This is a genomic window from Maledivibacter halophilus (assembly GCF_900167445.1).
Taxonomy (GTDB): Bacteria; Bacillota; Clostridia; order Peptostreptococcales; family Caminicellaceae; genus Maledivibacter; species Maledivibacter halophilus.
Window position 1 is genome coordinate 288,357 of record NZ_FUZT01000002.1, and the last position, 57,671, is coordinate 346,027.

The following is a 57,671-nucleotide window of genomic DNA, read 5'->3' on the forward strand; positions in this document are numbered from 1 at the left end:
GGAATACCAATGATGGGGCTAAGGATAAAAATTTATTTGGTCCAACCAACGAAACCTTTAAAAAAATTAGAGAAATAGCATATAGACATAATATTAAGGAAACCCAAACGGTTTTAGAGATAGAGCAAAATAAACCTTCAGAGCTTAAACACCTGGAAAAGCAAATTTATGCATTTCCCTATAATAAATACGGCAAAGCTGTAGAGAATATTGAAATGTTTTCCGGCACAAATCAGTATACAGAGATTGAAAATGTTGCATGCAAAATTGTTTCATTAGTAAGGGATAACAAATACAGATGGAAGGATATTGCACTGGTAAATGGAGACATGGAGACCTATGGACTTACTATAAAGAGGGTTTTTAGTGAATATGAGATTCCCTTTTTTATAGATGAAAAAAGAAGCATAATGAATAATCCAATAATAAAGTTAATATTATCATCCTTGGACATATTGAGTAGAAATTATAAATATGATGATGTTTTTAGATTCATAAAAACGGGATTTTGTGCTTTAAATAAGAATGAAGGAGAAAGATTAGAAAACTTTGTTTTAAAAGCTGGTATTGAAGGAAGTAAATGGTTGAATGATTTTCAGTACCAGGGAGAAGAGCCTGAAGAACTTTCTCAGATAAATGAAATTCGAAAGAAATTTATAACTCCATTTATAGATATAAAGGAGAAGCTAAAGGGCAGAAAAACAATTTCTGAGTTCAGTAATTATTTATTTGAGTTTTTGTCTATTTTAGAGGTTGAAGAAAAACTTGATATATGGATAGAAGTTTTAAAGGAAAAGGGAAAACTTGAATATGTAAATGAATATACACAAATATGGAATACTGTTATGGAAGTTTTAAATCAACTAGTTGAAATACTAGGGGATACAAAGGTGAATGTAGGAGAGTATAAAAGAATTCTTGAAGCTGGTTTTTCCCAATATAAAGTAGGTATTATACCTCCAACAATTGATCAGGTATTGGTTGGAAACCTTGATAGATCAAGAAGCCATAATATAAAAGCACTTTTCCTTGTGGGAGTAAACGATGGAATTCTACCTTCTGGTCAAAATGATGATGGACTTTTGCTGGATGAAGAAAAAATATTGGTTAAAGAAAAAGGGATACCATTATTATCTGATAATGAAACAAAACTAAAGGAAGAGGAGTTTTCGATCTATACTAGTTTGTCAAAGCCGTCGGAATATCTTTGGATAAGCTATGCACTATCGGACCCAGAGGGAAAGGCCTTAAGACCTTCTATATTAATTGAAAAAATAAGAAAAATTTACCCAAGATTGCAAACAGAAAGTGATATAGTTAAGGGAAGTATTGAATTAGATAAAAAAAGGCAACTAAATTTAGTTTCTATGCCGGGGCCTACATTTAAATATTTAATAGAAAATTTAAGGCTTAAAATAGACGATAATCCTACTTTGGAGCTTTGGGATGAAGTTTATTATTGGTATTATAACAATAGAAAGTGGGATGATAGACGGAATATGATGATAGAAGGGCTTTTCCATAATAATCAGGAGGATTACATAGGTGAAGAAAAGGCGAAAAGTTTGTACAGTATTCCACTAAAATCAAGTATATCAAGACTTGAAAAATTTGTTAACTGTCCCTTTGCCCATTTTATAGGCTATGGACTAAATCCAAAGGAGAGAAAAGAATATAAAATCAGTAATCCCGATATAGGAAGGCTATTCCATGATTCTATGGAGAATTTTGCAAAAAAGCTATCCATGGAAAATTTAAAATGGAAGGATATAGATAAAGAGAAATGCGAAGAAATTGTTGAAAAAATTGTAGAAGAACTGGCTCCAAATTTTGGATATAATATATTGGAGAGCAGCTATAGATATAGATATCTTGTTAATAAATTGAAAAGAGTTAGTAAGAGAGCTGCCTGGACTTTAACTGAACATATAAAAAGGGGAGAATTTACTCCAGCCTTGTATGAGGTTGAATTTGGTGAAGGGGATTTCAGTATGATTCCTCCAATTATAATTGAGCTTCCAGATGGGAACCAAATTAAACTTGAGGGAAGAATAGACAGAGTGGATATGTTGAAAAATGAAGATGGCAGCTATGTAAAAATAATTGACTACAAATCCGGAAATAAAAAATTTAGCTTATCCGATGTATATTATGGACTTCAAATACAGCTTATCGTTTATCTTGATGCTGTACTTAAAAGTAAGGATAAGCTGAGGTTTGATGAGGCCCATCCTGGGGGAGTCTTTTATTTTAAGCTGGATGATCCCATAATAGAGTCCGATGACGATGATACAGAAGCCATAGAAAGGGAAATAATGAAAAAGCTCAAAATGGATGGTATTGTCACAAAGGATATAAGAGTGGCAAAGGCTATGGATAGAGATATAGAGGCAGAAAAAAGTTCATTGATTATTCCAGCTAATTTAAAGAAGGATGGAAGCTTCAGTAAAAATTCATCTGTTATAGAAGAAGCAGATATTTACCATCTTATAAAACATGTTAGAAATCTTGTAATTGAAATAGCAGGTGAAATATTGAAGGGGAATATAAAAATACAGCCATGTAAAATCGATAATAATATTTCCTGCAGCTATTGTCAGTATAATTCAATTTGTCAGTTTGATAGAAATTTTGAAAATAACGAATTCAGAAACATAAAAAAATTAAAGGATGAAGAGGTTTTAAGAAAAATAAAAGCTGAGGATAAGGGGGATGAAAATGCCTAAATGGACTAAGGAACAGGAAAAAGCCATAAATATAAGGGGCAAAAACCTTTTAGTATCAGCTGCTGCGGGCTCTGGTAAAACAGCAGTTTTAGTAGAAAGAATAATAAAGCTCATTACTGAAGATATGATAGATATAAATAAACTCTTAATAGTAACCTTTACCAATGCTGCTGCAGGAGAAATGAGGGAAAGAATACTAGATGCAATAATAAAAGAAATAGAAAATGGCTCAAAGTATGAAGAGCATTTGAGAAGGCAAATTACTTTGCTCGGTAGATCATATATAACTACTTTACACTCCTTTTGTATAGATATTGCAAGAAGAAATTTTCATTTAGTGGATATAGACCCATCCTTTAGAATAGGAGATATGACTGAAACTAGCATATTGATCGAAGAAACTTTAGAAGAACTTTTAGAAGATGAATACAAAGAAGCAAATGAGTATTTTATTGAGCTGGTTGAAGGCTTTGGAGGAAACAGAGAAGATGTGAAGTTTAGAGAACTGATCCTTAAAATCTATGGATTTATTCAAAGTAAACCCTATCCTGAAAAATGGCTTAAGGAAAGTATAGAACAATTTAATATGACAAAGGAAGAATTTGAAAAAAGCCTATGGATAGAAACTATAAAGGGAAGCATAGAGATTGAACTAAAGGGGTCAAAGGATCTCATAGAAGGTGCTATAGAGCTTTGTAATAAAATAAATGGACCTAAGGAATATGAAGAAGCTTTAATACAAGATAAAAATATTTTAGAAAATCTTATCAGCGGTCTTAACACAAGTCTTGAAAAATTTTATGAAAATGCCAATAACGTAGTTTATCCAAAGCTTAAGACGATTCGTGGAAATAGAAAAATGGAGATAGATGAGAACTTGCAAAATGAAGTAAAGGAACTTAGGAATAAATATAAGGATAATATTAAATCTATAAAAGAAAAGATTTTAGTTAAAAGCTTTGATGAGTATTTAAATCAAATTAATGCAATGTATCCTACAATGAAATATCTTAGTGAGTTGATAATACAATTTGGTAATAGATATAGTGAAAAAAAACTCGATAAAGGAATATTGGATTTTAATGATTTAGAGCACTATGCTTTAAAAATATTAGAAAATCAGGAGGTCCAAAGGGAATATAAAAAGAAATTCCAGCATATTTTTGTGGATGAATATCAGGATAGCAATATTGTACAGGAAACAATTCTAAACCGTATAAAAAGGGAAAATAATTTGTTTATGGTAGGGGATGTAAAGCAGAGTATATATAGATTTAGACTGGCGGACCCTTCACTTTTTATTGAAAAGTATACAGGTTATCAAAGAGAAGATGGAGATTTAAATCAAAGAATAGACTTATCTCAAAACTTCAGAACCAGGGTAGAGATTTTAGAAGGAATTAATTATCTATTTAAAAACATCATGTCAAAAAATTTGGGAGAGATAGATTATACAGAAAATGCCTATTTATATAAGGGCTTGGACTTTGAAGATATTCCAAATCCCAATATAGAATTAAATATAATAGAAGATATGGTGGATTCTTCAGAGGAAACTTTGGAAGAATTAGAGGAAATGTCTAAAGTTGAGACAGAAGCAAGATTTGTTGTAAATAAAATAAAAGCATTGATTCGACAAAAGACCTATAATCCTAAGATAAAGGAATATAGAAATATTGAATACAAGGACATAGTCATTCTCCTTAGATCACCTAAAGTATGGGCTCCGATATTTTTAGAAGTTTTTATTAAAGAAGGGATACCGGTATATGCCGATGACAACTCTGGGTATTTTGATACCATTGAGATAAATATGTTTCTGGATATTCTTAAACTAATAGACAATAAAAGACAGGATATTCCACTGCTTGGTGTTATGAGATCTCTAATAGGCGGTTTTACTATCGAAGAATTAATAAAGATAAGGCTAGGGAACATGGAAGGAAGCTATTATGAAGCTATAGAGGATTATATTTTAAACAATGATGATATGCTTAAATTAAAGCTTAAAGAATTTTTAGATAAATTAGAAGGATGGTCGGTTGAGGCAAGGTATCTAAAGCTGGATGAATTCATATGGAAGCTCCTTATGGAAACAGGATATTATCACTATGTTGGAGCGATGCCAGGAGGAATACAAAGACAAGCAAACCTAAGGATATTAGTGGATAGAGCAAGTCAATTTGAAAAAAGTGCAATAAACGGTTTATTTCTCTTTTTAAGGTTTATAGATAGACTTACTAAGAGTAAAGGCGATATGGGCAGCGCAAAAACCTTGGGAGAAAACGAAAATGTAGTTAGAATTATGAGTATCCATAAAAGCAAGGGTTTGGAGTTTCCCGTTGTTATATGCAGTGGAATGGGAAAAAACTTCAATCTTAAGGATATACAGCAGGATATATTACTTCATAAGGATCTGGGCCTGGGACCTAAATTTGTGGACATAGAAAAGAGAATATATAATCAAACACTTCCCCAATTGGCCATAAGAAGAAAGATGAAGATTGAAAATCTATCGGAGGAAATGAGGATTCTTTATGTTGCACTAACCAGGGCTATAGATAAATTAATACTTGTTGGTTCAGTAAAGGAATTGGAAAGGGAATCAAAGAAATGGCTTAGGGGTACAGCCCTTCACAATCTGGTTAAGGGGCGTTCATATCTTGATTGGATATGCTCATCTCTGGCAAAGCATAAGGATGGTGAAGCTATAAGGCAGCTTGGAAAGGCTTTGTTTGATGAGGATTCAATTGAAAGTAACGAAAAATCAAGATGGACAATTAATCTTATAAATAAAAAAGAAATATTCTTTGAAGAAGCTGAAAAAATTCAAAGCAGTAAAGAATATAGAAGAAAGCTTGAGGAATTTCAGCTTGAAATAGAGCCAAAATATAAAGATATTATTGAAGAGCGTTTTAGATGGGAATATCCAAACAAATGTGATATAGGTATACCGTCGAAGCTTGCTGTAAGCGATATAAAGAAGGCTTCGGTAAGGAATATGAATGACATAGTGTATAAAATACCTTCTTTAGTAAAAAAACCAAAATTCATAGAAGGTAAAAGGAAATTTACAAAGGCTGAGACGGGTACTATTATACACTTTGTAATGCAGCATGTGGACTTGAAAAAAGTAAATAGTATAAATGAAATAAAGGAAGAAATAGACATTATGGTTACAAAGGAGCTTTTGACATATGAAGAAGCCGAGATAGTTAATCCGGAAAAGATACTAAGATTTTTTGAAAGCTCTATAGGAAAAAGAATATTAAAATCCCATAGAATATACAGGGAAGCTCCCTTTATTTTAAAAAAGAAGGCTGCTGATGTAATAGAAGATCTGGAGGATTGCACAGAAGAGCTGCTCATACAGGGGATTGTTGACTGCTATTTTGAAGAAGATGACGATCTTGTGTTAATAGATTACAAGACGGGAAGTGTTTTTGATGGAAATATTGAAAGATTATTAAGAAGATATAAAGTCCAGATGGAATTATACAGGGAAGCCCTCCAGGTGATTACCAGAAAAAGGGTAAAGGAAAGCTATATTTATTTGTTCGATATAGATAAAGAGGTGAAGATAAATTGAAGATTTTACACACTTCTGACTGGCATTTAGGAAAATATTTGGAAAATCAAAGCAGATTAGATGAACAGAAAGAGATTATGGAGGATATAATTCAAATAGCCGATGAAAATCAGGTTGAACTTGTTATAGTGGCGGGAGATGTATACGATAATAGTAATCCTCCTGCTATGGCTGAAAGGCTTTTATATAGAACCTTAAAGGCTTTGGGTAAAAACGGCGAAAGACCGGTAGTTGTTATAGCTGGAAACCATGATAATCCTGAAAGACTTACGGCTTCAACTCCCCTTGCCTATGAGCATGGAGTAATACTTCTTGGTAATCCTGACAGTAAGGCACAAAAAGGAAGAATAGGAAGGCATGAGATTGTAGAAGCTGAAAAAGGCCATATTGAATTAAAGATTAACGATGAAAATGTAATAATTTCAACCCTTCCATATCCTAGTGAGCAAAGGCTGAATGAAGCCCTAGGAGATTTATCCGATGATAAAGAACTTCAAAAAAATTATTCTGATAGGGTTGGAGACATTTTTGATAGACTTTCCAGTAAATATAGGGAAGATACCATTAATATTTGTGCAAGCCATATATTTGTTCTAGGGGGAGAAACATCGGATTCAGAAAGGGTACTCAAGGTTGGGGGAGGACTAACAGTAGATGGAAATAAGCTGCCTGCTAGGGCCCATTATGTGGCCCTTGGACATTTACATAAACCTCAGAGAGTAAAAAATAGTAATATAAAGGCTTATTATTCAGGCTCCCCTCTGCAATATAGCAGGAGTGAAATAGGATACAGTAAATGTGTTTATATAGTACAGGTCAATAGAAATAAGGAAACCAAAGTAGAAGAAGTTCTACTAAAGAATAGAAAGCCCATAGAAGTATGGAAATGTAAGGGAGTAGAAGAAGCAGTAGAGATATGTGAAAAAAATAAGGAAAGATCTGTTTGGGCGTATCTGGAAATAGAAACCGATAAGGTTTTAGGTCAATCGGAAATAAAAACAATTAAGAAATTAAAACCCGATATATTATCTATAGTTCCAATAATAAAAGAAATAGAAAATGAAGATGATCCCGAAGACTTTAAAGAAAAAAGTATGATGGAACTTTTTAGAGAATTTTATATTAACAAAACTAAAATTGAGCCTACTGACGAGTTCATGGAACTTTTTGCTGAGATAGCTGGAGAAGAAGGTGAAGACGATGAAACCAAAAACACTTAAGATATCTGGACTTAACAGCTTTATTGAAGAACAGACAATAGATTTTTCAACACTTATTGAAAGTGGATTATTTGGCATTTTTGGACCAACAGGCAGTGGAAAATCCACTGTATTAGATGCAATAACCATTGCTTTGTATGGGTATAATGCAGTGGCTAGGGGAACAAAGGAATTTATAAATACCGACATGGATAAGGTATATATTGGATATGAATTTGATTCCATGGGTAATAAAGGTAGAAATACATACAAGGTCGAAAGAAGCATAAAAAAAAATAAAAGTGGCGGTATTAATACGGATTTTGCAAGACTAGCCCTATTAGATGAAGAAGGTAATCCAGTAAAAATAATAGATAAAGTGTCGGAAATAGATGACAGAATAAAGGAAATTATAGGTTTAAATCATCAGGACTTTACAAGATCTGTGGTTTTGCCCCAGGGAAAATTCAGTGAGTTCTTAAAATTATCGGGGAAAGACAGAAGAAATATGCTGGAAAGAATTTTAGGATTAGAAAAATACGGTGGAAATCTTGTTGATAAAATAAGAAGATTTAAAAGAAAAAAAGAAGAAGAGCTTCAGCTCTTAACAGGAGAATTAAGTAGATATGAAGGAGTAACAGATGAAAACATCCAGCAGCTTAAAACACAGCTTCTGGATATTGAAAAAAAAGAAAGTCAAATAAAAAATCAGCTGAATTTCTATGAAAAAAGATATGGTGAACTTAATAAAATATGGGGATTGCAAAGTGAACTAAATTCCTATTTAAAAATAAAAAAGGACTTAGATTCAAGGTCTATTGAAATTGAAAAAATGAGAAACAGATATGAAAAAGGAAAAAGTGCTAAGAATGTAAAGCCTTATTTAGATAGGTATAATGATACAGTAGAGGATATAAATAAAAATAAATCTATACTAAAGGAACTGCTTTCAAAGCTGGATAGTATTAATAAAAAATTGGAATTGACTGAAATAAAATATAAGGAAATATATAAGAAAAAGAATGATGAGTTGCCTTTACTTATAGAAAGGGAAAGTAACGCAAAATATGCAATGGAATTAAATGATGCAGTACAAAAGCTTATAAAGGAAAGACAGGAGCTTGCAGACATATTTACAAAATACAGTAAAAGAATATCAGAATTAGAGAATAAGCTTAAGAAATTAAAGGAAATTATAGCAAAAAACAATAATAATATTGAAGGATTAGAAAATAAGTCTAAGACACTTAAAATATCCTCGGAATATAGAGAAATCCTCACCAAAGGCTGGAACTTAAATATTAGATTGAAGGAATTGAAAAAGGATCAAAATCACACTCTAAAGTATATTGAAAATTTAAATAGGAAGATTATGTTAAGCAGTAAAGAGCTTAATAAAATAGAAAGTCAAATGTCAATAAAGGAAGAAGGATGTAATCAGATAAAAAATCAGCTTAATAAATTAGAATCAAACCCTCCAAAAGACAATGATTATATACTAAATAGAGAAATAGAACTCCATAGATTAAGGGCACTGCTGGAGGAGACTAATAAAAATGAAAATAAGAAAGAGCTTTTGGAAAAAGAGCTAAAACTTATCTATAAGAATAAGAATGAAACTCAAATTAAAATTGACTATCTAAAGGAGAGATTAAGCCTAAATACAGAAAAGCTTGAAAATGCAAAACAAGAACTTAAAGAGTTGGAAAAAGCCCATAGAGCAGGAATTTTAAGCTTACACTTAAATGATGGTAGCCCTTGTCCTGTTTGTGGCTCTACCAGCCATCCAAAAAAAGCAGAATTCATAGAGGGAAAAAATATAGAAGAGATTTTAAAAATTAAGGATGGTTTTGAGGAGAGTAAAAAAGAGATTGAGAAGGCCATGTATGAATTAGGGCTAGAAATAAAAAATTATACTAGGGAAGAGGATAAATTAAAAGAAGAGCTTAATTCATGTATAGAAAAGCTTAAAGATAATTACTCATCTAAACTAAAAGAAGAGATTAAAGATATTATGGATGCAATAGATAATTTAAAGAAAATACTTAAGGCCTGGGAAAGAAGTAAAAATCACTTGAAAAATCTTTTGGAAATTAAGGAAAAGGAAAAAATAAGTTTGGAAAAACAAAGTATTAGAATTATAGAAGGAATAAATAAGGATAAAAACAGACTTGATGAGGAAAATAAAAGAAAGGATGAAATATTAGAAAAACTAAATAAAATTAGTGGATCTTACATAGCGATTAAGGAAAAACTTAAGATTGAAAATATAGATAAGGCAATGGAGGAAGTGAGAAAAAAAGAGGAAGAACTTGAAAAGCTTGAAGAAGGATTAAAGGAATTGAGAAATAATATTAAAAAATTTGATGTTCAAAAAGAGAATATCGAAAAAGAGCTAAATGAAGTAAAACTTAATAGAAGTAAGGTGGAAGAAGCTGGTAAGGAGAAACGTGGAGTTATAGATGAATACAATTTAAAGATAAAAAAAATGATTGGTGATAGAAAGCCTGATATCTTTTTAAAGGAGATAAATGAGAAAAAAACTAATATAATTGAAGAGGAAGAAAAGCTTAGAAAGATATTGGAATATGAAAAAAAACATTTAAATGAATTACGTGAAAAAAGAGTAGGTATTGAAGATACTAATAAGTCATTGGAAGCTTCCATGATAAATATTGAAAAAGAATTAAAAGAAGCATTAAAGGAAAACAAGCTTGAAAGCATCAAGGAAGTAAATGGTTTTTTAGTATCCAGTGAAGAAATTGAGTCTATGGAAAAAGAAATAAATAAATTTGATGATGAGATTGGTAAGGTGAAATATAATATTGACAGAATTAATAAAGAGCTTGATGGGGCTGAAATTAAAGAAGAGGATTTTTTAAAATTTAAAGAAGATATGAATAGTAAAAGGGAAAACCATAGATTTTTACTTGAGGAAATCGGTAAGAAAAAAGAGAAAATTGACGAGATGGAAAAGAACTTTAAAAGGGTTAGCGAAATAAACAAAATTATGAAAAAATTACAGCATATAAATGATATGCTTAGTGAAATGTTTAAGCTTGTATCAGGTAATAAATTTGTTGAATATGTGGCAACAAATCATTTGAGATATATTGCAAAGGAAGCCTCAAAGAGACTGATGGATATAACTAATAAGCGTTACAGTCTTGAGCTTGACAGTAATGGCAATTTTGTTATATGTGACAATTTTAATGGAGGAGTAAGGAGAGACTGCAACACTTTATCCGGTGGCGAAACATTTCTTACATCCCTTGCATTGGCTCTTTCACTTTCAAGTCAAATACAACTTAAAGGAAATTCTTCAATAGAATTTTTTTTCCTCGACGAAGGCTTTGGAACCCTTGACAGTCATCTTTTAGATACAGTGATGACTTCTTTGGAAAGACTCCATAAAGAAAATCTATCTGTTGGTATTATAAGCCACGTTGAGGAATTGAAAAACCGAGTGCCTATAAAATTAATAGTAACTCCATCAGAATCAGGGTTACATGGAACTAAGGTGGCTGTAGAAAGAAATTAATATTCTAAGCTCAACAATACCACAAAGAATGACCTTAAATCTTAGAACTTTGAACTTACAACTCCAAATGTATCAAAGATACATTTGAAATCACTTAGTATATCTATCAGCATAGGAAGAAGCGGCATATGAATCAGGCTTGATTTTTGCTTCTATGCCCATACCTGTAAATCTACCCATCATTTCACTGATGAATTCCCTTGTGGCTCCTTTTGCACCGATGTCAAGATGGGCCTCAAGGGTAAAATCTGCTCCTTTTTCTGCATAGGGTATTAATATATCCAGTATTTGGGATATATATTTATAATCAAATAAGAAAAGAAGTTCTTGGGTTAAGGATGTTTCTATGGAAATTTTTTCTCTAAGGCTGTTTATTCTTCTAGGAACTGTGTATTCTTTTATGCACCCCCATGCTCCCTTACCTATGCCATCTAAACCGATACGATGAACATGAATTGCAGATATGAAGCGGGTGAAGGATTTCACATGGGAATCTGTACCAATAGCCAACTTATAAAATGCTGTAGGCTCTTTGCCGATGAAATTCAAAATATTATTAAAAACTTCGTCAAATGTCATATTATGCTTTGTGGAATTTGAAAAAAGCATTTTGTTTAAATAATGGACTTCTTTATTATTCATATTTAGGACCTCCATAACGTTAAGTTTAAGTTGATACAAAGCTTTAAGAAACAGTATACCAGTTGAAAAATCTATGCTTGAGAGTTAAAGTTAATGTTTAACTAGAATAACAATAACATAACAGATTAATGTATATTTGATATATATTTTAACCAAAAGCTATCAGCAAAACTCCAAGTTTTAAACAAAATTTGAAAGGATGTTTTTATGAAGTTAATTAAAGAATTAAATACCTCAAAGGATTTAGCAATTAAAGCTGGAGAAGCCATAATGAAAATTTATAATAGTTCCTTCGATGTAGATTATAAAAAAGACCAATCTCCAATAACTTTAGCAGATAAAAAATCAAATGAAATAATAGTAAATGAACTTCTTAAGCAGTTTCCAAATTATGCAATTCTTTCAGAAGAAAGCAAAGACGATTTAACAAGATTAAATAACGATTGGTGCTGGATAATAGATCCCTTAGATGGAACAAAGGAATTCATTAAAAAAAATGGAGAATTTACTGTGAATATTGCTTTAGCATATAGAAACAAAGTAGTGCTTGGAGTTATTTATATACCAGTAACAAAGGAGCTGTATTATGCTGCAAAGGGTTTTGGAGCATATTATAAAATAGAATCCAAGCTTAATAAAATATCAGTTTCCAATAGGACAGAAAATATTAGAGTTATGATGAGCAGATCCCACGCCACAGAAAAACTTAAAAGTCTGCTTAAAGCTAATGAGCATAGAATATCTGATGTTAAAAGTGCAGGCAGCTCCCTAAAGGGATGCCTAATTGCAAAGGGTAAAGCTGAAGTATATTATCGCTATAATTTAACTAGAGAGTGGGATACTGCTGCAATGCAATGTATAGTTGAAGAAGCAGGTGGTATATTCAAGCAAATGGATGGAACACCTATGCTTTATAATAGAGTAAATACATTAAATGATAAAGGCTTTTACATTTTGAATAATTTAAAGAGTCAATTATCTTCATAATTATTTTATATTCTAATTATAAAACAATAAACTTATTTTTGACAATTAATATATTGTTGTTTTCCTTTGTTGTTTCTAGTATTTATCAACTGTTGAATTTTTTTTATATAATTTTCATTATTACTTACTCTTATGTGGCTAGTTAATAGGTATTGGTTTCTTGTTTTTGGAAATCTATTATACATTACATTAGTTTTTATGGTTTTTGCAACCATTTTGTTTTTTATATGGGTATGGGCATTTTTAAATCCATATTTATTAAGTTTGGTAAGATTTATTACTAAAAAACCACCGTTGGAAGGCTTAATTATGACATTATCCATACAAAAGATACCTTCTTTCTTTAGATGTTTTTCAATAACTCTTTCTTACTAATATTTTATTTTAAAATAATGCAAATAGTTACTATGAAGTTATCTATGTATAGATATACGCCAATAAAACTTATTTTTACATGAGCCAAAAGGATTCTCAGTGGCTACGACCGCAAATTAAACTACATTTATATAATTAATCCTATACTCCTATTTAATATAATATATGTTAGAAATAGATGAATATTTTGTTATTAATTAGTTAAATTTAGACATGCATACTTTTAAAGTCTAACTTACTCAGGTATCCACTGAGAATCCTTTTATGCTCCTACTATAAACCTCTTCTAATTTTTCTATGATTAATCCAAGGTAAAGCCAGAAAATTCTATTTATTCTTAACATAAATAAAATAATTACATTGACATTGGACTAGCTATGATATAATATTGTACTATAATGGAATATTTCTCCGAATTTGTTAGCCTAAAGAGTTATTAGCTTAAGGGTAATAAATCGAAAGGGTATAATTGGAAACGATTATGCCTCCCGTAGTGGAAAGGAGAATAGAATGATTTAAATTGAGATCTTTAAAGTGTAGATCATAATACAACTTCTTTCCCTGGTGGAGGAGGAGTTGTATTTTTTATTTATTTCGTTGATTCTGCTAAAGGAGGGGAAGACATTTAAAAATATAAAGTTTGCTTTCAGTATCATGATAATTGTTTTTCTATTATCATCATGTGACTCTAAAATACATAAGGAAGTTAATGAAGTAATACAAAAAGATCAGACAGTCAATAGGCTATCTGAATATGAAGATGATACTATTTATGGTGTTTATCATGTTACTGATGGGAAAAAAGAAGAATGTATTCAATTAGTCAGCCAAAAAGGATTTGTAGATGAGATAAAGATGATGGTCATAATTGACTTTAAAGAAGATGAAATTAAAGAAATTAAAATTTTATCCCATAATGAATCTCAGGATTACGGAGCATTATTGACAGAAAAATGGTTTTTGGAGAGATTTAAGGGAAGAGAGACAGATGATATTTTAAATGTGGTAAAAATGTCAGCTAAGGAGGAAAGTCAAATAGTTGCTATTACTGGGGCTACCATTACCAGTGAAGGGGTTGTGAAAGGTGTCAATCAATGTATAAATAATTATAAAAGAGTTAAGGGGGAGTAGTAGAATGAAGAGCTATACAAATAAAATTTTAACATTTGCAATTGTTTTATTATTATTATTTTCCACAGCCTGTTCCAATAAGGCTATGAAATCCACCGATAATAATGAAGACCAAAAAGCCCAAGGAACTGAGGAAGATATAGAAATATCTATAAAGGGCTTAAAAGATGGAGAAAAATTAATAAGTCTTAAAGAGTTAAAGGAAATAGAAGCAGTAACTGAAGAAATGGAGTCCATATCATCAAGTGGTGAAGTCAAAAAAGACAAGGTAAAGGGTGTTCCATTAGAAAGTATACTGAATCTTTATAATACATCCCAGAAAAATTACAATGGAATTCGATTCATTGCAGGAGATAATTATTCTATAGTAGTTCCCAAAGAAGTACTGGAAAAGAGAAAAATTGTTTTGGCCTATGAAGAAAACGATAAGCCTCTGGATGAAAAAGCATTGCCCTTAATGGTGGCTGTACCCGATGAAAGATCTATGTATTGGGTAAAGAACCTTATGGGAATCGAGCTTCTTGAAGAGGAACAAAGTGTAAATAGCAAAGTAGTATTTTTAGAGACGGCTGTATCCGGTATGGATAAAGAGGATTATACCTATTATGAAAGTCTAGACAAAGCTGTAAAAATTATGGATTTCCTCAGTAAATTCCCTGTAGAAACTGATAAGACAAGTGTATTTTTAAAGGCTGCTGATGGATTGGAGAAAGAAGAGGATATAGATGTATTTAAATCAGGATATATAAAAACTACTGGTAAAGATGTGCCACTATTTTTATCACCTGACCTTCCAAAGGGAATGCATGTAAAAAATATTTTATTCTTTACATACGGAGATTCTACATATTTTTCAATAAATCAGGGACTTAAGACATTTGAAAAAAAGGTAGTTGAAAATAATGAGGGAATTCCTTTAAAGGATATTTTTAAAGAAGTGGGACTTGTAAATGGAGACAAATATCTATGTACTGCTGAAGATGGATATGAAGTTGAAATATCGGCAGATGATATTAGTAAAGGGTTGATTTATCCAAGGGATAAAGATGGATTTGCATTGATGTTTGAAGGAATGCCCAAGAATACCAAGATAAAAGGTATTCTCAGTATAGAAGCTGTAAAATAAAAGGGACGTAAAAACAAGGGGGACTTAAGATGAAGATAAAAAAATTAATGGGAATTCTTTTGATTTTAACATTAGTAGTAACTGTTTTTGCTGGCTGCAGTGGGAAAGAAGAGGCTTCAAGTAAAGAAGCTAATTGGACTATAAGTGTAGAAGGTATTGGGGATGAAGCTATAAGCTTTACAGACATTTCTGCCCAAGAAATTGGTACCAAAGAAATTGAAGCTGTAATGAAGAAAAAAGACGGAAGTGAGCAAGAACAAACATGGAAGGGCTATGGACTTAAAGAAGTACTGGATTACTTAAATGCCGGTGAATATACCTCAGTTGTTGTAGAAGCAGCAGATGGTTATTCTAAGGAGCTTACAAAGGATTTAGCAGATAGTGAAGGTACTATTTTAGGTGTGATGGTAGATGGCAAAGCTTTAGAAGAAGATGACAATAGAGTTCAATTGGTGATTAAAGGTGAAGGATCAAACTGGTGGATAAAGGGAGTAGCTAAAATAAAAGTAATAAAATAAAGACAAAGGACCAACTCTCTAGAGGGGGAAAAGCTATGAACAAATTCTTGAGTAAATTCTCCGTATTTGAGCTAATAATAATTGCCATGATGGCTGCCTTAGGAATAGCAACTAAGCCAGTGGTTGTACCACTGGCTCATATTATAACAGGCCCCTTATATATCCCCGGCGGCGCCATTGCTGGAGGATTTTATATGATGTGGATAGTACTTGGAGCTGGATTGGTTAGAAGAAGGGGAACAGCGACACTTATTGCCTTTGTACAGGCTATAATGATAATAGTAACAGGAGTTTATGGAACCCATGGAATAATAAGTATTGCAACCTATACCCTGCCGGGTTTTATGGTTGATTTAATACTACTGATAACTAGAGGTAAAAAGAATCTCTTGCTTGATTGTTTTGCAGGAGGAATTGCTGCAAATTTAAGTGGAACCTTCCTGTCTAATCTAGTGTTTTTCAAGCTCCCACTTATACCTTTAGTTCTTTCACTAAGCAGCGCAGCTTTGTCTGGAGGACTAGGCGGTATAATTGCCTTTAATATTATTAAGGGCTTTAAAAAACTCAATATACTAGGAATAGAAAGGTAAGGTGGTAGGCCTATGAATAAAAAAATAATTCTACTGATCATAGGTTTGGCTTTTTTAGGTATTGGAATATTTGTAGGAAGGATTACTATAGATGCTTCTAAAGAGGTGTCTGCATATATACCTGATATGAAAATAATAGGGGATGTAAATGAAGTAATAGGGATTAACAATTTTAAATCCAATGAATCAGATGAAAATAAGTATTTTGAAAAAGCCATTCCCCTTATAGAGCTTGTAGAAATGGCAGAGCCTGTAGTAGAAGAATATGATGTTCTTTTAGTAGGGGAAGATGGTTTGTTTGCACAGCTTAAAGGTGAAAATTTAGATGATTGCAGTATTAAATTTTCTCAGGATAATGGCTGGGAGTCTATAACAGAAAATCACCCTATTAACAGCAGAATAAAGAGAATAAAGGAAATAGTTGTAGTTTCAAGGGAAAATACATGGGACTATGGCTTAAATATTATAAATTCTAGAGAGAATGTTTTAAATATAACACCGGGTCAATTTTATCTTAAGGAAACTACTCTTTATCCATATTTGGATGGAAAGTCAAGCAAAAAAGCTGGTGGGAAAGATTACGATGTAAGACTGTATAAGCAGAAAAAGCTATTATCCATCAAAGATGTTACTGGAGAAGATAAAAAAAATCTTCTAATGATGGGTGAAAATGGAGCATATGAAATCCTTAGCAATGAGGGATACCTTGAGCTGATGGGAAATAAAATAAACTATGTTGTTCCAAATGATAGGATTCAAATTCAAGGGATTAAAGGGATAATGATGGACATGCCTCCTGACAGTATAATGAATACTTATTATGATGCTCTTCATTATATTGAAAACGATGATGATGTAATGATTGTTTTTCTAGACGGTTTTGCATATCGTCAATATGCCTATGCAATATCAAAAAATTATATCCCATTCCTTGAAACCTTGGATAAGCCCAAAATGGCCACAAGTGTATATAAACCTGTTACCAATGCAGGCTTTGCTGCAATGATTACCGGAAAGCCTCCCCATATTAATGGAGTATATGACAGAAGCTATAAGGATTTAAAAACTGAATCAATATTTGGAGCCGTAAAGAATATGGGCAAAAAAGCAGTTCTTGTAGAGGGCGATATAAAGATTTTGAATACTGAGATTGAGCCAATCCTAAATATAGATAAAAATAAAAATGGAACTAGAGATGATGAAATTTTTAATTCAGCCTTAGAAGAGATAAAAAAAGATCCTAACCTTATACTAGTCCATTTCCACAGCATAGATGATATGGGACATGAACATGGCGATTTAGCAAAGGAAACCATGGAGACAATAAATACCATCGATGGATATGTAAATAAGCTTGCAGCAAGCTGGAAGGGTAAAATAATAATTACAGCAGACCATGGAATGCATAAAACTTCCGACGGTGGCGAACATGGAATGTTCAGATATGAGGACCTCATTGTACCTTATTTTGTTCTCGAAGGAGGAGCTTAATAATGAATAAAAAAATTACAATCATAGTGGTGATACTTGTCGCAATAGTTGGTATTACCTCCTATTTAAATTTAAAGTCTGTAGAAGTTAAGAAGGAATTACAGGAAGACGCTAAGTTCATCATAAAGGAAAATGGTAAAGAAGTGGCGACTCTGGATATGAAAGAAATAAGAACACTTGGAGAGAGAGAATTTAAAGCAAACCTTAAGAAAGATGGTAAAGACCCTATACCCTATACATATACTGGGGTACCACTTAAAAATATATTTGAAAAATATAATATAAGCTTAGAAGATAAATCCGCTGTAATTGTAAGTGCCGTTGATGGATATACAGTTGCTGTAGATCTAAATAAGGTGCTAGAGGAGGATAATGTATATCTGGCCTATATGAGGGAAGGACAGTCCATAGGCAATAGGGAGAATGGTGGAAAGGGACCCTATCAAATGATTATAAGTAAAGATCAGTTTAGTCAGCATTGGTGTAAATTTGCTGTGGAGGCAGATGTTAAGTGATATTGGCTGTAGAAATAGAAAATCTTAAATTTAAGTATAAGGGTCAGAAAGATTTTATTTTGAAGGGAATAAATCTTAAGGTTGAAAAGGGAGAGGTGCTGGCTATTGTAGGTTTAAGCGGCAATGGGAAAAGTACATTATGCTATTCATTAAATGGGATTATACCAAATGTTTTTGATGGAGATTTAGATGGAATTGTAAAGGTTTTTGGTGAAAATATTAAAGATATGGATAAATCAAAGCTTATGTCTGCTATTGGAGTGGTTTTTCAAGATCCTGATACTCAGCTGTTTTCTCCAACAGTAGAAGATGAAATTGCCTTTGGTCCAGAGAATTTATGTGTGCCTCGAGAAGAAATCGGCAGAAGAATTGACCAAGTATTAAAGCTTACTGGAATAGAGAAATATAGGCGTGAAAATCCAAATAATCTTTCCGGTGGAGAAAAGCAGCTTGTTGCCCTAGGGGCTGTATTAAGTTTAGAGCCAAAAATTTTAGTATTTGATGAGGCCATGGCTCAAGTAGATGATAATGGAAAGAAGAGAATTAAAGGAGTTATTAAAAAATTAAAGGAAGATGGAAAAACAATAATAATGATAGAACATGATTTTAATAATTTAGATATAGCTGATAGAGTTGTTTTGTTAAAGGATGGAAAACTACATAAATTTGAAGGGGAATTGTAGTAAATGGTTTATATAGAGGCAAAGAATATTAGCTTTGGATACCCAAAAAAGAACAAAATCATTGAAAACATTTCATTAAGTATATTAAAAAACGAGATTACAGCTATAACAGGACATAATGGGGGAGGCAAGACTACACTTGGAAAACTCCTGGCAGGTATATTCAAGCCTTTAGGGGGAGATGTTTTAATATTTGGAGACAATACTAGGGAATTGACCCTAGGACAGATAGGAGAAAAAATAGGATATCTTTTTCAAAACCCTGATAGACAGATATTCACATCAACGGTTAAGGAGGAACTTTTATTTGTAAATAAATTAAAGGGAAAATCTATGGATAAGGCCCATAGGGATATGGAAGAGCTTTTAGATTTTTTTGATCTTTATTCAAAGAAGGAGGAAGTTACATTTAATTTAAGCTATGGAGAAAAGCAAAGATTAGCATTAGCTGCAATATTAATAAATAGGCCTGAATTTCTTATACTAGATGAGCCAACAACCGGTCTGGATAAGCTTAGAAAAAACAAGCTTTCAAAATATTTGACAAAGCTTATGGAGAAGGGCACAGGAATGATAATTATTAGTCATGATTTAGAGTTTGTTAAAAGCCATGCCTCACGAATAATAGAAATAGCACGGGGTGAAATAATTGATGATATTAGATAAAGGATTATCTAAAACCTTAGACCCAAGGACAAAGCTGATTATTGTTATAGCTATATCTTCTTTAGCAGTTTTTATAAGGGATTTAAAATATCTAGCCCTAATACTTGCCATGGCTACATTGGTGGGTAAAATGCTAAATAGTGAAATTTTTATTGTCTTTAAGAAACTAAAAAAAATCTTTGGAGTATTCATTGGTATGATTATTATTCAAAGTCTTTTTATAAAAGGTGGAAATCCTATTATTAGTTTGGGGGGCATTACTTTACTTACAGATATTGGGGTTTTCAAAGCTGTGGAATTTCTTATTCGTATATCTATTATTCTTGTATCGGCAACAATACTTATGACTTCTACATCAAGGGAAATTCTACAGGGTCTTGTGCAGTGGAAGATTCCCTATGAAATTGCCTTTATGGTATCGGTGGCTATACGATTTTTGCCCTTGCTAAAGGAAGAAATAGATGATACCCTCATTGCAATTCAGCTAAGGGGGATAGATGTAAAAAAACTGTCTCTAAATGAGAAATTAAAACTCTATTCATATATATTTACTCCGGTGGTAGCGGGAGCAATTGTAAAATCCAGAAGGCTTTCTATAGCAATGGAGTGTAGAGGATTTAGAGCCTTTAGCCATAGAACAAGCTATATGAAGTTAAGGATGAAGCCCAAGGATTATTTAATATCATCGATTAGCATAATGACAGCTGCTTTAATAGCTTATATGTATTATCTATAGATATTCCAGTAAAATAGTTAATTATATATCTCAAAAATCCTTAGAAACGCTGGATATTTTGAGATGTATAAATTAAGTTTTACTATGGGAAATCTATAAAGTAGACAGAAAAAGGGGGATTAAAATGAAGGCCTTTTCAGTATATGGATATACTCAATCGGGAAAAACGACTACTATAGAAAATATCATAAGGGAACTTAAAAAAAGAAGGTACTCTGTTGGGTCAGTAAAGGAAATTCACTATGAAAAATTTGAAATCGATACAAAGGGAAGTAATACAGATAGACATAAAAAGGCAGGTTCTGAGCTTGTAACGGCTAGAGGATATTTTGAAACCGATGTTCTTTTTCCAGAAAAATTACCTATTGAAAAGATATTGAGCTTTTATGATCAGGATTATGTAGTACTGGAAGGTGTTACTGATTATAATATTCCTAAGATTCTTTCTGCAAAAAGTATAGAAGAGATAGAAGAAAGAATAGATGAAGGGGTTTTCGCCATATCAGGCAGAATAGCCAATGAAATTGATTCATATAAAGGTATTCCTGTAATAAATAGTATCGACAACTTAGATGCTTTAGTCAATCTAGTGGAAGAAAAGGTTTTTGAAATACTTCCTGATTTTGATCCCAATTGCTGCTCAGCTTGTGGATATGATTGTAGAACTTTAGGAATTAAGATATTAAGAGGAGAAGCAAACAGAGAGGATTGTGTAATCTCAAAGAATAAGGTTAAACTATTTATCGATGATAGAGAAATAAATATGGTACCCTTTGTACAGAATATTCTATCAAATGCAGTTAAGGGAGTAGTAAGTGAACTTGATGGCTATAAAAGAGATGCCCAAATAAGAATAGAAATAGGAAATGAAAATGAAAAATAGTAATTTAATCATTAACAGTGATGAAATTGATTTATACATGATAAAGGAGAAATTTAAAAGTAGAAAAAATGAAGTGTATTATATTAGTATAAAAAATAAATATGATAGAATAATGCCATGTGTATTAAAAAGATATATTGCTTCCAAAGATAATAAATCTAAGGAAACATTTTTACTAAAAATATTAAGAGAAAACGGACTCAATGTACCTAGAATTTATTTTGAGGGAATTGACTATATATTACTTGAGTATATTAGCGGAAAAACTTTATTGGAGGTAATTACTAACCTGGAAAACAAACAAGGAGAAAATATAGACTTTAAAAAAAATTATGAAATAATCTGCAAATTATTAAATTGGCTGGAAAATCTGTACTATATTTCAAAGAAGGCTTTAGGAAAAGCTTATGTATTTGAGGATGTAAATTTTAGAAATTTTATTATTAAAGGGGATAAGATATATGGCGTTGATTTTGAAGATTGCCATTGTAAAGGACATAAGGAAAGGGATGGAGGAAGAATTTGTGCCTTTTTATTAACCTATAATCCAGCCTTCACAAAGTGGAAGATGGAAGTGACAAAGTTAGTCATAGAAATAATGACCAAGGAATTTAACTATGATAGAAACCTCCTTAGGGAGGAAGTGACAAGAGAGTTTTCAGCAATAGAAAAAAGAAGAGGTATGAAAATACCAGGGGATATTATTAAAAAGATATTTTGAAATACTATCATTATATGTTCTCGATTATTAATGGGGAAAACTATTATATCGGGAACTTTTTAGTTTTTGATACAGGGTTTATAAGGGTACAGGATTTCATTTAAGCAAAAAGAAGGATATACATAGACTATATAGAAAAATATAGAGTAGAGATTCATAGATAAAGTTTGGTTTATTATTTTATTGACTAAAATAATAAATATGTAGAGAGTATTATATTAAGGCGGTGATTTAGTGAAAATAAATTTTTGTGGTGGAGCCAGAGAGGTAGGGGCAAGCTGCTATTTAATTAATATAGATAATAAAAATATACTTTTGGATTGTGGAATAAGAATGAAGGGTGGTAAGGATTCCTTACCAGACTTTAGACAAATACAGGAGCTTGGAGGTATAGATGCAGTAGTAATCAGTCATGCCCACCTTGACCATACCGGTTCCCTTCCAATAATTAGTCGTGAGTACCCTAATGCTCTAATATACATGACCCATGCAACAAAGGATCTTATCAGGGTTTTATTATATGATAGCCTGAAGATTATGAATAATAATGAAGGGGAGATACCTATCTATGCTGAAACCCATGTGAAAAACATGCTCAAAAAAATAGTCTGTTATTCTCCCCAGTATCCTATACAAATTTTTAAGGATAAAAATATAAAAGTTACGCTATATAATGCTGGCCATATAGCAGGGGCAGTCAGTATATATATTCAAGGTGATGAAGGAACCTTGCTTTATACGGGAGATATATCGGCTGTGGATCAGCAAACAGTTACTGCCGCTTCTCTACCTAAGCTGAGACCAGATACAATGATTATGGAATCAACCTATGGCGATAAACTCCATTCCAATAGGCAGATAGAAGAAGATAGGCTTATAGAAAAGGTTAAAGAGGTAATAGAAAGAGGAGGAAAAATCCTTATACCAGCCTTTGCATTGGGAAGGGCCCAGGAAATAATTCTGATACTTAAAAAGGCAATTAATAAAAATCAGCTTCCTAAGTTTAATATATATATAGATGGAATGATAAAGGATATAAATAGGGTATATAAGCTTAACCCCAATTATTTAAAGCGAAATCTGGCAAAGAAAATATTTAGAGATAATGAGATATTTTATGATGAAAATATTATAGCCGTTGAAAAAAAAGATATGAGGGAAGAAATAGTAAATTCCAAGGATGGATTATGTGTAATTTCAAGCTCAGGAATGTTAAAGGGTGGGCCCAGCTCATGGTATGCTGAGAAATTTGCATCGGATGAAAAAAACTTTATAGCAATTACAGGTTACCAGGATGAAGAAGCACCGGGAAGGGAGATATTAGACCTTATAGAATCAGAAGATGAGGAAAGAAAAATTCATTTTGATGATAGAAGCATACTTCTAAAATGTGGCATTGGAAAATATGGACTATCGGCCCATGGAGATAAGAGTGAGCTTATTGGGATAGTCCACAGGGTAATGCCTAGGAAAATATTTCTTGTCCATGGTGAAGAGAGTATAATTGAAGGATTGGCAATGGAGATTAATGGGGAGATAAGGGCTCAGGTTTTTGTACCTTCAAATGGAGAGGAATATGATATAATCTTTAAAAATCCTCGTAAACAGTTAGGCAGAAGAAAAGAAATTGAAAGCTTAATGAGGAAGGAAGAGCTAACAGAGGATAATATTGAAATCCTATGGAAATATTTATATGAAAATAAGGGATCAAATATAGGCTGGCTCATAGAAGAGATTATATATATTTGGAGTGGAAAAGAAGATTTTTCTAAAGAAAATATTTTAAAGTTTAGACAGGTTCTAAATGAATCAAAATATTTTGAGCCGAATTCAAGGAAACTGTTTCTATATCATCCCATACCGGAAGAGAAGATAGTTAAAGACGATGGATTAATGGAAATGAATGAAATGTTAGATATGGTTGATAATATATTTCCAGATGAAGCAGGATTGTATAAAAGAGGAGCTAGGATTGAAGAAAGTATAGTAATTCTTAATTTTAACTTTCCTAAGAGGGCCAGGGAAAAATATCAAAAGGAAATTAAGGAAGTCCAAGATAAAACAGGTTGGCAAGTAGAGATAAATAAAGACTGCAATCAAGGTGCAGCAGAGGAATTATTGTACTCTTTACTTCCACCTAATATAAATATGGATAAATTTTCATACCATCGAGACAAGGGTTATTTTAATATAAACTTGGATGGAAAAATAGATAATATAGATGATCTTCAAAGAGAATTTAAAGAAATTACTGGTTTAGAGCTAATGGTTGGAGAAGAAAAAATTCCTTCAAAGGATATAGATATAAAAAAGGTAGATAAAGAAAATATGATGGAGCAAAATAAAACCTTTGAAATTATAGATGAGGAATTTAAAGATAAAGACCATAGGATTTATAAAAAGAGCAAAAAGGAAGCTAAGGGAATTCCCTATATAGAACTAAGCTTTATATCTCCCCCAATTGGAGAAAAATATAGAAAGGTTTTAAAAGACTTGGAAGAAAAAACAGGCTGGAATATCATAATAGCCAATAATCCTAATCAAAATGAAATAATTAAAATTGTTAAAAACATATGCAGGCAAAAAGAAATAAAACCCAAGAAGAATCCAAGCATTCATGTGAAAGAAGAATTAGTAAGGCTGAAATTATCCGATGATATATCCAAGGAATTTAAAGAAGAAGTAGGAAAGGAATTTAAATATACAACGGGATTTGATTTGGAGTTTATAGTTTAAAGCTTTAAAAAAGTAAGATGCTTTGGGTTATTGGTAATATAAATCCTTTTTAACTTGATAGTTTTTTATAGTAAATATGACCGTGATAATCAGATCTGTAGCTTTTGATTATTATGGTCATGTTCTTTATTAAGATATTTTCTATTTTACTATAGAATTTTTTATATTTAGTAATTACTATAATTTCATATGTGTTATAAAAACAACTCAAATTAAATATTGAACTCCCTAAATTATATTAAAAATAAATTATTTGATTTACTAGCACAAGAGGTTAAGTTAGTAACAAGAGCAAAAAATGCCATATATTTTAGCAAGTAAAGCAATGTTATACATAGGAGTATTATATATAATATGATAAATATTGTTTTAAAATTGTAACGAAATGTATTAAGAAGATCTGAAAATATTTTTTGATTGCCTGTTTTGCCTTGTATGATATTTGGGTATATAACCAAAAGTGGTTTGCCAGGTTTCTATTAAATGAGAAGGTGGTTGAATGGAGATTAGACAAAGCCTTATCCATAGATTGATTATGAAAAAGGATGAACAATTTAGCAATTTAATTCAGTACTGTTTATATGGTAAAAATAAAAACTTAAATAATGTAGAAAGTTTTCTTAGGACATTGAATAAGTTTAGCAAGGTGCTAGACTTTAAAAGCCTTGTAAATATTAGTAATGAATTGAAAGAATGTTTAATATTATATAAGAATAGTTCAAACAAAGATAAGAACTTATTATTTAAAATTTTAGAATTATACAGTGATATTTATTCTGAAGTTGAAAAATTAGATACGGAATTATTTGATATAAGTATTGATGATGAAAACAACTCCGAGGGCAGTAAGTATAGTAATCTTGTACATAAAGGAAATATTCTTGTAGTAGACGATGATGTTATGGTATTGGATTTACTTGAGAAGATTTTCAGTAAAAGAGGGTATGATATAATTTTATGCTCAAATCCTTTTCACGTAATCAAAATAATAAAGGAAAATAGAATAGATCTTGCTATTTTAGACTTAGTACTACCTGAAACAGATGGATGTGATGTTATTGAACTAATTAGAAAAATTGATTCAAGATTACCCATTATTATTTTATCTGGGAGTACAGATACAGAAAATAAGATAAGGGCCTTTAGAATAGGAGCTGATGATTATATTGCCAAACCCTTTGAAGAAAAAGAGTTAGTGGCCAGAGTTGAAAGGACAATAACCAGGCATATGAACTTTAAAATTTCGTCTATAGAAGATGGGCTGACCGGGGCATATGTTAAGAGTTATTTTTGGAGAAAGATGAAAGAAATTAATAAGACGTATAGAAGAAACCAAAAGATTTTTTCTCTTGCATTTATTGATATGGATTGCTTTAAAAATATAAATGATACCTATGGTCACTTAATAGGAGACGAAGTCTTAAAATGTTTTGTATGGACCCTTAGGTCTTCTTTAAGATTTACAGACTATGTATTTAGATTTGGAGGAGATGAATTTGTGATCTTATTTCCAGAAACCAACGAAGAACAAGCCTATAATATTTTAGAAAGATTTAGAAATAGCATTGATTACGATAAATGTATGAAAAGTAATGCAGGTATTGTATGTGAAGGAGCTTTTAGTGCAGGAATTACCGAAGTTAAAAACGTTTATGATAAAATTGAGGATATAATAAAGAGGGCGGACATAGCTTTATATAAAGCTAAGATGCAAGGAAAAAATAAAACATGTATATATGAAACCCCTTCGGCTTTAATGGAGAACAATAGTTTATAAAGTATGAAAGAAAATATAAACAAAAGGCAAGTGATTTTTAAATGGAATATAAATATGAAATAATAAGAAGTCAGGATAGTTTTCCTATAAAGGCATTTACCCATAGTATTAACAGATTTGAAATGCACTGGCACAAGGAAGTAGAGATATTATTGGTTTTACAGGGATCAGTAAATATTAGAGTAGGAAATGAGAGATATCTACTCCAAGAAGACGATTTAATATTAATAAATAGAAATGAAATTCATAATACGAATAAAACCGAAGAAGACAATATATTATTTGCTCTTCAAATTAATCCTGAATATTATGCCACCCATTATCCACAAATCAAGAAAATAGTATTTGATTGTAAATCCTTTCTCCATGGAAAAAATGAGCAGAAAAGATTTGATACAATTAGAGGTTATTTAGCCCAGATAGTATGGGAACTAAACAAGAAAAGAGAAGGATATCAGTTGACAATAGGCAGCATAGTATACTTACTTGCAGCTTATTTAGTAGATAATTTTGACTATGTATTAATAGAAGATAAAAAAGAAGCAATTATGAGTAAAAACATTATTAGAATTCAAAGCATCATAGAGTATATAAATGATAATTTGGAAAAGAAGGTGACTCTTAAGGATATAGCAGATAATCAAAATCTCAGTATCTATTATTTATCCCACTTTATCAAAGAAAATATGGGAATGTCCTTTCAAGAATATTTAAATAATATTAGACTGGATAAGGCGGTATATTTATTGTTAAATACTAATAAAACAATAACAGAGCTATCATATGAAAGTGGATTTTCCAGTACGAAATCATTTAATAAGCTTTTTAAAGATACATATTGTTTTACGCCTACAGAATATAGAAAAAAATGTGGAGACAAAACAAATAATTCAGAAGATAATGATAAGGAATTGGAGAAAAAGAAGAGCAAAACTTATTTGGATGTAGACAGAAGCGCAGCATTTAAAAAGCTATTTAGTTATCTAAATCCATTGGACAATAAAGTAAAAGATAATAATAGATCATTGATTGATAGTGAAGCTATTTTTGTAGATGTTAATAATGGAGGACTAGAATATAAGCCATATTGGAAAAAACTTACTACTTTTGGTAGAGCTTCTGAAGGACTAAGACAAAAGTGGCAAGGTCAACTTAAAGAAATGCAAGAGGATATTGGATTTGAATATATAAGGTTCCATGGAATTTTTTCCGATGATATGATGGTGTACAATATAGATGATGATGGCAATATTGTCTACAACTGGTCTTATGTTGACGAATTATTTGATTTTTTTAAAAAGGTGAATATTAAACCCTTTGTAGAGTTAGGATTTATGCCTTCGGAAATAAAGAGCTCAGATGAGGTAATGTTTTGGTGGAAGGCAAATGTTTCTCAGCCAAGAGATATAAAATTATGGACTAATCTGGTAAAAGAATTTATCAAGCATTGTATAAACAGGTATGGGTTTAAAGAAGTAGAAACCTGGTATTTTGAAGTATGGAATGAACCGGATTTAGAATATGCTTTTTGGATCGGTAATAGGGAAAGTTATTTTAAATTCTATGAAGAAACAGTATTAGCTATTAAATCGATTTCTTCTAAACTCAGAGTAGGCGGACCATCTATTACTCATCAGATTACTATGGATGAAACCTGGCTTGAAGATTATTTTATATATTGTAAAACAAATAAGGTTCCTCTAGATTTTGTGTCATTACATATTTATCCAGAGTCCTTTTCGTCAAAGGAAGAGGTTGAGGATATAAGGATGAAGGCAAAATTAGGAGAAGATTCTCTAAAGCTAATGACAGATTGGAAATTGCTGAAAAGAATTTATTTTGATAAAAATCACACCTGCGATATCTTAAGTTCAGCAAATAAGAAGATAAATATGTTTTTGACCAATAAACCTGAGCTTCATATAACAGAATGGAACGCTTCTTCATGTTGTGGGAATTTAATTAATGATACATGTTTTGTGGCAGCATTTATTATAAGCAATATTTTAAAGAATATAGGGAAAACCGATTCTATGGGATTTTGGACCTTTACAGATATAATGGAGGAAACAAAAGCTGGCATTTCTGAATTTCACGGAGGTTTTGGATTAATTAGTAAAAATGGGTTGAAAAAACCTTCATATTTGGCATACTATCTGCTATCCAAGCTGGGACAAAGAATTATTAAGCAAGATGACGAATATATTGTCACAAAGGAAGATGAAAATATTCAGATGCTAGTTTATAATTATGCATATTTTGATGATCTATTTTTAAATGGTGATACTTCTGCTTTGCTTAATACAGAAAGATATTTAGTTTTTGAAGATAAACCTTCAAAAATAGTAAAGATAAATATAAGTGGACTTTCGGGCTATTATAAAATAACAAGATACCAGCTAAACAGGGAACACGGCTCAGTAGTTGATGCATGGATAAACATGGGGACACCAGAAAATATGACGGAAGAAGAAGTGAGATATCTTAAAGGAAAATCTTATCCTAAAATCAATATAGAATATTTGGATATAAGCGGAGATTATAAAGATGAAGTATGTGTTCCAATACATGGAGCTGAGCTAATAGTACTGGATAAGAAGATTGGATAGTAAAACATATTCAAGGTTTTTGATGCCTTAAATTATTAAAATGATAACAAAATTTGCTGTTTTATTAGAAAGGAGTATCTTTGTGAAAAAAATTTTGTCATTAATACTTCTTATTATATTATCATTAAGTATGATGAGTTGCTCAAATAATATAAGTTCTGAAGATGAAGCAAAAAAAGTTGCTACAAATTATATAAAAATTTTATATAATGTTGAAGACTTCACTAAATTTAAAACTAGACCTATAGCAGCAGAAGAAAGTTTTAAAAAAGAAGAAAGATTAAAACCTTATATAACAAAAGAAATGGTTAAAATTTTAAGAATGAATAGAGATATTATTTTTATCAATTGGGCTTCAAGAAATATACAAAGAAATCTATCTTTAGAAGAAATTGATTTAGAGCTGAATACTAATGCAGAAGATAAAATTTCCTTTTACTATACAGCCAAAATTAAATTATCGTCATTTAAAAAAGAAGAAGAATATAGAGATATAAAAGGACAAATCCAGCTTATAAAAATAGATAACGAATGGAAAGTAAAAAATGATAAACCTTTTAATTACTTAACTACATCAATAGATTTTTATAAAACCAAAAATATTTCTGATGTAAGAAAATCCACGAGTAACAATACATATAGCCAATTGAATTCTTATGTGGATGCAATGTTTTTTACTGTAAATAATACAACTAATGAAAAATTAACATTAAAATTTCCAAGTTCAAAACTTTATCAGTTAATATTATACAAAGATGGAAATAAAGCTTGGGAATATGGTGATGAAATCTCTCATTCTGGTGAAAATCCTGTTATTAAAACTTTAGATAAAGGAGAAAGTTTGGTATATTGTATTGATTTTCCTTTTGCATCTGATTCTAGCAAATATGAATATGAATTTTTTATAAATGCTCAAGGCTGGGAAAATAAAGAACACTTAAAAGGTATAGTTAATCTAAAAAAATAATATAAGAAAATTTTCTAGGCTTAAATATTTCATTTCTATATTAACTTTATCAGGGGTAAATATTTATAATGAAGAAATAATAGCAATGGTTTTTAGATTACCTATAAGGAATTGAAGTAATTATTATAAATAGTAATAAATTTTATACAAAGGAAAGGAATATATATGAGATTAATATGTCAATTTGAATTTAAAGGAAAACTAACGCTGCCAATTCATTATAATCATATGATCCAAGGATTAATATACAATAGCTTAACCGATGAGGCACTTAGGAGCTTTTTACATGAAGTAGGATTTAAAAATGGAAAAAGAAAATATAAGATGTTTACCTATTCAAGACTTTTAGGAAAGTATGAAATAAATAAAAAGGATAAGACTATAATGTTTGAATCACCTATTAAACTACATATCTCATCCTTAGTAGATGACTTTGTCAATAATCTAAGCACCACATTATTTAAATCAAATAAATTGTTTTTAGGAAATAAGGAAATACACCTAGCCAGTATAAATACAGAATATCCTATATTTAAAAATAGAGAAGCAAAGATAGAAATGTTATCTCCAATAGTAACTTACAGCAGTATAAAAATAGATGGAAAAAATAAAACAGTATATTATTCACCACTGGACAGTATTTTTTCAGAAAAAATAAAGGAAAATCTCATTAGAAAATATACAGCAATCCATGGAGAAGAGCCAGAGGATGATGAATTTGTTATTAAGTATGTGGGAACAAAAGAACCAAAGAAAAGCGTAATTCGATATCATAATACCATTATTAATGGATATAATGGCAGATATCTATTAAAGGGAAATCCAGATCTTATTAGACTAGCTTATTTTGTAGGAATAGGAAGCAAAAATAGTCAAGGATTTGGATGCTTTAGATTATTAAAATGATATCTAAAAAATGTCGTCGACCACCAGTAGCGCAAAAACCCCTGGAGGTCGACGACAATTTTATTTTTGAATATTTGCAGCAATTGGAATGCCTTTGAGTTTTTATATAAAAAAAGAAGGGTTTTTTTGATTTGTGTAGAAAAATAGGAATATAGCATTTTCAAGGGGAAAATGGTTTTTAGATTACCTATGAGGGATTGAAAAACTCATCGTCGTTCTTAACAGTATTTTGCTGTGGTAATTTATAGCTTACCTATAAGAAAAATGTTGAAATCACTTTGAAAGAACATGTCTTAGGAGAAAATGGTCATCTACAGGATATGGATATTTTAGAGAAAAATAATATTTAGTTATTTTGAGATTAATATAAAATGTCGTCTATCTCTCATGAGCTTAAACACTCTGAGAGGTAGACGACATTTTAAATTTTAAGGAATAGACTTATTTTTTTTACCTAAAAGTTTATTTATAAAATTATGTACGTAAATTAAAAGTGCTTTTTTCTTCTCTGATATCTTTTCTTTGTACTTAAATCTTTGAATTAATTTCTTATTAAGAGATTCTATTTGTATAATTATTTCTAGCTCATAAATTCTTGATTCTATAAAATAAATAATTAGTTTAGATTTGTAGTAAGGTAGGTAATCAAAATCTTTGATTAGATTATATAGTTTTTTTAAGTTTATTAATTCATTTTTTAAATTTTCTATATTATTGTTTTTGATGTTTATTGCTTTATTTAAATTTCTTCTATCTTTTTGGATGTTTTTTATATTAGAAGATATTCTTTCATATAAATTCTTCATAATAACACACCTCTTCTTTTGTATCAAAGCATATTAATTGGGAAGTATAAATATATAACACAAATGTCTCTTTATGGGTCATTAATATTCAAAAAAATATTGTCATCTTTAACTTTAAGGACATCTTTAATTTTAATTGCAACTAAAAAAGATGGATTTTTTGTTCCAATTTCTATATTCGTGTAAGTGCTTCTAGCGATTCCAACTTTTTTTGATATCTCCATATGGGTTAATCCAAGCTTTTTACGTCTGTTTTTTAAATTATATCTCATTCGTATCTTCCTTTCGTAAAGAAATAAAAGATATTACATTTATTATAGTCCCAAATAGAAACTATGTCAACTTTAAAACACATTATTTAATTATAAAAGTTTCTTTTGGGGTCAAAAATAAGATTGATGTTTATTTTAGAAACATAATGGAGTAAAATTTGTATATAGAATTAATTGAGAGGTGCAATTATGAATTTTTCTAGTAGACTTAAGAAATTAAGAAAAAATAGAGAATTAACACAAGAAGAATTTGGAAGAAAAATAAATAAAACTCGTTCTACTATAGCTGGATATGAGACAGAGAGAAAAGAACCAGATTATGAAACACTAAAATCTATTGCAGATTTTTTCGATGTTTCTTTAGACTATCTTCTTGGAAGGTCAGATATTGTTAAATATGAGAAGACTATAGAAAGTGATGATATTATTAATATTAAAGAATTTCCTGATGAAGCTAAAAAACAAATTAAAGAATATATTGAATTTATAAAACAAAAATATAATGTAGATAAATCATCGAAAACAAATAAAAGCTAGATTTATACTATAAAAAATATCTAGTAATTAGAACTTTTATTTTAAATTTGAATCATAAAAAGCAATAAAAAAATGTCGTCGATCACCAGTAGTGTAAAAACCCCGGGAGGTCGACGACAATTTTATTTTTGAGTATTTATAGTAATTACAATGATTTTAGGATTTTGTATAAAAAAAGAAGGATTTTTTTGATTTGTGTAGAAAAATAGGAATATAGTATTTTCAAGGGGAAAATGGGGTTTATAGATTACCTATGAGGGATTGAAATTATTTTTGATGCTTTGAATATTGCAAATGCTTTTATGTTTATAGATTACCTATGAGGGATTGAAATTTTCTTAAAGAAGCTTGGAAAAATAATTGCAAAGTGGTTTATAGATTACCTATGAGGGATTGAAATGAGCTATGCAAATACCTAAACTTGCTGAAGGCGGAATGTTTATAGATTACCTATGAGGGATTGAAATGTAACTGCCAATGTATATATTATAGATTTATTTCTTTGTTTTTAGATTACCTATAAAAAGTTGTAATAATAATTATTGTTTAGTAGAATAAACGTATAATAATCTATTTTAGTATATGTTAGAAATATTTATAAGAAGAAGGTAGAAGATGGATAATATATTAATAAATAAAATTATAAAAATATTGAAAGAAAACAAGAAAATTATTATTGCATATATATTTGGTTCTGTTGCTAATGGAAAAGATACTAATGGTAGTGATATTGATTTAGCAATCTATGTTTCAGGGAAAGAATTAGATACATTTGAATATTTAAATTTAAAAAGAAAATTAATGGATGTATGTGATAGAGAAGTAGATATAGTAATTTTGAATAATGCTAATCCCTTGATAAAGCATGAAATATTTAGAGATGGTAAGAAGCTTTTTTCAAGAAATGAGAAGATGGAAAATAATCTTATAGTACATTCGTTGTTTGAATATGAAGATATGAAGAAGTATTATGATTTATCATATAAATGTATGATAACCCGTATAAGAAAAGAGGTTGAAATAAATGGTGAAAATTAAGGTCTTAAAGAATAGATTAGAACAATTATATACTTCTATAAATAAGATCAAAAGATATGAAGATATTTCCTTAGAAGAATTTTTAGAGGATGATATTATTCAAGATGTTGTTGAGTATAACCTCTTTATAGCAATAAATATGATGATTGATATAGCGGTCCATATTGTTATAGATAATAATTTAGGAAAAATTAATACTATGGGAGAAGCTTTTGAAATACTTTGTAAAGAAAAATATATTACAAAGGATGAGATGATAATATATAAAAATATAGTAGCTTTTAGAAATATTTTATCCCATGAGTATGTGAAAATAGACAAGAAAATGGTATATGAAATTATGAAAAAGAATCTAGTTGACTTTGATAAATTTATACTATTTATCAATGATAATTTTATATAAATTATATTAGAAGGCATAAATTTTTTAGTGTCGTCGACCACCAGTAGTGCAAAAACCTCTGGAGGTCGACGACAATTTTATTTTTGAGTATTTGTAGCAATTGGAATGCTTTTGAGTTTTTATGTAAAAAAAGAAGGATTTTTTTGATTTGTGTAGAAAAATAAGAATATAGCATTTTCAAGGGGGAAATGGGTTTATAGATTACCTATGAGGGATTGAAACTAATCTAAGTTTCCCCAGTTTTGTGCAAGGGCTTCGGTTTATAGATTACCTATGAGGGATTGAAACACGTATCTAAAATTGGGATTCTACTATAATTTTTATAGTTTATAGATTACCTATGAGGGATTGAAACGCAGGGATTATTAATAACCCTACAACACCAGGTATGGGTTTGTAGATTACCTATAAGGGATTGAAACAATTCTTTACTTGTTCCTTTTCAAGTTCTTTTTCAGTTTATAGATTACCTATAAGAGATTCAAATAGAGAACTACAACTACTTAAATGAAACTTGGAACCAATCTTCAAAATTTTTTTATTACAAGACAAAAACCTCATTTCTGATTTATATTGCCAGAAAGGAGGTTTTATTTTTATTATAATATATGTCCTATTATGGATAAACAATTTTAAAACTCAATTTATACATTTTAAAATATCCATGATTCTAGGCTTGTTTTGATGTATAAATTAACTATTTTGCTGGAATATCTATATATTACCTTTAATGAATGATTTTGTATTCATTATTACAGCTTAAACTTAGAAATAGCTTCTTGTACCTCTTGAGATATCTGTGATAAACCTTCGCTGGAGTTTGCGATTTCCTGCATAGAGGCCAGCTGCTCTTCAGTTGAAGCTGATGCCTGCTGGGTACTTGCAGCATTTTCCTGGGCAATTGCAGATAGATTTTGAATAATATTGACTATTTCTTCTTTTCTTTCTTCAACTGCTTTTTCTGAATCAGTTAATTTATTAATTCTATCCTCGGTTATGTTAATGGAGTTTGCAATTTCTTCGAATTTTTCCTTTGTGATTATAACACTTTTTTCTTGGTCTTGAGCTATAGATTTTAAACTATCCATAATTTCAACAACATTTTTAGAATTAAATTGTAGTTCCCTTACAATATCATCAATTTCCTTTGTAGACTTATTACTTTGTTCAGCAAGCTTTCGAATTTCCTCTGCAACGACTGCAAAGCCCTTTCCAGCTTCTCCAGCCCTTGCTGCTTCAATGGCTGCATTTAGAGCAAGTAAATTTGTTTCTTCAGCTATTGAAGCTATAACATTACTAGCCTGTCCTATTTTCTCAGCACTTTTATTGGTACTCATAATACCTGCATATATATGATTTGTTGCATCTGCATTTTCAGCGGATTTGTCTGTTAATATTCCTACTGTTTTTAAACCTTCATTTATAAGAGATACAACCTTATTGGAAGCATCATTTACTTCCTGCATATATTTTTGATTTATTTCTATATATTCACCTAATTTCAAGGTTTTTTCAACGCCATTTTCCGTATCCTTGGATTGATCCGTTGCTCCTCTGGCAATTTCTTCAATTGTCCTGGCAACTTCTTCCGATGCATTTGCCAGTTCCTGTGAAGTGGCCGTCAATTCTTCAGAAGAAGCTGCAACTTGTTCAGAAGAGTTTGCTATACTATTTATTAATTCCCTTAAATTTTTAGTCATTTTATCAAAGGCATTTGTAAGATGTCCTATTTCATCCTTTTTATTGAGGAGTTTACTTGATATTTTCTGACTAAGATCTCCTGCGGCAATACTATTTGCTTGTTTTACAACCTCTCTAATAGGCTTTGTAATATTGTTTACCAGATATGTAATTAAAGCAAAGATACAAGCGATAATAATTATTATTAAAATAATAATATTTCTTATTGAGTTGCTAATACCTTTTTCAATGTTAGAAATAACTTCTTCATCATGTTTTTCTGCAAAATTTAGCCATTCTTCAGTTATTTTTTTAATTTCAGTTACATTATTTCTACCCTCTGTGGCCTTTGCCATAGCTTCACTTTCATTTCCAGATTTAATTAGGCCAAAGACATCCTTTGCTATCTTAGAATACTCTTGATTAATTTCCTTGACTCTTAATAGATTTTTCTTTGAGTCATCTGTCTTAATTTTTTCTTCTATTTCCCTGTAGGAATTTTCTAGCTTCTCGTTGATTTCTTCAAACAATAGAGGAAAACTTTCATCCTTATAAATAATATAGCCCCGAACTGCAGCAATTTGTTCTAAATTTGCTGAACGTATTTCTTCTATATGTTTTTCTACAGGGATATTAGAATAAACAATTTCACCATAAGTATCGTTTACAGAGTTCAGTTTTGATATTAATACAATACCTACTACTAACGTGGAAAGAATTACAATAAAAAAACTAATAGACAATTTTTTCTTAATATTCAACTTTTCATCTCCTTAATTAACACAAAAATGTTCTTCATAATTCTACATAATATTACAACATTCCACATTATATCACATCCTTTAAATTATGAAAGAGGAAGTATATTTAATAGGAAGATAGACCTATATATTAAGAATAATATTATAATTTTTTAAAAATCATTAATATTTCTAATTGACTTTTATTATATATAAAGGAATTTTAAGGATTTTATCGAAAATATTATATACATTACTTAGGAGGATCAAAGATATGAATTATAAAAAGCTCAATAGATTTACCAAAGAAGGAATAATAGAATTACTTATTGTAATAAAAAAGCTGGGATTACCCTTCATTATATTAGGAGGATTATTTCTATTATATAGCTGGATAGATGGGAAACCGGCCGTATCCTTTAGTCAGCTGATAATGACTTTTCTCTTTTTAGCTGTATTTCAGGTGGAGTTTGAGAATCTTTGGCTTGAAAAAGAGGTAAATGAATTAAAGAAGCGTCTAAAAGATTTAGAAGATGAAAATATAAAATTAAGTTAAACAGAAGAAAAATTTTAAGATTTCTAAGAAAAAACTGGGATAGAGCCTTTACTATAGATGAAATTAAAGATAAGGTTTTAAGAAAACTAGAGATTGAAGGAGTATTAGGAAATTTAAATTATCTAAAGGCTGTTGACAAAGTAGAAGTCATAAATGAAGGAGCAAATGACAAAGAGCTATTATGGAAATATAAAGATATTGGATTTTAATCTTGATTTTATACATAAACAATGATAATATAATAAACATAAGTTTTGTTTATAAACACAAGTTTAGAAAAAGAAAAGGTGAGCCAATTGACTGGTAGGGAAAAGGAAATACTAGATATGATACGAAATACCCCCATGGTTTCTCAGCAGGAGATTGCAGATGCTTTGGGCATTGCCAGATCTTCTGTGGCAGTTCACATAGCTAATCTCATGAAAAAAGGTTATATAAAGGGAAAAGGATATATATTAAAAGATAGGGATTATGTAACTGTAATTGGAGGGGCAAACATCGATATAATTGGATTTCCTACAGATGTACTTAAAATGGAGGATTCAAATCCCGGTAAGGTAAAAATATCCCTTGGGGGTGTAGGGCGGAATATATCTGAAAATCTGGCTAAGATGGGTGTAGATACTAAGCTTATAACTGCTGTAGGTGATGATGTATACGGTAGAAAGATATTAAATGAATGTAAATTGTCTCAGATTGATATGGATAATTCTCTAATATTAAAAAACCTGCCTTCTTCAACATATCTTTCGGTTTTAGATGAAAATGGAGATATGAAGTTAGCTTTATCTGATATGGATATTACAGATGAAATAAATATTGATTTTATTAGAGAAAAATCATTAATTATTAAAAATTCCAGATGTGTAGTTGTAGATACAAATTTAAAGAAAGAAGTTATAGAATATCTAGTTACAAATTTTAAAGGAATAGATTTTTTTGTTGATACAGTATCTACTGTGAAGGGGAAAAAGATAAAGAATTTTATAGGTGCATTCCATACCATAAAGCCCAATAGACTTGAAGCCGAAGAGCTGACGGGAATAAGGATAGATGGAGAGAAGGATATAAAGAAAGCTATAAAATACTTTCTGGATTCTGGAGTCAGGAGAGTATTCATTAGTCTTGGTAAGGATGGCATATACTATGGTGATAACCAAAATACAGGATATATTAAACCACAAGAAATAAAAATAATTAATGCCACAGGGGCTGGTGATGCATTTACTGCTGGACTTGTATATAGCTATTTAAATGATTTTGACATCAAGAATAGCACAAAATTTGCAATGGCTGCATCATTAATTGCATTGAGCCATGAAAATACTATTAATCCCAATATGTCCATAAAAAGAATAGAAGAAATAATGAAGGAGATGAAATAATGCTTAATAAATATTTAGAAATAAATCCTAAGGTAGATAAAGCTTTAAAAGAAAATAGACCAGTAGTGGCACTAGAATCAACTATTATATCCCACGGTATGCCCTATCCACAAAATGTAGAAACAGCTTTAAAGGTAGAAGAAATAATTAGAGATAATGGAGCTGTGCCAGCTACAGTAGGAATAATAGAAGGAAAAATAAAGGTCGGACTAACCCCTGAAGAAATAGAGCATATGGCAAAAAGTAAGGGAGTAGTAAAGGTTAGTAGAAGGGATATACCCTTTGTAATATCTAAAAAGCTTGATGGAGCCACAACTGTGGCAGGTACAATGATAGCTGCAAACTTAGCAGGGATAAAGGTTTTTGCAACTGGTGGAATCGGAGGGGTTCACAGAGGTGCTGATAAGACCTTTGATATTTCTGCCGACCTTATGGAGCTTGCTAATACAAATGTGGCTGTAATATGTGCTGGAGCCAAGGCTATATTAGATATAGGCTTGACATTAGAATATCTTGAAACCCATGGAGTACCTGTAGTAGGATTCAAAACTGAAGAATTTCCTGCCTTTTATACTAGAAAAAGTGGGTTTGGTGTAGATTATAGGGTTGATTCTGCCAAGGAATTGGCAGCTGCTGTTAAAACAAAGTTTGATTTAAGTTTAAAGGGTGGATTAGTGATAGGGAATCCTATTCCAAAGGAATGTGAAATGGATTATGAGCTTATAAATAAAGCAATAGAGGATGCCTTAAAGGAAGCTGAGAGGCAAGGAATTAAAGGAAAAGAAACAACTCCATTTCTTCTTTCAAAGGTTAAAGAGATAACTGATGGAAAAAGCCTTAAATCAAATATTCATCTTGTGTATAATAACGCAAAGGTTGGAGCTAAATTAGCAGTAGAATTATCAAGACTAGACTAATATATTTGAATAAAATATTGTCGTTCCATAGAAATTTCCCGGGAAATCGACGATATTTTTGTTGTGTTACGGTATATTTATCTAAGTATTATAAATTGAATTGAAGATAAAAAATATATAGGATTTTAATGTCGTGGACCTAAAATAGTATAAAAAACTTAAGGGGTCGACGACATTTTGATTTTTACACTAAGTTTCTTTATTTTATGATATAATTTTAACATGGATTATTATTCCAATTTTCTCAAGTAATCACCGATCAAGGGAATCTATGAAATTTATAATAAAAAAATATTTAAATGAATGCTATAAAAATAAAATTCTAATTTCTAATTCTTCTAAGGTATAAAAAAACGCAGGGAGGGGAATTAAATGAAAGCTAGTATCAAAAATATTATGAAGCGGCACCCTGTAACTGTGAGGGATAATGATAAAATTACTGAAGTAATCAGTTTATTAAATGAAGGTAAAGAAGGCATAGTAGTTATAGATGACTATGAAAAGCCTGTAGGTATTATTACTAATAGTATTCTTTCCCAATCCTTAGCCAAGGGAATTCCTGTAAATGAATATGTAACAGCAATTATGGAGCGTAAATTTCAAGTTGTTTACTCTAAAGAGTTTCCTGAGAAATGCACTGGCGAACAAGAAGTTTGGCCTGTTTTAGAGGAAAATAAACTTATTGGTACCGTTACTCTAAAGACTCTTTTAAATTACTGGAAAAAAACAGGAAAAGAAAGTAAAGATTATTTATCGGCTTTGGCACAATACTCAACTAATGGAGTCATTATTATTGATGAATTTGGATATATTAAAGTGTACAACAAAATGGCAGAGAAAATTTTGGGAGTTTCTAAAGATAGAGCTTTGGGGTGGGTAATTACTGATATACTTCCTCATTTTTCTTTAATGAATAATATAAAGAATAGAGAGACTCAAATAGGAGAAAAGTTATTCTTGGAGGATGATACTACGGTGGTTTGCAATCGCTTTCCTATTAAGCATAGAGATAGGATAGTAGGTGCCATCTGTATATTTTGCGACATATCACAACAAGAAAAGCTATCTAATGATTTAGAATTAAGTAAGAAATATAACAAGGAAATGGACAATATTATTGAAGCATTTTCAGATGGAATATATATTTCTGATGGAGAAGGTTTTGGCCTTAGAGTTAATAAATCTTTACAACGTATTGCTGGAGTGACGGCAGAGGATTTAATTGGTAAATATATTTCAACTGCAGTAAAGCAGGGTGTAATTTCTAGTTCCGTTACCATCAAAGTTTTAAAAATGAGAGAAACTGTTACGATTACCCAAAGGATTAAAGGAGAAAAAGAGTTTCTTGTTACAGGCACACCTGTTTTTGACGAAAAAGGTAAAATAAAAAGGGTAGTTACTACTATTCGGGATGTAACAGAGCTAAATAATTTACAAAAAAAACTTACTGAAAGCAATGAACTTACTTGGAAATATTACAATGAGCTTATGCTCCTTCGTAAGAACAGGTTTGCTAAGGGTGATTTGGTATTTAAAAGTCAAAAAATGAAAAGAATTGTTGAACTCGCTAATAAGGCTGCTCTGTTTGATTCTACCTGTCTGCTATTAGGGGAATCTGGAGTTGGAAAAGATGTAATAGCTAGCTTAATATATTCTAATAGTTTAAGACAAAACGAGTCCTTTATTAAACTTAATTGTGGTGCCATTCCCCCAAGCTTATTAGAAGCAGAGCTATTTGGATATGAAAGAGGAGCCTTCACAGGTGCACGTAAGGAAGGTAAGCCTGGAATGTTTGAGTTGGCTAATAAGGGCACGCTGTTCTTAGATGAAATAGGTGAATTGCCTTTGAATCTTCAAGTTAAGCTGCTTCATGCTATTCAAGATATGCTCATTTCTAGGATAGGTGGCACTAAGCCTATTCAAGTTGATGTTCGTATTATAGCAGCTACCAATCGTAATTTAGAATGTATGATTCAGAAGGGACAATTCCGTAAAGATCTTTATTACCGACTTAATATTATTCCAATTGAAATTCCACCCCTACGTGAAAGACCTGAGGATATTTTACCTTTAATTGAATTATTTTTACGACAGATGAATAAAAAATATAATAAGAACAAGCAATTAAAACCCGAAGCTATTGAGTATTTACTAAATTATGAATGGCCCGGGAATGTTAGAGAATTAAAGAATATTGTAGAAAGGTTAGTGGTAATTAGTAGTGGAGAATTAATAGAAATTAAGGATTTGCCTGAAAGTTTGAAAATTAACAAGTTAAATAAAGTAGGAAAAGATTATAGATTTAATTGTAAGAGTAAGCTAAAGGAAGTAATTGAGGATGTAGAAAAAGAGTTTTTAAAAGAAACTCTTAAAAATTATAAAAGTTTACGTGAGGCGGCTAAGGTATTAGGTGTAGACCATTCTACCCTATCTAGAAAAATTAAAAAATATAGACTTTTCTTATAATATTTAATGGAGGAATATTTGTTGCAAGTATACACCGTTGCAAAAAAACAACAAACATTGTATATATGTCCGCTAGCATTGGAAAATAAATATTCTTAATATTTTTAATTATATTAAAATTTTTAAATGGTGCAATACTGCACATGCTTTTTTTAAAAAAAACCACGAATACACGTGGTTTTTTAGATGGCATAGTTTTTGCCTATTTAATAGTGTGTTGATAGAAAGGAGGAAAGGTTAAAGGAGCTAAACTCCATTGTTTTTTTGAAGGTAAAGGAAACTATTCTACTGAAGGTCGTTATCGTATGGCTGCTCTATTTATAAGAGAGTGAACTAATTATCAAAATACGAGGGTAGTATTTAGGTAAATAAATATAGTTCATTCATTAATAATGATAAGGAGGAAAATCAATTGGAGAAAAATATTATATTAGAAAAAGAAAAAGGGATAGCTACTATTATTATGAATAGAACGAAGGTGCTTAACACCCTTCATCCTGATTTAATCACAGAGTTTCTTACAGCATTAAAAGATGTGAAGGAAGATGACGAGATCAAAGTTATAGTTGTGACTGGTGCAGGAAGAGCATTCTGTGCTGGCGGAGATTTACCATATATAGAATCTATTGATAATCCTATTGATGGAAAAAAATATATAAAGATGGCAGGTAGTATAGTAATGGGTATCACAAAAATGGAAAAACCTGTAATAGCAATGGTTAACGGTGTGGCAGCTGGAGCCGGATTTAATATTGCTCTTGCATGTGATATTATTTATTGTTCTAAGTCTGCACGCTTTGCCCAGAGCTTTTCAAAGGTTGGGCTAGTTCCAGATTGCGGTGGATCCTATTTGTTACCAAGAGCTGTTGGAAGTCATAAAGCTAAAGAATTAATGTTTACTGGAGAATTAATTAATTCAGAGACAGCATATGAGCTTGGATTTCTAAACAAAGTTGTTGATGATGATAAATTAAAAGAAGAAACATATAAGTTTGCTGAAAAATTAGTGAAAGCTGCTCCTATTCCACTTGCATTCATTAAAACAAGTGTAAATCAAAGTGAAAGATTAACCTTAGAGGATGCATTGGAAGTTGAAAGTGATAAACAGAGTTTTTGCTTGCAGACCCAGGATAATAAAGAGGGAGTAAGGGCATTTAAAGAAAAACGTGCACCTATTTTCTCAGGAAAATAAATTCTGACGTTAGAATAAATAAATCTAATTATCATGAGAGGAGTCAAATAATTATGAATAATTTTATGGAAGAATATAAAAGAAAGCTTGTGACTGTTGATGAAGCAGCAAAAGTGGTTAAATCAGGGGATTGGGTGGAGTATGGTCCCGTTCTCAACTGTGCTGTTGATTTTGATGAGGCCCTTGCAAAACGCAAAGACGAGTTATGGGATGTAAAAATTCGTACTGCCATAGGGCCTTATACTCATTATACTATCGAAGCTGATCCAAGCGGTGAACATTTTGTTTGGAGTTCATGGCATCAAGCCGGTCAAGATAGAAAGTATGCTAACAGCAAGAATCTTTATTTCTGTCCCATGAACCTCAGTGAGCTTCCTCAGATGACTAGACAAGACGCTATTCCATCTGATGTTTTTGTGGTTCAGACTACTCCTATGGATAAGCATGGTTATTTCAACTTTGGATTGAGTTCACTACATGCCATCGCAGCAATAGAAACAGCTAAGATTGTTATATTCGAAGTTAACGACAAGATGCCCCGTTGTCTGGGAGGAAATCAAGAATGTGCACATATTTCACAGGTAGACTATGTGTTTGAAAGTAAGGGTAAATCTGTTGCGGCTTTGCCAGCAATTCATCCTAATGAAGTAGAAGAAAAGATTGCAGGTTTTATTCTTGAACGTCTTTATAACGGCTGCTGTATACAGTTGGGTATTGGTGGTGTTCCAAATGCTGTAGGAAAGATGGTAGCACAATCAGATTTGAAAGATTTGGGTGTACATACGGAAATGTATGCGGATGCTTATGTGGACATGAGCAAAGCTGGAAAGATTACTGGAGCATGCAAGAATATTGATAAATACAAGCAGGTTTACTCTTTTGCAATGGGAACTTCAGAAATGTATGATTTTATCGATGAAAACCCAGGTTTAGCGTCTTACTCTATAGATTATACAAATGATCCTGCTGTCATTGCACAGATCGATAATTTTGTATCAATAAATGCAGCTGTAGAGATGGATTTATTTGGACAGATTTGCTCTGAAAGTATTGGAACTAAACAGATAAGCGGTACAGGAGGACAACTTGATTTCGTAATAGGTGCTTATCACTCCAAAGGGGGACAAAGTTTTGTTTGCTTGCCTTCAACTGTAACTATAAAAGGGAATGTATCTTCAAGGATTAAGCCTACTATTACTCCTGGAGGAATTGTTACAGACCCAAGAACATGTACTGATATGGTTGTGACTGAGTACGGTATTGCAAAAATTAAAGGTCAAAATACTTGGCAGAGAGCTGAAAATCTAATCAATATTGCCCATCCTGATTTTCGTGATGAATTGATAAAAGAAGCAGAAAATATGAAAATTTGGAGAAGAAGCAACAAAAGAGGTTAATTTAATAGAAAATTATAGGGTGTGAAATTCTGAATTTATCTTTTTTATAAGGCTCCCACTTCTATAAGTGAGAGCTAGAATTTTCTTTAGGTCAAGTAAAGTTTCGATTTAGAGCTTAGACCTTCTGCTTAAGCAGAAGGAGCTCACTAAAGCTAGTACACAGCTAAAAAAAACTTTTGCTAAAGGGGGAAAAATATGAAAATAAATGAAGTAGTAATAGTCAGTGCTTGTCGAACTGCAATTGGCAAATTCTTAGGTGGTCTTAAGGGAATATCTGCTAGAGAATTAGCTATAACAGTTGGTAAAGCTGCTATTGAAAGAGCTGGAATATCTCCTGATATTATAGATGAGATTTGCATGGGACAGCTTTATACTGGAATGCAGGGTTCACTGCCAGCAAGACAGGTGGGTATGAGGATTGGACTTCCTCATAGAAGTGGTGCTGTTAGTGTTAATCAAAACTGTACTTCCGGTATGAGAGCTCTGGAAATTGCATGTCATAATATTATGCTTGGCAAAACAGAAATTGGACTGGTTGTAGGAGTAGAAAGTATGACCAATGCTCCATATTTACTTCCTAAAGGCAGAATGGGATACAGAATGAATGCAGGAACTATAGAAGATTCAATGATTCATGATGGATTATATGATGAATTGATACCAGGGCACATGGCAATGACTGCTGAAAATGTTGCTCAGAGATATAATATCACACGGGAAAAATGTGATAAGTTGGCCTTAACAAGTCATACTCGAGCCACCAAAGCTATTGAAGAAGGTAGATTTGACAGGGAAATTGTACCTGTTGAGATTCGATCAAGAAAAGGAGTTAAAATATTTGATACAGACGAGCATCCCATTAGAGATGCCAGTATTGAAGCTATGAATAAACTAAAACCGGTATTCAAAAAAGATGGAGTTGTTACTGCTGCCAATGCTTCCGGTATAAATGATGGAGCAGCTGCAGTAATAGTAATGTCTAAAAATAAAGCTAAAGAAATGGGTATTAAACCATTATTAAGATTAATCAACATTTGTGGTGAAGGTGTAGACCCAAAGGTAATGGGGTTGGGTCCTGCTGTTGCTATTCCAAAGTGTTTAAAGCAAGCAGGTTTAAAATTTGAGGATATAGAATATTGGGAAATTAATGAAGCCTTTGCAGCTCAATGGTTGGGAGTAGGTATAATGCTAAAAGAGGATTTTGGCATAGAACTGGATTTAGATAAAGTAAACCATAATGGCTCTGGAATTTCTCTTGGACATCCAGTAGGATGTACAGGACTTCGTATTATAGTTTCTCTTTACTATGAAATGGAAAGGTTAGGTTCTAAAATAGGCGGAGCTTCTTTATGTGTAGGTGGAGGGCCAGCAATGGCATCATTATGGACTAGAGATATCTAAATTTTGTAAATAAGGGAGGTGTTATACAATGAAAAAGATAATGGTAGTTGGTGCTGGCACTATGGGAGCAGGTATTGCTCAGGTGTTAGCTCAAGCAGGTAATCAAGTGGTTTTAAGGGATATTGAGCAGCGGTTTATAGATAAAGGATTAGCTGCAATAAGCAAAAACTTAGATAGATTAGTAAAAAAAGAAAAAATAACATTAGAAGCAAAAGTTGAAGTAGAGGGACGTATTATAGGTTCATTATATTTAGAAGATGGTAAAGATGCAGACATTGTAATTGAGGCAATAGTAGAAAATATTGAAGCTAAGAAAAAAGTTTTTAGTGAATTAGAAAGTATTTGTCAGCCTGATACAATTTTGGCTTCAAATACCTCGAGTATTAGTATAACAGCTATTGCAGCTGCTACTAAGCGTCCTGACAAGGTTATTGGTATGCATTTTTTTAATCCAGTACCAGTGATGAAATTAGTAGAAGTAATCAAAGGTGCGGGAACTTCTGAGGAAACTTTTCAAAAAATCTACGAAACTGTTAAGAAAGCAGGTAAAACACCGGTAGCAGTAGAAGAAGCTCCAGGGTTTGCAGTAAACCGTGTTCTTGTGCCTATGATAAATGAATCAGTGTATTTATTAATGGAAGGTATTTGCAACACTGAGGATATTGACACTGCAATGAAATTAGGAGCTAACCATCCAATTGGGCCCTTAGCCCTTGCTGATATGATTGGACTTGATGTTTGTCTAGCCGTAATGGAAGTTTTATATTCAGAATTTGGTGATAGTAAATACCGCCCTTGTCCTCTACTGAAAAAAATGGTAAGAGCAGGTTATTTAGGACGCAAGTCAGGGAAAGGTTTTTATACTTACTAGATGAAGATAATATTAATGAAAAATATTATCAGAAATCATCGGATTTTGTATCCGATGATTTTACTTTATATGGTTTTGGCCATATAAACTTATAAAAATATGAAGACAATTGAAGGAATTATAACAATCATATAGAAGAAAAGTAGTAATATATGAATACCATTTTTTTAGGAGCAGATAATATGAAAAGAGATATAGGCTGGTATTATTATTTAAGACATCTAAAATAAGAGGAGGATTAAAATGGAAAAAGGATATATACATATTTATACAGGCAATGGTAAAGGTAAAACCACAGCTGCATTGGGATTAGCTTTAAGAGCCTTGTGTGCCGGCAAAAAGGTATATATGGGACAGTTTGTTAAGGGCATGAAGTACAGCGAGGTAAAGGCCCAGGAATATCTGTCAGGATTCAAAATTGAGCAGCTTGGAAGAAGCTGCTTTATAGACAGAGTTCCTGAGCAGGAAGATATTGAGGCAGCTAAAAGCGGACTTGAAAAGTGTAAAGAAATACTTTCCAAGGGCGAATATGATTTAGTTATTTTAGATGAAATAAATATAGCACTATATTTTAAACTATTTGATGTAGAAGATGTTATAAAAATGTTAGAAAAAAAGGCTGATCATGTTGAGGTTATTCTTACGGGACGATATGCTCCGAAGGAATTAATAGATATAGCTGATTTAGTTACTGAAATGAAGGAAATAAAGCATTATTATACACAAGGAGTTATGGCAAGAAAGGGAATAGAAAATTAAGAATCGCTGGGTTTTTTGGTCCAGCGATTCTTGGTTTTTGTTTGAGTAAAATATACATTTGTTGTTGTATGCTTTACGAATATGTTGTAAAATAAAACAAATTGGATGTGTAGAAATAATCAGCTGTAAAGTAATATGAACTTCATAAAAATTCAGATGATTTTATTATTTTCCATGAAATTCATACTTGGTTTTAATGTTGATTATGCATAATTAATAATTTGAGGTGATGAAATGGCGGCATCTTTTTATAAAAGTACCAGAAGCAGTGACTTGAATATTACATCTTCAGAAGCAATAGTAAAGGGTCTGGCTCATGATGGAGGATTATATGTTCCTAAAGAATTTCCAATTATAGAAAAATCCTTCGATGAGCTTATGGATATGAATTATAGGGAATTGGCTTTTTATATAATGAAGAAATATTTTACGGATTTTGAAGATAAGGAATTATTGCAATGTATAAATAGTGCATATGATGAGAAGTTTGATTCAAAGAATATAGCTGAATTAATTGAATGTAGTGGCGTATATTTTCTAGAGTTATTCCATGGTCCGACACTGGCATTTAAAGATATGGCCCTTTCAATATTACCCTACTTACTTAAAACTGCCAGTAAGAAACAAAATATAAAAAAGGAAATAGTAATACTTACTGCAACATCAGGAGATACGGGGAAAGCAGCCCTTGAGGGGTTTGCTGATGTAGATGGAATAAAGATAATAGTTTTTTATCCGGAGGATGGAGTAAGTGAGATACAAAAAAGACAAATGATAACCCAACAAGGAAAAAATACATCTGTTATAGGTATTGAGGGGAATTTTGACGATGCACAAAATGGGGTTAAGGAAGTTTTTGCTGATAAAGAATTTAATAATACAATAAATGAAAAAGGTTATATTTTTTCTTCAGCAAATTCTATTAATATTGGCAGATTAGTTCCACAAATAGTTTATTATTTTTATGCATATTTAAAAATGCTTAGAGAAGGTAAAATAGCAGAGGGTGAAAATATAAATATAGTGGTACCAACTGGCAATTTTGGGAATATACTGGCGGCCTATTATGGAAAGGAAATGGGACTTCCAGTTAATAAATTGATATGTGCTTCCAATGAAAATAATGTTTTGCATGATTTTATTAGTACGGGAATATATGATATAAGAAGAGAGTTTAAAAAGACTATTTCACCATCAATGGATATACTTATTTCCAGCAATCTAGAGAGATTTCTATATGAATTAAGCTCTAAGGATGAGAAATTAATTAATAAATTGATGAAAAATCTTAAAGAAACAGGAAAATATGAAATAACCCAGGATATGAAGGAAAAGCTTAAGGATTTTTATGGAGGATATGTTGATGATGAAAAAACCCGAGAAACTATAAAAGATGTATATGAGAAATCAAATTATCTTATAGACACCCATACGGCTGTTGCCTATGCCGTTTATAAAAAATATAAAAAAGAAACAAAGGATGAGGCAAGGACAGTTATTGCTTCCACAGCAAGTCCCTATAAATTTACCAGAAGTGTTATGGAGGCCATAGATAAGAGTATTGAAGACCATGATGACTTTCACCTAATTAAAACAATGTCAAATCTTACAGGATTAAATGTACCAAAGGGAATAAAAGATTTAGAGAAAAAAGAAATTTTACACAATAAAAAATGTAAAAAGAATGAAATAAAAAAAGTAATTGCTGATATTTTAGATTAAAATAATTTCTACATTAGATTAGATAGGGTGATAAAAGTGATAAAAGTAAAAGTTCCTGCCACAAGTGCAAATATAGGTCCTGGTTTTGATTGCCTTGGAGTGGCTTTAAATCTATATAATACATTTTATTTTGAGGAAATAGAAAAAGGATTGGATATACAGGGCTGCTGTGAAGAATTTTCTAATGAAAATAATTTGATCTATACTTCTATGAAAAAATGCTTTGAAAGAATTGGGTATAATTTTAAAGGAATTAGAATAATAATCGAAGATGATATTCCTTTATCCAGAGGATTGGGCAGCAGTGCTGCTTGTATAGTTGGAGGAGTAATTGGTGCCAATGAAATTGCAGGGAAAGTTTTATCAAAGGAAGAAATATTGAAGCTTGCTGTTGAGATCGAAGGGCATCCCGATAACGTTGCTCCTGCCATTTTTGGTGGTATGACTGTGGCAATACAGGATGAAGATAATATACATTATAGTAAAATAAATGTGGCTAAAGGGTTGAAGTTTTATGCAATGATTCCAGATTTTACACTTTCAACCAAAGAGTCAAGGGCAGTGCTGCCCAAAGAAATTCCCTATAAAGATGGAGTATTTAATGTAGGTCGGGTGGCTTTACTTATAACAGCCTTAACAAATGGTGAATTCCATCTTCTAAAAACCTCCTGCGATGATAAATTACATCAAATATATAGGGGGAAGCTTATACAGGATTTTGATAGAATTAAAGAGAAATGTGAAGAATTTGGTTCATTAGGAATGTTTTTAAGTGGAGCAGGACCAACTTTAATGGCCTTAGATGAGGATAAGAATAGTAAATTTTATGACGATATTAAAGGATTCTTAAAGACTTTAGATAATAAATGGGAAGTAAAGCCTTTGGATATTGATTTTAGTGGAGCTATGGTTTTATAAAAAAGTAAATTAAGGGAATTGGGGAAAAGGGATGAAATAATTGGAGCGATAATTATGGTTAGGAAAAGAATAGCCGTTGCTACTATTAATAATAATAGTTTGGAATTATATAGTAATGAGATTAAAAGTATATTTTTGGATTATATAGATTTAGATAAATATTGTTTTGAGGATGGAAGTATTGAAAATGGAATAGAGGCAGATATTGTGCTTATACCGTCATATGAATCCTTTGAAACAATAAAGGTGTATTTGAAAAACAATGCAGAGATTATTGTTGCCAATAGAACTATTACCAAGAGAGGACTTAATAAAATAGTTGATTTACCTAAGGGAACAAAAGCAATGCTTGTCAATGTTAGCCCGGAAACTGCCGTAGAAACTATTTCAACAATTTATCAATTAGGCATAAAGCATATTGAGTTTATTCCTATTTATCCTGGAGTCAAAGCTATACCAGATATAGATGTTGCCATTACTCCAGGAGAGAAAAAATATGTACCTAAAACAGTTAAAAAAATTTTTGATATTGGTAGTAGAGTTTTAGATATTAATACCATAATAAATATTGCTGAGAAATTAGATTTAGAATTTTTACTATCTTGTCAAAATACTAGAGAGTATTTCGACAGCATTGTGCCATTAAATTGTGGTTTAGAAAAAATGATAGGAAAAACCCATAGACTTGAAAGTCAATTTGATATTTTACTTGAAATACTGGATGAAGCAATTATAGGTGTCAATAGAAATGGCCGTGTATATTTTTATAACGATAGTGCTGAAAGAATAATTGGAAAAAGTACAAATAATGTATTTGGAATTAACTTAAAAAACATATTTCCTCAGATACCCTTTGATCAGGTTCTTTCAACATTAAAACCAATTAAGGATAAGCTTGTGAAGATTTCGGGGGTAGATTTTGTGGTCACCATTGCACCTATACTAAAAATGAATACCCTTTATGGAGCAGTGGCAAATATTCGACGGTTTAGTAATACAGAAAAAAAGCAGCATAAGTTAAGGGCTCAATTGATTGACAAGGGTCATAAGGCAAAATATACATTTGAGGATATTATAGGTAATAGCAAAAAAATTCAGAACTGTAAGGAGATAGCTAAAAAAATAGCTAAATCTGATTCCTCTATCTTGATTACCGGAGAAAGTGGAACTGGAAAAGAGTTGTTTGCACAAGCTATACACAATCATTCCCCAAGAAAAAGTTATCCATTTGTGGCTGTTAACTGTGCAGCCCTTTCTGAAAATCTTTTGGAAAGTGAACTCTTTGGTTATGAAGAAGGGGCCTTTACAGGAGCCCGTAAAGGTGGAAAGTTAGGATTATTTGAGCTTGCCCATATGGGGACTTTATTTTTAGATGAAATTGCTGAAATGCCTTTGAATTTGCAGGCAAGGCTTTTGAGGGTTTTGCAGGAGAAGGAAGTTATGAGAATAGGTGGAGATTATATTATTAATGTAGATGTCAGAATAATAGCAGCTACAAATCAGAATTTAGAAAAATTGGTCAATAATAGACAATTTAGACAGGACTTATATTATAGATTGAATGTTATACCGCTGCAAATACCAGCATTAAGGGAAAGAAAAGAAGATATATCACCTATTATTGATGAAATAAAAAAGGATTTAAATTCGAATTTCAAATTAACACGGGATGCTTTAAATAATCTAATAAATTATGAGTGGAAGGGTAATATTAGAGAGCTGAGGAATTGTATAGAGTATCTTACAAACATTGAAGAACCCATAGTGGATGCAAAACTCTTACCTCTAAGATATAGCATGAACAATAATAAAGAAGCTCTGACCCAGGAAGAAAAAATACTGTTTAATAAATTTAAAGCATTATCAGCAGATAATATTAAAGAGTATTTTTTTATTCTAAAACAACTCAGAAAATGCTATATTAATAAAACCCGGTTGGGAAGAAGAAGTCTTGAAAGAATTGCAAAGGATAATGGGATTTTTCTAACTGAGCATGAAATAAGGAATATGCTATTAATTCTTGAAAAGTTTTCAATTGTAGAGATAAGAAAAGGTAGGGGAGGAACACAACTAACTGATTTTGGATTTAAAGTTTTATATGAATTACAAAAGGGATAAAAGGGATACCTTTTATCCCTTTTATCCCTTTTGTAGATATTTTTAAGTGTAGAATTATTTAAATTTAAAATAATTTAACTTTTTCAAAAAAAGTGGGTTCGATAAGTCTCCCTTAAATAGGAAGCCAATAATAGCAGAGCATGGAGAGGATTAGAGGAAGCATATATTGGGCTTTATTGGAAATGTTTTGGCTTAATTTTTAACTAAATATAATAACTAAAGTAAATTGGCATATATATTGCTTTTAAATTAAAGTAGTGCTTTCATTAATATAAACAAACAATAGAATTGGAGGATATTAGATGCAGCCATTAATTGGAGTGACTACTTATTATGTTAGTGATAGAGAAATGGAGGAAAAAAGATATAGGGGCAGAGATGAACAGGATATGCTTATGTCTACAATGGATTATTCAAGATGTGTTAAAAATTCAGGAGGAATACCACTAGCTATACCGGTTATTAATGATGATGATTATATTTCTAAGCTGGTAGAAAGCTTGGATGGTATTCTATTTACAGGTGGAGCTGATATCTATCCCTATTTATATGGAAAACCAATAATGAAGGGGCTTGGGAGAATAGTATTGGAAAGAGATGAATTTGAAATTAAGTTATTGGAAAAGTTATTGGAAATGGATAAACCAGTTTTGGGAATATGTAGAGGGCTTCAATTGATTAATGTTTTTTTTGGAGGAACAATATATCAAGACATATATGAAGCCAATATAACAAATCAGGAGCATGTATGTTCAATGCTACCTAAGTATACTAAATGTCATAAAGTAACTATAAAAGAAGAGAGTAGATTGTATAAAGCATTTGGTAAAAAGATGTTGGACGTAAACAGTTTACATCATCAAGCTATTGAGATTCTTGGAGATGGGCTTATAGAAACTGCTATATCTGAGGATAAGATTATTGAAGGAATTGAACATAAAAACCATAGATTTGTAATTGGAGTACAATGGCATCCTGAGATGATGGCTGATGTATATAATGAACAGCAAAGGATATTTCAGCTGTTTATTAATGAAGCATCATCAAATAAAAAGAGAAATTCTTTTAAATAAAAATAAAGGGGAGATTGAATTGAAGGAAAAACTAACAGCTATTTTTTTGGTTTTCTTATTAACTATGAGTTTGTTTGTTGGATGTGCACCCAAAGAAAATGAAGCCAATACAGAAAAAACTGCTGATAGCAATACTGAAAAAGAGGAAGAAAAGCCAGCTGATGAGGGGAAAAATGAAGGAATGGTATTGAATTTTTGTTTACCCGATGAACCAAGAACCCTTGATCCAACTCTAAATTCTCAAGCTGTAGCAGGAGATATAATAAACAATATCTATGAAGGTCTAATGAGGGAAGTAGACGGTGAATTAGTTCCTGCAATAGCGGAAAGATATGAGGTGAGTGATGATGGCTTGAAATACACCTTTTATTTAAAGGATACAAAATGGTCTGATGGCAAGCCTCTGACTGCCCATGATTTTAAATATACTTGGCTAAGGGCTTTAGATCCTGAAACTGCTTCAGATTATGCCATGCTCTTGTTTTATATCAAAGGAGGACATGAATTTTTCAGTGGAGAAGGTAAAAAAGAAGATGTGGCTATTAATGTTATTGATGATAGAACATTAGAGGTTGAATTAAAATCACCTACACCTTATTTCTTAAATTTAACTTCATTTTATACTTATCTACCAGTTAGACAGGATGTAGTTGAAAAAGACTCTGAAGGCTGGGCAACTAATACAGATATTATTGTGACTAATGGTCCATTTACACTTAAAGAATATGTTAGTGGAGATAGATTTGTTCTAGAAAAAAATGAAAACTATTGGAATGCAGATAAAGTAAAATTAGATAAAATAAATGCAAATATTCTAGTAAATGAATCAACAGCATTAATGGCATATCAATCAGATGATATTGATATTATGAGTAATATTCCAACCCAAGAGATACCTATATTAAGCAGTGAAAGTGATGAATTTAATATTAGACCTAAAATAGGAACGTATTTTTATGTTTTTAATAATAGTAAAGCTCCTACAGATGATGTAAATGTAAGAAAGGCCCTTAATCTAGCTATAGACAGAAAGTCAATATGTGAGAATATAACCAAGGGTGCAGAGGTTCCGGCTACTACTTATGTTCCTCCAGGATTAAAAGATACAAGAGGAAATGAATTTAGTTCAATGGTTGACTATGGTATCAGTCCAGAAGCTGATATTGAAAAGGCAAAGGAATATTTAACTAAAGCGGGATATCCAGATGGGGAGGGTTTTCCTGAGATAGAAATATTATATAATACCTCTGAAACCCATAAGATCATAGCTGAGGCTATTCAGGAGATGTGGAAGAAAAACTTAAATATAGAGGTATCTTTAACTAATCAGGAATGGCCTGTTTTTGCTAGTTCCAGAAGGTATGGTAAGTATACTGGAGCTGCTAGATTTGGATGGTTTGTTGATTATGCTGATGCAATGTCAATGCTGGAAATACTTGAATCACAGGATACTAATAATTCTGCACAATGGATGAGTGAAGAGTACAATCAACTTCTTCTTGATGCAAGAAATGAAAATGATCCTGAGAAAAGAGATGAGGCTCTATATGCTGCAGAAAAAATGCTCTTTGATCAGCAGGTTATCATGCCTATTTTCTATTATACTGATAAATTTTTAATTAAAAAGAGAGTAGTAGATTGGCAAAAGGGTTCTCTAGGTAATTGGTTCTTTGGTTATACATATATAGATAACCAACTCTAAAGTATTATAAATTTCCCAGAAAAAATGTAAAAGCCTTTATTATTTTCTGTGAAGTTTATATTAAATTATTGTAATTAAAATTTTGGATAGCTGAGTAGTATATATTAAAAATAAAGAGTTGAAGGGATAAAATTACCCTTTCAGCTCTTTTATTGTGGGATTAATTTTTGAAAAACTATATATTTTAGTTTTGGTTACAACCTATTTGAAATATAGAGTATTATAGAGGAAAAAAGAGAATTATCAAAAACAGAGTAATATTATTGTTGATTATGGGGCTTTTTTCTTATTGAGATTTAAGCTTTCATTTGATAGAATTTAAATAGAAAATGAAAAGACAAAAAATTATTTTTGCCCTTTTAAAAAATGAGGGTATTTTTTGTCACTTAAAAATCTATATATAGTATATAAGGATAAAAATAATACCATATATAGCGGAAAGGAAGAAGTGTATGATTGAAAAAATAAAAAAGAGAGACGGGAGAATTATTAACTTTATTCCTGAAAAGATTACAGCAGCAATTTTTAAAGCTGCAAAAGCTGTCGCGGATCAAGAAGAAAGTCAAGCTTCTTATGATATAGCAGAGAAATTGACTCAGCAAGTGACAACTTTTCTAAATAGAAAATACAGTAATGAAATTCCAACAGTTGAGCAGGTGCAGGACGCAGTTGTAAAAGTACTTATAGAGAATGGCCATGCAAAAACAAGTCAGGAATACATACTTTATAGAGCTGAAAGAACTAGAATTAGAGAAACTAAGACACGTCTTATGAAGACTATTGAAACTATTACACTAAAAGATGCCACAGAAAGCGATACAAAAAGGGAAAATGCAAATATTGATGGTAATACTGCCATGGGAACTATGCTTCAATATGGTAGTACAGTTTCTAAAGAGTTTTGTAAAGCACATATGCTAAAGCCTGAACATGCATATGCTCATGATAGTGGAGATATACATATACATGATTTGGACTTTTTTAACATGGGAACCTTGACATGTACTCAAATAGATGTGTTAAAGCTGTTTAAGAATGGATTTTCAACAGGACATGGTTTTTTAAGGGAGCCTCAAGATGTTATGAGTTATGCAGCATTGGCTGCTATAGCTATACAGTCGAATCAGAATGATCAGCATGGAGGACAAAGTATACCTACATTTGATTTTGGTTTAGCACCAGGGGTGAAAAAGACTTATAAAAAGCTTTATGCTGAAAATATGATAAAGGCTTTAACATTTAATTTTGACTTTGAAGATAAGGATGCTAAGGATATAACCAATGAAATAATTCAAAACTGTGAAGCATCTTCAGGGAAAGAATTAGAACTTAAAGAAGATGAGAAATATAATGCTGAAGAAATAACCTTATTAAAAAATAAGCTTAATATAGATGATGAAAAAGCTTTGAAAATACAAAAATTCACTAGAAAAAATACATACAAGGAAACCGATAGAAAAACTTATCAGGCTATGGAGGCCTTTATACATAATTTGAATACCATGCATTCCAGAGCAGGTGCTCAAGTACCCTTTAGTAGTGTAAACTTTGGTACAGATACTTCCCAGGAAGGCAGAATGGTTATAAAAAATCTTCTTCTTGCAACAGAAGCAGGTTTAGGAAATGGAGAAACTCCTATATTTCCAATATTAATTTTTAAGGTTAAGGAAGGAATTAACTATAATGAGGACGATATAAACTATGATTTATTTAAATTATCATGTAGAGTTTCAGCCAAAAGATTATTTCCTAACTTTAGCTTTATAGATGCCCCATTTAATGCCCAGTATTATGTGCCAGGAAGACCGGAAACAGAAGCAACTTATATGGGATGTAGAACAAGGGTAGTTGGAAATGTTTATGATAAATCAAGGGAAATAGTTACAGGTAGAGGAAATATTTCCTTTTCGTCAATAAACCTTCCAAGGCTTGGAATAAAATATGGAAGCGTGAAAAATGGTTCTGCCAATATAGAAGGATTTTTTGAAGATTTGGATTCCAAGGTTGATTTATTAATAGATCAATTAATGGAAAGATTGCAGGTTCAGCAAACTAAGAAGGTTAAAAATTTTCCATTCCTCATGGGTCAAGGGGTTTGGATTGATTCAGACAAATTATCCTGGGAGGATAGTGTAAGTGACATAATAAAGCACGGAACATTAACTGTAGGTTTCATAGGTTTGGCTGAATGTTTAAAGGCACTAATTGGAAAGCACCATGGAGAAAGTGAAGAAGCCCAGGAGCTTGGACTTAGAATTGTAAGATTTATGAGGGATAAACTTGATGCTAATTCTCAAAAGTATAAATTAAATTTCTCTCTTATAGCCACACCTGCTGAAGGATTATCAGGTAGATTTACTAGACTTGATAAAGAGATGTTTGGAGAAATAGAAGGAATTAATGATAGAGATTATTATACAAATTCATTTCATATTCCTGTTTATCATGAAATCAGTGCCTTTGACAAAATAAAATTGGAAGCACCTTATCATTCCTTGACTAATGCAGGACATATTACTTATATCGAGCTTGATGGGGACCCATCGGATAATCTTGAAGCCTTCGAGACGGTTGTAAGGGCAATGCATAAGGCCGGCATTGGAT

44 protein-coding genes, 1 CRISPR repeat array and 1 riboswitch (2 of these 46 cut by a window edge) are annotated in these 57,671 nt (G+C 31.3%); of the genes, 39 read left to right on the forward strand and 5 right to left on the reverse strand.

Annotated elements, in window-relative coordinates; genetic code table 11:
- The 4 genes in view from addB to B5X81_RS05280 are tightly spaced (each overlapping or abutting the next) and all read left to right on the forward strand, a layout consistent with a single transcriptional unit that may run on beyond the window.
- A protein-coding gene (gene addB, locus B5X81_RS05265; RefSeq protein WP_079489924.1) for a helicase-exonuclease AddAB subunit AddB crosses the window boundary here: on the forward strand, positions 1-2,726 show its 3' portion. 691 nt of this gene lie to the left of the window's left edge; 2,726 of the gene's 3,417 nt are visible here — the last part of the coding sequence; its start codon lies beyond the left edge, outside the window; it ends in the stop codon at positions 2,724-2,726.
- Positions 2,719-6,315, forward strand: a complete 3,597-nt coding sequence (gene addA / locus B5X81_RS05270; RefSeq protein WP_079489925.1) for a helicase-exonuclease AddAB subunit AddA — start codon at positions 2,719-2,721, stop codon at positions 6,313-6,315. The genes addB and addA overlap by 8 nt, the downstream gene beginning before the upstream one ends.
- Positions 6,312-7,535, forward strand: coding sequence for an exonuclease SbcCD subunit D (locus tag B5X81_RS05275; RefSeq protein WP_079489926.1), 1,224 nt, complete (start codon positions 6,312-6,314; stop codon positions 7,533-7,535). The genes addA and B5X81_RS05275 overlap by 4 nt, the downstream gene beginning before the upstream one ends.
- On the forward strand, positions 7,516-11,055 hold the full coding sequence (locus B5X81_RS05280; protein WP_079489927.1) for an AAA family ATPase: 3,540 nt from the start codon (positions 7,516-7,518) through the stop codon (positions 11,053-11,055). Before B5X81_RS05275 ends, B5X81_RS05280 begins: the two co-directional genes overlap by 20 nt.
- Positions 11,056-11,145: 90 nt before the next feature.
- On the opposite strand, the gene B5X81_RS05285 is transcribed toward B5X81_RS05280, so the two are convergent.
- Complete coding sequence (locus tag B5X81_RS05285; protein ID WP_208984991.1) at positions 11,146-11,697, reverse strand: ribonuclease H-like YkuK family protein; 552 nt, start codon at positions 11,695-11,697, stop codon at positions 11,146-11,148.
- Between the two features lie 207 nt (positions 11,698-11,904).
- On the opposite strand from B5X81_RS05285, the gene cysQ reads away from it, so the two are divergent.
- Positions 11,905-12,684 (forward strand): 3'(2'),5'-bisphosphate nucleotidase CysQ, encoded by a 780-nt coding sequence (gene cysQ, locus B5X81_RS05290; RefSeq protein ID WP_079489928.1) that lies wholly within the window; start codon positions 11,905-11,907, stop codon positions 12,682-12,684.
- A gap of 32 nt (positions 12,685-12,716) precedes the next feature.
- Here the strand turns inward: cysQ and B5X81_RS28045 are convergent, their stop codons facing one another.
- Positions 12,717-13,007 carry a hypothetical protein gene (locus tag B5X81_RS28045; RefSeq protein ID WP_244282009.1) on the reverse strand — a complete coding sequence of 97 codons (291 nt, stop codon included), beginning with the start codon at positions 13,005-13,007 and terminating at the stop codon, positions 12,717-12,719.
- A 449-nt stretch (positions 13,008-13,456) separates the two neighbouring features.
- Positions 13,457-13,579: riboswitch (molybdenum cofactor riboswitch) on the forward strand.
- Between the two features lie 134 nt (positions 13,580-13,713).
- Here B5X81_RS28045 and B5X81_RS05300 point away from each other — a divergent pair.
- The 16 genes from B5X81_RS05300 (at position 13,714) to cas6 (ending at position 31,114) form a co-directional block, all read left to right on the forward strand.
- Positions 13,714-14,190 carry an FMN-binding protein gene (locus B5X81_RS05300; RefSeq protein WP_139380253.1) on the forward strand — a complete coding sequence of 159 codons (477 nt, stop codon included), beginning with the start codon at positions 13,714-13,716 and terminating at the stop codon, positions 14,188-14,190.
- A 4-nt stretch (positions 14,191-14,194) separates the two neighbouring features.
- Positions 14,195-15,316 carry a molybdopterin-dependent oxidoreductase gene (locus B5X81_RS05305; RefSeq protein ID WP_079489930.1) on the forward strand — a complete coding sequence of 374 codons (1,122 nt, stop codon included), beginning with the start codon at positions 14,195-14,197 and terminating at the stop codon, positions 15,314-15,316.
- A gap of 29 nt (positions 15,317-15,345) precedes the next feature.
- A complete protein-coding gene (locus B5X81_RS05310; RefSeq protein ID WP_079489931.1) occupies positions 15,346-15,834 on the forward strand; it encodes a molybdopterin-dependent oxidoreductase in 489 nt (162 codons plus the stop codon).
- 35 nt (positions 15,835-15,869) lie between these two features.
- Complete coding sequence (locus tag B5X81_RS05315) at positions 15,870-16,424, forward strand: ECF transporter S component (RefSeq protein WP_079489932.1); 555 nt, start codon at positions 15,870-15,872, stop codon at positions 16,422-16,424.
- Between the two features lie 12 nt (positions 16,425-16,436).
- Positions 16,437-17,915 (forward strand): alkaline phosphatase family protein, encoded by a 1,479-nt coding sequence (locus B5X81_RS05320; RefSeq protein ID WP_079489933.1) that lies wholly within the window; start codon positions 16,437-16,439, stop codon positions 17,913-17,915.
- A 2-nt stretch (positions 17,916-17,917) separates the two neighbouring features.
- Complete coding sequence (locus B5X81_RS05325; RefSeq protein WP_079489934.1) at positions 17,918-18,430, forward strand: molybdopterin-dependent oxidoreductase; 513 nt, start codon at positions 17,918-17,920, stop codon at positions 18,428-18,430.
- Positions 18,427-19,113 (forward strand): energy-coupling factor ABC transporter ATP-binding protein, encoded by a 687-nt coding sequence (locus B5X81_RS05330; protein WP_139380254.1) that lies wholly within the window; start codon positions 18,427-18,429, stop codon positions 19,111-19,113. Before B5X81_RS05325 ends, B5X81_RS05330 begins: the two co-directional genes overlap by 4 nt.
- A gap of 3 nt (positions 19,114-19,116) precedes the next feature.
- The gene (locus B5X81_RS05335) at positions 19,117-19,779 is read left to right on the forward strand and encodes an energy-coupling factor ABC transporter ATP-binding protein (RefSeq protein WP_079489935.1); all 663 of its coding nucleotides are present in this window, start codon (positions 19,117-19,119) and stop codon (positions 19,777-19,779) included.
- Positions 19,766-20,515: an energy-coupling factor transporter transmembrane component T family protein gene (locus B5X81_RS05340; protein ID WP_079489936.1), complete on the forward strand. Its 750-nt coding sequence runs from the start codon at positions 19,766-19,768 to the stop codon at positions 20,513-20,515. Before B5X81_RS05335 ends, B5X81_RS05340 begins: the two co-directional genes overlap by 14 nt.
- 124 nt (positions 20,516-20,639) lie before the next feature.
- The gene (locus B5X81_RS05345; protein ID WP_079489937.1) at positions 20,640-21,398 is read left to right on the forward strand and encodes a molybdopterin-guanine dinucleotide biosynthesis protein MobB; all 759 of its coding nucleotides are present in this window, start codon (positions 20,640-20,642) and stop codon (positions 21,396-21,398) included.
- Positions 21,388-22,119 carry a BUD32 family EKC/KEOPS complex subunit gene (locus B5X81_RS05350; RefSeq protein WP_079489938.1) on the forward strand — a complete coding sequence of 244 codons (732 nt, stop codon included), beginning with the start codon at positions 21,388-21,390 and terminating at the stop codon, positions 22,117-22,119. The genes B5X81_RS05345 and B5X81_RS05350 overlap by 11 nt, the downstream gene beginning before the upstream one ends.
- A gap of 234 nt (positions 22,120-22,353) precedes the next feature.
- On the forward strand, positions 22,354-24,855 hold the full coding sequence (locus B5X81_RS05355) for an MBL fold metallo-hydrolase (protein ID WP_079489939.1): 2,502 nt from the start codon (positions 22,354-22,356) through the stop codon (positions 24,853-24,855).
- 499 nt (positions 24,856-25,354) lie between these two features.
- On the forward strand, positions 25,355-26,632 hold the full coding sequence (locus B5X81_RS05360) for a diguanylate cyclase (protein ID WP_079489940.1): 1,278 nt from the start codon (positions 25,355-25,357) through the stop codon (positions 26,630-26,632).
- Between the two features lie 41 nt (positions 26,633-26,673).
- Positions 26,674-29,241, forward strand: coding sequence for a GH39 family glycosyl hydrolase (locus tag B5X81_RS05365; RefSeq protein WP_079489941.1), 2,568 nt, complete (start codon positions 26,674-26,676; stop codon positions 29,239-29,241).
- A gap of 82 nt (positions 29,242-29,323) precedes the next feature.
- A complete protein-coding gene (locus B5X81_RS05370; RefSeq protein WP_079489942.1) occupies positions 29,324-30,208 on the forward strand; it encodes a BsuPI-related putative proteinase inhibitor in 885 nt (294 codons plus the stop codon).
- 165 nt (positions 30,209-30,373) lie between these two features.
- Positions 30,374-31,114, forward strand: coding sequence for a CRISPR-associated endoribonuclease Cas6 (gene cas6 / locus B5X81_RS05375; RefSeq protein WP_079489943.1), 741 nt, complete (start codon positions 30,374-30,376; stop codon positions 31,112-31,114).
- A gap of 428 nt (positions 31,115-31,542) precedes the next feature.
- Here the strand turns inward: cas6 and B5X81_RS05380 are convergent, their stop codons facing one another.
- On the reverse strand, positions 31,543-31,920 hold the full coding sequence (locus B5X81_RS05380) for a hypothetical protein (protein WP_079489944.1): 378 nt from the start codon (positions 31,918-31,920) through the stop codon (positions 31,543-31,545).
- A 71-nt stretch (positions 31,921-31,991) separates the two neighbouring features.
- Complete coding sequence (locus B5X81_RS05385) at positions 31,992-32,192, reverse strand: helix-turn-helix transcriptional regulator (protein ID WP_079489945.1); 201 nt, start codon at positions 32,190-32,192, stop codon at positions 31,992-31,994.
- Between the two features lie 189 nt (positions 32,193-32,381).
- On the opposite strand from B5X81_RS05385, the gene B5X81_RS05390 reads away from it, so the two are divergent.
- From B5X81_RS05390 to hepT, 3 genes are all read left to right on the forward strand, one after another.
- Positions 32,382-32,729 (forward strand): helix-turn-helix domain-containing protein, encoded by a 348-nt coding sequence (locus B5X81_RS05390; protein ID WP_079489946.1) that lies wholly within the window; start codon positions 32,382-32,384, stop codon positions 32,727-32,729.
- A 615-nt stretch (positions 32,730-33,344) separates the two neighbouring features.
- Positions 33,345-33,767, forward strand: a complete 423-nt coding sequence (gene mntA, locus B5X81_RS05395; protein ID WP_079489947.1) for a type VII toxin-antitoxin system MntA family adenylyltransferase antitoxin — start codon at positions 33,345-33,347, stop codon at positions 33,765-33,767.
- A complete protein-coding gene (gene hepT, locus B5X81_RS05400) occupies positions 33,754-34,170 on the forward strand; it encodes a type VII toxin-antitoxin system HepT family RNase toxin (RefSeq protein WP_079489948.1) in 417 nt (138 codons plus the stop codon). Before mntA ends, hepT begins: the two co-directional genes overlap by 14 nt.
- Positions 34,171-34,362: 192 nt before the next feature.
- Positions 34,363-34,657: a CRISPR direct-repeat array (repeat unit 30 nt).
- 265 nt (positions 34,658-34,922) lie between these two features.
- On the opposite strand, the gene B5X81_RS05405 is transcribed toward hepT, so the two are convergent.
- Positions 34,923-36,611 carry a methyl-accepting chemotaxis protein gene (locus B5X81_RS05405; protein WP_079489949.1) on the reverse strand — a complete coding sequence of 563 codons (1,689 nt, stop codon included), beginning with the start codon at positions 36,609-36,611 and terminating at the stop codon, positions 34,923-34,925.
- A gap of 253 nt (positions 36,612-36,864) precedes the next feature.
- Between B5X81_RS05405 and B5X81_RS05410 the strand changes: the two genes are divergently transcribed.
- The 15 genes from B5X81_RS05410 to B5X81_RS05480 all read left to right on the forward strand — a co-directional run.
- Positions 36,865-37,146, forward strand: coding sequence for a hypothetical protein (locus B5X81_RS05410; RefSeq protein WP_079489950.1), 282 nt, complete (start codon positions 36,865-36,867; stop codon positions 37,144-37,146).
- A gap of 254 nt (positions 37,147-37,400) precedes the next feature.
- Positions 37,401-38,531, forward strand: a complete 1,131-nt coding sequence (locus B5X81_RS05415) for a PfkB family carbohydrate kinase (RefSeq protein WP_330397335.1) — start codon at positions 37,401-37,403, stop codon at positions 38,529-38,531.
- Positions 38,531-39,448: a pseudouridine-5'-phosphate glycosidase gene (locus tag B5X81_RS05420; protein ID WP_079489952.1), complete on the forward strand. Its 918-nt coding sequence runs from the start codon at positions 38,531-38,533 to the stop codon at positions 39,446-39,448. The genes B5X81_RS05415 and B5X81_RS05420 overlap by 1 nt, the downstream gene beginning before the upstream one ends.
- Before the next feature lie 372 nt (positions 39,449-39,820).
- Positions 39,821-41,914: a sigma 54-interacting transcriptional regulator gene (locus B5X81_RS05425; protein ID WP_079489953.1), complete on the forward strand. Its 2,094-nt coding sequence runs from the start codon at positions 39,821-39,823 to the stop codon at positions 41,912-41,914.
- Positions 41,915-42,326: 412 nt separating this feature from the next.
- The gene (locus B5X81_RS05430; protein WP_079489954.1) at positions 42,327-43,106 is read left to right on the forward strand and encodes an enoyl-CoA hydratase/isomerase family protein; all 780 of its coding nucleotides are present in this window, start codon (positions 42,327-42,329) and stop codon (positions 43,104-43,106) included.
- 65 nt (positions 43,107-43,171) lie between these two features.
- Positions 43,172-44,503, forward strand: coding sequence for an acetyl-CoA hydrolase/transferase family protein (locus B5X81_RS05435; RefSeq protein WP_330397338.1), 1,332 nt, complete (start codon positions 43,172-43,174; stop codon positions 44,501-44,503).
- 195 nt (positions 44,504-44,698) lie between these two features.
- Positions 44,699-45,904, forward strand: a complete 1,206-nt coding sequence (locus B5X81_RS05440) for a thiolase family protein (RefSeq protein ID WP_079489956.1) — start codon at positions 44,699-44,701, stop codon at positions 45,902-45,904.
- Between the two features lie 28 nt (positions 45,905-45,932).
- Positions 45,933-46,775 (forward strand): 3-hydroxybutyryl-CoA dehydrogenase, encoded by an 843-nt coding sequence (locus B5X81_RS05445; RefSeq protein ID WP_079489958.1) that lies wholly within the window; start codon positions 45,933-45,935, stop codon positions 46,773-46,775.
- 243 nt (positions 46,776-47,018) lie between these two features.
- Complete coding sequence (gene cobO, locus B5X81_RS05450) at positions 47,019-47,534, forward strand: cob(I)yrinic acid a,c-diamide adenosyltransferase (RefSeq protein WP_170917290.1); 516 nt, start codon at positions 47,019-47,021, stop codon at positions 47,532-47,534.
- A gap of 234 nt (positions 47,535-47,768) precedes the next feature.
- Complete coding sequence (gene thrC / locus B5X81_RS05455; protein WP_079489961.1) at positions 47,769-49,256, forward strand: threonine synthase; 1,488 nt, start codon at positions 47,769-47,771, stop codon at positions 49,254-49,256.
- Between the two features lie 36 nt (positions 49,257-49,292).
- Positions 49,293-50,174 carry a homoserine kinase gene (thrB, locus tag B5X81_RS05460; RefSeq protein ID WP_079489962.1) on the forward strand — a complete coding sequence of 294 codons (882 nt, stop codon included), beginning with the start codon at positions 49,293-49,295 and terminating at the stop codon, positions 50,172-50,174.
- An 18-nt stretch (positions 50,175-50,192) separates the two neighbouring features.
- A complete protein-coding gene (locus tag B5X81_RS28350; RefSeq protein ID WP_280175246.1) occupies positions 50,193-52,292 on the forward strand; it encodes a sigma-54 interaction domain-containing protein in 2,100 nt (699 codons plus the stop codon).
- A gap of 302 nt (positions 52,293-52,594) precedes the next feature.
- Positions 52,595-53,365, forward strand: a complete 771-nt coding sequence (locus B5X81_RS05470) for a gamma-glutamyl-gamma-aminobutyrate hydrolase family protein (protein WP_079489965.1) — start codon at positions 52,595-52,597, stop codon at positions 53,363-53,365.
- Between the two features lie 19 nt (positions 53,366-53,384).
- Positions 53,385-55,067, forward strand: coding sequence for a peptide ABC transporter substrate-binding protein (locus B5X81_RS05475; RefSeq protein ID WP_170917291.1), 1,683 nt, complete (start codon positions 53,385-53,387; stop codon positions 55,065-55,067).
- 452 nt (positions 55,068-55,519) lie between these two features.
- Positions 55,520-57,671, forward strand: partial view of an anaerobic ribonucleoside triphosphate reductase gene (locus tag B5X81_RS05480; RefSeq protein ID WP_079489968.1) — the 5' portion only. 221 nt of this gene lie beyond the right edge of the window; the window shows 2,152 of its 2,373 coding nt (coding positions 1-2,152); it begins with the start codon at positions 55,520-55,522; the stop codon falls past the right edge of the window.

Excerpts from the sequence above, each read along its gene's own strand:
- B5X81_RS05325 (WP_079489934.1), top strand. The coding sequence starts at position 17,918 with ATGAATAAAAAAATTACAATCATAGTGGTGATACTTGTCGCAATAGTT.
- thrC (WP_079489961.1), top strand. The coding sequence starts at position 47,769 with ATGGCGGCATCTTTTTATAAAAGTACCAGAAGCAGTGACTTGAATATT.
- mntA (WP_079489947.1), top strand. The coding sequence starts at position 33,345 with ATGGATAATATATTAATAAATAAAATTATAAAAATATTGAAAGAAAAC.
- B5X81_RS05310 (WP_079489931.1), top strand. The coding sequence starts at position 15,346 with ATGAAGATAAAAAAATTAATGGGAATTCTTTTGATTTTAACATTAGTA.
- B5X81_RS05385 (WP_079489945.1), bottom strand. The coding sequence starts at position 32,192 with ATGAGATATAATTTAAAAAACAGACGTAAAAAGCTTGGATTAACCCAT.
- cysQ (WP_079489928.1), top strand. The coding sequence starts at position 11,905 with ATGAAGTTAATTAAAGAATTAAATACCTCAAAGGATTTAGCAATTAAA.
- B5X81_RS05340 (WP_079489936.1), top strand. The coding sequence starts at position 19,766 with ATGATATTAGATAAAGGATTATCTAAAACCTTAGACCCAAGGACAAAG.
- B5X81_RS05305 (WP_079489930.1), top strand. The coding sequence starts at position 14,195 with ATGAAGAGCTATACAAATAAAATTTTAACATTTGCAATTGTTTTATTA.
- B5X81_RS05445 (WP_079489958.1), top strand. The coding sequence starts at position 45,933 with ATGAAAAAGATAATGGTAGTTGGTGCTGGCACTATGGGAGCAGGTATT.
- B5X81_RS05315 (WP_079489932.1), top strand. The coding sequence starts at position 15,870 with ATGAACAAATTCTTGAGTAAATTCTCCGTATTTGAGCTAATAATAATT.
- addA (WP_079489925.1), top strand. The coding sequence starts at position 2,719 with ATGCCTAAATGGACTAAGGAACAGGAAAAAGCCATAAATATAAGGGGC.
- B5X81_RS05435 (WP_330397338.1), top strand. The coding sequence starts at position 43,172 with ATGGAAGAATATAAAAGAAAGCTTGTGACTGTTGATGAAGCAGCAAAA.
- B5X81_RS05380 (WP_079489944.1), bottom strand. The coding sequence starts at position 31,920 with ATGAAGAATTTATATGAAAGAATATCTTCTAATATAAAAAACATCCAA.
- B5X81_RS28045 (WP_244282009.1), bottom strand. The coding sequence starts at position 13,007 with ATGGATAATGTCATAATTAAGCCTTCCAACGGTGGTTTTTTAGTAATA.
- B5X81_RS05360 (WP_079489940.1), top strand. The coding sequence starts at position 25,355 with ATGGAGATTAGACAAAGCCTTATCCATAGATTGATTATGAAAAAGGAT.
- B5X81_RS05345 (WP_079489937.1), top strand. The coding sequence starts at position 20,640 with ATGAAGGCCTTTTCAGTATATGGATATACTCAATCGGGAAAAACGACT.
- B5X81_RS05425 (WP_079489953.1), top strand. The coding sequence starts at position 39,821 with ATGAAAGCTAGTATCAAAAATATTATGAAGCGGCACCCTGTAACTGTG.
- B5X81_RS05300 (WP_139380253.1), top strand. The coding sequence starts at position 13,714 with ATGATAATTGTTTTTCTATTATCATCATGTGACTCTAAAATACATAAG.
- B5X81_RS05470 (WP_079489965.1), top strand. The coding sequence starts at position 52,595 with ATGCAGCCATTAATTGGAGTGACTACTTATTATGTTAGTGATAGAGAA.
- B5X81_RS05285 (WP_208984991.1), bottom strand. The coding sequence starts at position 11,697 with ATGAATAATAAAGAAGTCCATTATTTAAACAAAATGCTTTTTTCAAAT.
- B5X81_RS05280 (WP_079489927.1), top strand. The coding sequence starts at position 7,516 with ATGAAACCAAAAACACTTAAGATATCTGGACTTAACAGCTTTATTGAA.
- cas6 (WP_079489943.1), top strand. The coding sequence starts at position 30,374 with ATGAGATTAATATGTCAATTTGAATTTAAAGGAAAACTAACGCTGCCA.
- B5X81_RS05420 (WP_079489952.1), top strand. The coding sequence starts at position 38,531 with ATGCTTAATAAATATTTAGAAATAAATCCTAAGGTAGATAAAGCTTTA.
- B5X81_RS05410 (WP_079489950.1), top strand. The coding sequence starts at position 36,865 with ATGAATTATAAAAAGCTCAATAGATTTACCAAAGAAGGAATAATAGAA.
- B5X81_RS05390 (WP_079489946.1), top strand. The coding sequence starts at position 32,382 with ATGAATTTTTCTAGTAGACTTAAGAAATTAAGAAAAAATAGAGAATTA.
- B5X81_RS05335 (WP_079489935.1), top strand. The coding sequence starts at position 19,117 with ATGGTTTATATAGAGGCAAAGAATATTAGCTTTGGATACCCAAAAAAG.
- B5X81_RS05440 (WP_079489956.1), top strand. The coding sequence starts at position 44,699 with ATGAAAATAAATGAAGTAGTAATAGTCAGTGCTTGTCGAACTGCAATT.
- cobO (WP_170917290.1), top strand. The coding sequence starts at position 47,019 with ATGGAAAAAGGATATATACATATTTATACAGGCAATGGTAAAGGTAAA.
- B5X81_RS05365 (WP_079489941.1), top strand. The coding sequence starts at position 26,674 with ATGGAATATAAATATGAAATAATAAGAAGTCAGGATAGTTTTCCTATA.
- B5X81_RS05350 (WP_079489938.1), top strand. The coding sequence starts at position 21,388 with ATGAAAAATAGTAATTTAATCATTAACAGTGATGAAATTGATTTATAC.
- hepT (WP_079489948.1), top strand. The coding sequence starts at position 33,754 with ATGGTGAAAATTAAGGTCTTAAAGAATAGATTAGAACAATTATATACT.
- B5X81_RS05320 (WP_079489933.1), top strand. The coding sequence starts at position 16,437 with ATGAATAAAAAAATAATTCTACTGATCATAGGTTTGGCTTTTTTAGGT.